The organism is Streptomyces sp. NPDC104367, from assembly GCF_055583825.1.
In genome coordinates this window covers 112292-168403 of the sequence record NZ_JBVJND010000016.1, presented here as the reverse complement: position 1 = coordinate 168403, position 56112 = coordinate 112292, and the positions used below count along the sequence as shown (strand labels likewise).

The window sequence follows — 56112 nt, the reverse complement described above, 5'->3', positions numbered from 1 at the left end:
CCTGCCGGAGAACCGTCGGCGGACCCGCCGGAGAACCCGCGCGGCAGGTGCGGCGCCCGAACTGAGCCTTACCTCACAGGCTCCCCGCCGACGGCAGGTTCTACGCTGGACAGCGCCCGCCAGCGTCGGCGGGCGGCCGTCCGTCAGAGTGAGGAATGGGCTGAGATGCCTGAGTTCGCGTATACCGATCTGCTCCCCCAGGGTGAGGACACCACCCCGTACCGGCTGGTGACCTCGGAGGGCGTGTCCACCGTCGAGGGACCGGACGGGCGGACGTTCCTCAAGGTGGAGCCCGAGGCGCTGCGCAAGCTGGCCGCGGAGGCCATCCACGACATCCAGCACTACCTGCGCCCCGCCCACCTCGCCCAGCTGCGCCGGATCGTCGACGACCCGGAGGCCTCGGGCAACGACAAGTTCGTCGCGCTCGACCTGCTGAAGAACGCGAACATCGCGGCCGCCGGCGTGCTGCCCATGTGCCAGGACACCGGCACGGCGATCGTCATGGGCAAACGCGGGCAGAACGTGCTGACCGAGGGCGGCGACGAGGCGGCGCTGAGCCACGGCATCTACGACGCCTACCTGAACCTGAACCTGCGCTACTCGCAGATGGCTCCGCTCACCATGTGGGAGGAGAAGAACACCGGGTCGAACCTGCCGGCCCAGATCGAGCTGTACGCCACCGACGGCGGCGCCTACAAGTTCCTCTTCATGGCCAAGGGCGGCGGCTCGGCCAACAAGTCGTTCCTCTACCAGGAGACGAAGGCCGTCCTGAACGAGGCCTCCATGATGAAGTTCCTGGAGGAGAAGATCCGTTCGCTCGGTACGGCCGCGTGCCCGCCGTACCACCTGGCGATCGTCGTCGGCGGCACGTCCGCCGAGTACGCGCTGAAGACCGCGAAGTACGCCTCCGCGCACTACCTGGACGAGATCCCGGCGGAGGGCTCCGAGCTCGGCCACGGCTTCCGGGACAAGGACCTGGAGCAGAAGGTCTTCGAGCTGACGCAGCGGATCGGGATCGGCGCGCAGTTCGGCGGCAAGTACTTCTGCCACGACGTGCGGGTGGTGCGGCTGCCGCGGCACGGCGCGTCCTGCCCGGTCGCCATCGCGGTCTCCTGCTCCGCCGACCGGCAGGCCGTCGCGAAGATCACCGCCGAGGGCGTCTTCCTGGAGCAGCTGGAGACGGACCCCGCGCGGTTCCTCCCCGAGACCACCGACGAGCACCTCGACGACTCCTCCGACGTGGTGCGGATCGACCTGAACCAGCCCATGGACACGATCCTCGCGGAGCTGACCAGGTACCCGGTCAAGACCCGGCTCTCGCTCACCGGGCCGCTCGTCGTCGCGCGCGACATCGCGCACGCCAAGATCAAGGAGCGGCTCGACGCGGGTGAGGAGATGCCGCAGTACCTGAAGGACCACCCGGTGTACTACGCGGGCCCGGCGAAGACCCCCGAGGGCTACGCGTCCGGTTCCTTCGGCCCGACGACGGCCGGCCGCATGGACTCCTACGTCGAGCAGTTCCAGGCGGCCGGCGGGTCCAGGGTGATGCTCGCCAAGGGCAACCGCAGCAAGCAGGTCACCGACGCGTGCGACGCGCACGGCGGCTTCTACCTCGGCTCCATCGGCGGCCCCGCGGCCCGTCTCGCCCAGGACTGCATCAAGAAGGTCGAGGTCGTCGAGTACGAGGAGCTCGGCATGGAGGCGGTCTGGAAGATCGAGGTCGAGGACTTCCCGGCGTTCATCGTCGTAGACGACAAGGGCAACGACTTCTTCCAGGACCCGGCGCCGGCCCCGACCTTCACGAGCATTCCGGTGCGGGGGCCCGGGCTGGCGTAGTGCCCCGGGTGCGGCGGGGAGCGGATTCCCCCCGCCGCACCCGGGTGGCGCAACGGGTGGAACATCGCAGGCCGGGCGGATGCTGTACGCGGTATGAGCGACTACCGCGGTGACTACCGCATCGAGCACGACTCCATGGGTGACGTCCGGGTGCCCGGGTACGCGAAGTGGCGGGCGCAGACGCAGCGGGCCGTCGAGAACTTCCCGGTCTCCGGGCAGCGGATCGAGCGGGCGCACATCGAGGCGCTGGCGCGGATCAAGGGGGCGGCGGCCAGGGTCAACGCCCGGCTGGGGGTCGTGGACGAGGACGTCGCGCGGGCGATCCAGGAGGCGGCCGGGGAGGTCGCCGACGGGAAGTGGGACGAGCACTTCCCGGTCGACGTGTTCCAGACGGGGTCGGGGACCTCGTCGAACATGAACGCCAACGAGGTCATCGCGACGCTGGCGAGCGAGCGGCTGGGACGGGACGTCCATCCGAACGACCACGTGAACGCCTCGCAGTCCTCCAACGACGTGTTCCCGTCGTCGATCCATGTCGCCGCCACCGCCGCCGTCACCCGGGACCTGGTACCGGCGCTCGAACACCTCGCCGGTTCGCTGGAGCGCAAGGCCGGGGAGTTCGCCGACGTGGTGAAGTCGGGGCGGACCCACCTCATGGACGCCACGCCGGTGACGCTGGGACAGGAGTTCGGCGGGTACGCCGCGCAGGTGCGGTACGGCGTGGAGCGGCTGCGCGCCTCGCTGCCCCGGCTCGCGGAACTGCCGCTCGGCGGGACCGCGGTCGGGACCGGGATCAACACCCCGGCCGGGTTCTCCGCCGCCGTGATCGAGGAGGTCGCCCGGGTGACGGGGCTGCCGTTCACCGAGGCGCGCGACCACTTCGAGGCGCAGGGCGCCCGGGACGGGATCGTGGAGACCAGCGGGCAGCTGAGGACCGTCGCGGTCGGGCTGACGAAGATCGCCAACGATCTGCGGTGGATGGCGTCGGGACCGCGGACCGGGCTCGCCGAGATCGCGCTGCCGGATCTGCAGCCCGGCTCCTCGATCATGCCGGGGAAGGTCAACCCGGTCGTTCCGGAGGCCGTGTTGATGGTGGCGGCGCAGGTCATCGGGAACGACCAGACGATCGCCTTCGCGGGCGCGGCCGGCAACTTCGAGCTCAACGTGATGCTTCCGGTCATCGCGAAGAACGTGCTGGAGTCCGTCCGGCTGCTCGCCAACGTGTCGCGGCTGCTCGCCGACCGGACCGTGGACGGGATCACCGCGAACCGGGAACGGGCCCGGGAGTACGCCGAGTCCTCGCCGTCCGTGGTGACGCCGCTCAACCGCCACCTCGGGTACGAGGAGGCCGCCAAGGTGGCCAAGAAGGCGCTGGCGGAACGTAAGACGATCCGTCAGGTCGTCATCGAGGGCGGGTACGTCGAGAAGGGGGATCTGACCGTCGAGCAGCTGGACGAGGCGCTGGATGTCCTGCGGATGACACGACCGTAACCGCGTACGAACGTTTCACGCCGCCCGGCCTGAACCGTGACGTTTGCCGCGGCGTCGTATGCCCCGGGCACCTAATATCTGTTCATGGCAGACGGTGGAGCGGTGAGACGCGTGACGCGCGGGGAGACGGGCGGTGCGACCGGAACCGGCCGGGGGAACGCCCCGGGCACCGGGTTCTGGGCTCCCGGCAGCCAGATCCTGTGGCGGTACCGGGAGAACGCCGGGGACGGCTTCCACATCGCGCGCCCCGTCACCGTCGTCCGGGACGACCCGGAGCTGCTCGTCGTCTGGCTCGCCCCCGGCACCGAGTGCGTCAGGCCCGTGCTCGCCGACGGCACCTCGGTGGGCGAGGAACCGCTGGAGTCCCGGTACACCAAGCCCCGGTCGGTCGCCCGCGGCCACTGGTTCGGCACCGGCGTGCTGAAGCTGGCCCGGCCCGGCCAGCCGTGGTCGGTGTGGCTGTTCTGGGAGCCGGGCTGGCACTTCAAGAACTGGTACGTCAATCTGGAGCAGCCGCTCCTGCGTTGGGACGGCGGAGTGGACTCGGAGGACCACTTCCTGGACATCTCCGTGCACCCGGACCGCAGTTGGCACTGGCTCGACGAGGACGAGTTCGCGCAGGCCCAGCGGGACGGCCTGATGGCCCCGGAGACGGCCGAACGGGTGCGGGCGGCGGGCCTGGCCGCGGTGGACGCCGTACGGTCCTGGGAGGCGCCCTTCTCGGACGGCTGGCAGCACTGGCGACCGGACCCGTCCTGGGCTGTACCGTCGCTGCCGGAGGACTGGGACCGTACGCCCGCGCACGTGTCCTCATGAGACCCTTGATGCGCCCCCGGTCCACAACCGTAGGATCGTCCTCCGCAAGGGCGCGTCCAGCAACGCGTCGAGCACAACTCCCGGATCATGCTCCGGGCTTGACCGAACGTCACCGAGGGGCGGCAGGACGTGAGCGAGGGGTACGAGGGCAACACCGGTGCGCGGTCCGGCAGCCGCAGACCGTTCGCCGGTGGCACAGGACCAGCCTCTGACCACGCGGGAATTCCGTTCCTGGGGCACGTATTCCGGGTATCGGGACTTCGGCGGGACCGTCTGCGCGCGCGGCGCGCAGCCCCGGACGGACGGATTCGACTCGCGTGACGGAGCACCCCACCTCCTACGAACGCCCACAGCCGGGCGTAGACCCCGCGGAGGACCGCGGGGCGCTCCTGCGTTCCCCGGCACAGCCGGCGCAGGCCCACCAACCCCCACCGCGGCCGGTCGGCGCCACCGGCTTACCCCCGCAGGCCCGCGCGGGCGAGACGCCCTCCGGTCCCGGTACCAGCACGCCCAAGGAGCATTCCGTCAACGGCCCCGAGCACGCCCAGCCCACCAGCGCTGAGCCCGACACCCACCGGCCGCGCCCCACCGCGGAGGGCATCCCGCCCCAGCCCGGCGCCGAGCAGGAACGGGCGGCCGGCCCGGACCGCCGCAGCGGACGCGGGCTGCCGCCCGGCCGGCCGATGCCCATGCGGCGGGACGGCGACCGGCTGCGCTTCGTGGGCGCCGCGACCCGGCGGATCGCCCGGGGCATCGACCTCGACGAGATCGTGATGGGGCTGTGCCGGGCGACCGTGCCGACCTTCTCGGACGCGATCCTGGTCTATCTGCGCGATCCGCTGCCGGTCGGCGACGAGCGGCCCACCGGCCCGGTGCTGCTGCGGCTGCGCCGCACCGACCGCATCCCGGAGGAACGGGACACCGAGGGTTTCCCGCCGCTGCCCGCGCCGGAGCCGGATCCGACCGACATCGGTCTGGCCGCGCTCGGCGAGGAGCTGTGCGAGGTCCGCCCGGGCGGCGCCCTCAACGAGGTGCTGCGGGGCGTACGGCCGGTGTTCGCCGACTCCCCCGCCGCCCGCGCCGCGCTGCCCGAACTCCTCGGCGGCGGGCACGAGTCGCTGGTGCCCGGCGCGCAGCACGCGATCCTCGCCCCGCTGCGCGGCCGTCGCCGGGTGATCGGCGCGGCCCTGTTCCTGCGCCGTCCGGAGCGGCTCGCCTTCGAGACGGACGACCTGCTGGTCGCCGCCCAGCTGGCCACGCACAGCGCGCTCGGCATCGACAAGGCGGTGCTGTACGGCCGGGAGGCCTACATCGCCGACGAGCTGCAGCGGACCATGCTTCCGGAGAACCTGCCGAGCGCGACCGGCGTACGGCTGGCGTCCCGCTATCTGCCGGCCGCCGAGACCGCGCGGGTGGGCGGCGACTGGTACGACGCGATCCCGCTGCCGGGCAGCCGGGTGGCGCTGGTCGTCGGTGACGTCATGGGGCACTCCATGACCTCGGCCGCGATCATGGGCCAGCTGCGGACGACCGCGCAGACGCTGGCGGGGCTCGACCTGCCGCCGCAGGAGGTCCTGCACCACCTCGACGAACAGGCCCAGCGGCTGGGCACCGACCGGATGGCGACCTGCCTGTACGCCGTCTACGACCCGGTCTCGCACCGCATCACCATCGCCAACGCCGGGCATCCGCCGCCGGTGCTGCTGCACCTGGGCGGCCGGGCCGAGGTGCTGAAGGTGCCGTCGGGGGCGCCGATCGGGGTCGGCGGGGTCGACTTCGAGGCGGTCGAGCTGGACGCGCCGGCCGGGGCGACGCTGCTGCTGTACACCGACGGGCTGGTGGAGTCCCGGCTGCGGGACGTGTGGACGGGCATAGAGCAGCTGCGCGAGAAGCTCGCGGCGACGGCCCAGCTGACCGGGCCGGACCATCCGCCGCCGCTCGAAGCGCTGTGCGACGAGGTGCTGGACATACTCGGCCCGGGCGACCGGGACGACGACATCGCGCTGCTCGCGGCCCGCTTCGACGGGATCGCGCCGAGCGACGTGGCGTACTGGTTCCTGGAGCCGGAGGACGCGGCGCCGGGGCGGGCGCGGCGGCTGGCGCGGCGCGCGCTGTCCCGCTGGGGGCTGGAGGAGCTCAGCGATTCGGTCGAGCTGCTGGTCAGCGAGGTCGTGACGAACGCGGTGCGGTACGCCTCGCGGCCGGTGACGCTGCGGTTGCTGCGGACCGATGTGCTGCGCTGCGAGGTCGGCGACGACGTGCCGCAGCTGCCGCGGCTCAGGCAGGCGCGGGCGACGGACGAGGGCGGCCGGGGGCTGTACCTGGTGAACCGGCTGGCGCGCCGGTGGGGGGCGACCCGGCTCAGCACCGGCAAGGTCGTCTGGTTCGAGCTGAACAGGTAGTGCCGCCGGGTTCGGCGGCGGCGGGGAACCGCGGGCCGGTGGGCCCGGCCGCGGTTCCCCGCCGGGTGACTACTGCTCGTCCGCCGGGTTCAGCGGGTCGTCCGTGATCTCGTCCGTCGGGGTCTCCTCCGGGGCGGAGGGAGCCGTGGTGGTCGGGGTCGCGGACTTCGTCGGGGTCGAACTCGGCGTCTGCGAGGGCGTCTCGGACGGGCTCGCGGACTCGGTCGGGGTCTCGCTCGGCGTCTCGGACGGCGTCTCGGACGGGCTCGCGCTCTGGCTCGGCGTCTGGGTCGGCTGGACCGCCGCGCCCAGCTCGGTGTCCAGGTCGAACTTGGCCTTCTTGGTGACGCCGAAGGTGTACGCCGCCCAGATCTGCGCCGGGTAGCCGCCGCCGTTGATCCGGCCGGTGCCGGGGATGAGGCCCGTGGCGCCGGTCAACGAGACCTGGTTGTGGGTCTTGGCGTCCTCGCCGAACAGGCCGACCGAGGTCACCAGGTCGGGCGTGTAGCCGGTGAACCAGGCCGACTTGTTGTTGTCGGACGTACCGGTCTTGCCCGCCACCTGCTGGCCCCTGCGCAGCGAGTTCTGGGCCACCGAGACCTTGGCCGTACCGTCGTCGACCACGCCGGTCAGCACCGACGTCACCTGGTCGGCCGCGGCGCGGCTGATGACCTGGTCGCCGATCGGGTCGGGCATGTCGACCTTGCGGCCGGTCTTCTCCGCCGACGCGATGATCGTCGGGGTGACCTTCTGCCCGTGGTTGTCGAGCGTGGCGTAGACCCCGGCCATCTCCAGCGGGCTCGCGCCCATCGTGCCCAGCGTCATCGCGGGCACCGCCTGCACGTTCTCGGTGTCCAGGCCGAGGTCGTCCGCGGTCTTCAGCACGTTCTTCATGCCGACGTCCACGCCCATCTGCGCGAACGCCGAGTTGACGGACTTGTTCATGGCGGTCTGCACGGTGATGTTGCCGTAGTCGGCGTCGTCCTCGTTCGGCGGCGCGAAGGCGATGTCGCTGCCCTTGACCGCGCGGCCGCTGGTGCCGTCGTAGACCGTGTTCGCGTTGATCGCCTTGCCGTCCTGCGTCTCGGCGTTCTGGTCGACGGCCGCGGCGAGGATGATCGGCTTGAAGGTCGAGGCCGGCTGGTAGTCGGCGCGGGTCGCGTTGTTCGTGTAGTGCTTGTAGTAGTCGACGCCGCCGTAGAGGGCGACGATCTTGCCGGTCCTGGGGTCGACGGAGACGGCGCCGGCCTGGACGTTCTTGTCGACCTTGCGCTTCTTGCCGTCGAGCTTGCTGGTGAGCTGGCCCTTGACGGCCGCCTCCAGCTTGGCCTGCTTGGTGCGGTTGATGTTCAGCGTGATCGTCCAGCCCTGGTCGACGACCTGGGCCTCCGCCTCGGACCGGGTGATGCCCTGGGACTTCATCAGCTGGTTCTCCAGCTGGGTGTTGGCCAGGTCGACCAGGTAGCCCTTCTGGCCGTCCAGACCGGAGGCGGCCTTGGGCTCCTCGGGCACCGGGAACTTCGAGTCGGCGCGCTTGGACTTGTCCAGCCAGCCCTGGCCGACCATGTTGTCCAGGACGTAGTTCCAGCGCTCCTTCACCAGCTTCTTGCCGATGGGGCCGGCCACCGCCCAGTCGTACTGGCTCGGCGCCTGGAGCAGCGCGGCCAGGTAGGCGCCCTGCTGGACCGTCAGGTCCTGGGCGTCGACGCGGTAGTAGGCCTGGGCGGCGGCCTGGATGCCGTAGGCGCCGCGGCCGTAGTAGCTGGTGTTGATGTAGCCGGCGAGGATGTCGTCCTTGGACTTCTCGCGGTCCACCTTCAGCGAGATGACCAGTTCCTTCAGCTTGCGCGTGACGGTCTGGTCCTGGCTGAGGTAGTAGTTCTTGACGTACTGCTGGGTGATCGTCGATCCGCCCTGGGTGCCGCGGCCCATCGCCGTGTTGTAGAGGCCGCGGGCCATGCCCTTGAGGTCGATGCCCGAGTCGTTGTAGAAGGACTTGTTCTCCGCCGCGACGAAGGTGTGCTGGACCTCCTTGGGCACCTTGGAGAGGTCCACGATCTCGCGGTTGACGGTGCCCTTGCGGGCGAGGACGGAGCCGTCGCTGTACTCGTAGACGTTGCTCTGGGTCTGCGCGAGCTCGTTGCCCTCGGGGACGGTGACCATCACGTAGAGCGCGATGAAGGCGCCGATGCCCAGCAGACAGACGCCGAAGAAAGCGCCGAGCATCTTCTTCCAGGTGAACAGTCTGCGTATCCGCCCCTGCGCGGGCTTGCCGTTCCCGCCCGCCCGACCCGGCTTCCCCTTGCCGGCGGCGGCCTTGCGGCGCTCCGCGCGGGTGCCGGCCTCGGCGGCCGGCGGGTCGACCGCGGTCGCGGTGGCGCCGGACGGGGCCGGTGACTCGGGGACGTCCTCGGGCGAGGGGCGCCGGGGCGCGGCGCGGTTGCCGCCACGCTGTCGCGCTCTTCTCTCTTCCGCTCGTCCCATGAGTCCGTCTGCTCCGCTTCGTCTCGGCTGTCACACGTGTGTGCGGCTGTCACACAGGTACATGGTTCAGGTCAGTCCAGAAAGCTAACACCGCTCTCTATGACAAAGAGCGCACGATCTGTCCCTTTTCGGACGTGACAATCAGCACCCCGCCCAACGGAACCGACGAGCGGAGAAGGCGGAGGGTTGCTCGGTGCATTAAAGTGATATCACTTAGATAGAACAACGCTTAGTCCGCTCACCCCAGGGGGAACCATGTCCGCGCACGACGCCCAGGCCACCGCCGACGTACCCGAGATGCCGGCCCCGCGCGTACGGGAGTTCACGGCGCACAGCATCGGCGGCGGGCTCGCCCTGCTGCTCGGGCTGGCCGGACTCGCGGCCGCGGCCGCGCTCTTCGTGTCCGCCTCGGTGAACCCCGTGTTCGCCGTCGGCGGCGTCCTCGTCTTCCTCGCCGCGGTCATCGCGATGCGCGGCCTGAACACGGTCGCGCCCGGCGAGGCCCGGGTCGTCCAGCTCTTCGGCCGCTACCGGGGCACCATCCGGCAGGACGGGCTGCGCTGGGTGAACCCCTTCACCTCGCGCACGAAGATCTCGACGCGGGTGCGCAACCACGAGACCGCCGTCCTCAAGGTCAACGACGCCTACGGCAACCCGATCGAACTCGCCGCCGTGGTGGTGTGGAAGGTCCAGGACACCGCCCAGGCCGTCTTCGAGGTCGACGACTACACGGAGTTCGTCTCGACGCAGACCGAGACCGCGGTCCGGCACATCGCCATCGAGTACCCGTACGACGCCCACGACGAGGGCGGTCTCTCGCTGCGCGGCAACGCCGAGGAGATCACCGAGAAGCTGGCCGTCGAGCTCCAGGTGCGGGTGGAGGCGGCCGGAGTGCGGGTCATCGAGTCACGGTTCACCCATCTGGCGTACGCTCCCGAGATCGCCTCGGCGATGCTCCAGCGGCAGCAGGCCGGCGCGGTGGTGGCCGCGCGGCGGCAGATCGTGGACGGGGCGGTGGGCATGGTGGAGGCGGCGCTCGTTCGGATCTCCGAGCGGGACATCGTGGAGCTGGACGAGGAGCGCAAGGCGGCGATGGTGTCCAACCTGATGGTGGTGCTGTGCGGGGACCGGGCGCCGCAGCCGGTGCTCAACACCGGGACGCTCTACCAGTGACGGACTCGCCCCCGCCCGAGGAGGCGGGACGGCGCCGGCCGCAGCAGCGCAAACAGGTGCTGCTGCGGCTCGACCCGTCGGTGTACGAGGCGCTGGCGCGGTGGGCCGGGGACGAACTGCGGTCGGCCAACGCCCAGATCGAGTTCCTCCTGCGCCGCGCCCTGGCGGAGGCGGGCCGGCTGCCCGGGGAGACCGGTCCCCTGCCGCGCCGGGGCCGGCCGCCCGGGGGCTCCGCCGCCGGCCCCCCGGCAGGCTGACGGCCCCTGCGGCCAGGGCCGGGCCGGACTCCCGCGGCGTCGACGGAGCAGGCCTCCGTTCCATGACGCCGCGCTGTCGCACAACCGTGACAATCGGCTCCGACGTGCGGGTTCGCACGGTCCGCCGGGGACTGCACACCGCATGTATACACACCGCGTATACACCGTGTGTAGAGTCCTCTCCATGTCCATCGGTCACACACTCCTGGGACTCCTGGAGTCCGGCCCGCGCCACGGTTACGACCTCAAGCGGGCCTTCGACGAGAAGTTCGGTCACGACCGGCCGCTGCACTACGGCCAGGTCTACTCGACGATGTCCCGGCTGCTGAAGAACGGCCTGGTCGAGGTCGACGGCATCGAGGCCGGCGGCGGCCCCGAGCGGAAGCGGTACGCCATCACCGACGCCGGGGTCACCGACGTCGAACGGTGGCTCGCGACGCCGGAGAAGCCGGCCGAGTACCTCCAGTCCACCCTGTACACCAAGGTCGTGCTCGCGCTGCTGACGCACCGGGACGCCGGCGACATCCTCGACGCCCAGCGCTCCGAACACCTGCGCAGCATGCGGATCCTGACGGACCGCAAGCGGCACGGGGACCTCGCGGACCAGCTCGTCTGCGACCACGCGCTCTTCCACCTGGAGGCCGACCTGCGCTGGCTGGAGCTGACCGCGGCCCGGCTCGACCGGCTCCGGGCGGAGGTGGCCGGATGAGCGCCCCCGCCGGTTCGCTGCTCGCCGCCGAGGAACTCCGCAAGGCCTACGGCCCGACCGTCGCCCTCGACGGCGCCGAGTTCTCGATCCACCCCGGCGAGGTCGTCGCCGTGATGGGCCCCTCCGGCTCGGGCAAGTCGACCCTGCTGCACTGCCTCGCCGGGATCGTGCCGCCCGACTCCGGGTCGATCACCTACGCGGGGCGGGAGATGGCCACCATGAACGACGCCGAACGCAGTGCCCTGCGCCGCTCCGAGTTCGGGTTCGTCTTCCAGTTCGGGCAGTTGGTGCCGGAGCTGACCTGCGTGGAGAACGTGGCGCTCCCGCTGCGGCTGAACGGCACCTCCCGCAAGGAGGCCGAGAAGACCGCGCTGGGCTGGATGCAGCGCCTGGAGGTCGACGACCTCGCCCGGAAGCGGCCCGGCGAGGTCTCCGGCGGGCAGGGCCAGCGCGTCGCGGTGGCTCGGTCGCTGGTGACCTCGCCGCGGGTGCTGTTCGCGGACGAGCCGACCGGCGCGCTGGACTCGCTCAACGGCGAGCGGGTGATGGAGCTGCTGACGGACGCCGCCCGCTCCACCAACGCGGCCGTCGTGCTGGTCACCCACGAGGCCCGGGTGGCCGCCTACTCCGACCGGGAGATCGTCGTACGGGACGGCAGGTCCCGGGACATGGAGCGGACCGTATGAGCCGCGGCCGGCGCTGGGCCGGTGATCTGGCCATGGGGGCCCGGTTCGCCTTCACCGGCGGGCGCGAGGGCTGGATCCGGGCGCTGCTGACCGGCGTCGGCGTCGGACTCGGCGTGGCACTGCTGCTGCTCACGGCGGCGGTCCCCACCATCCTGGACACCCGGCACGCCCGGGAGGAGGCCCGCCAGGACTACTCGTTCTCCTCCACGGGGATCAAGGCGGCCGACGACACACTGGTCATCGGGCGCGCCGACACCACCTGGCACTCCCTGGACGTGCGCGGCCGGCTGGTCCAGCCGGACGGCGCCCGGGCACCGCTGCCGCCGGGCCTCGGCAGGTTCCCGGCCGAGGGCGAGGTGTACGTCTCCCCCGCACTGGCCGACCTGCTGAAGTCGTCCGGCACCGGGCTGCTCCGCGCCCGCCTGCCCGGGAAGATCGTCGGGACCGTCGGGGACGCCGGGCTCATCGGCCCGCGCGAACTCGTCTGGTTCGCCGGCTCCACGCATCTGACCGAGCGGATCGGCACCGGCAACGTCGACCGGATCGACCACTTCGGCGCCACCTCCGGCCAGGAGTCGGAACCGCTGGACCCGATCCTGCTGCTGCTCGTGCTGATGGTGTTCATGGTGCTGCTCACCCCGGTCGCCATCTTCGTGGCCACCGCCGTCCGGTTCGGCGGCGAGCAGCGCGACCGACGGCTCGCGGCGCTGCGGCTGGTGGGCTGCGACGGCGGGATGGCCCGGCGGATCGCGGCCGGCGAGGCCCTCGCGGGCTCCCTGCTGGGTCTGGTGTTCGGCGTCGGCTTCTTCCTGGCCGGGGCCCAGCTCGCCGGCACCGTCGAACTGTTCGGCATCAGTGTCTTCCCCGGCTTCCTGACCCCCTCGCCCGTCCTGGCGCTCCTGGTGGCGCTCGCGGTCCCGGCGACGGCCGTGCTGGTCACGCTGTTCTCGCTGCGCCGGGTCGTCATCGAACCGCTCGGCGTGGTGCGCAAGGCAGGACCCGGGCGGCGCCGGCTGTGGTGGCGGCTGCTGCTGCCGCTGCTCGGCCTGCTGATGCTCGTCCCGATGGCCGGACAGGGCGACAGCGACGGGAACTTCAACCCCTACCTGGTCTCCGGCGGTGTCCTCGCCCTGCTCGTCGGCATCACCGCGCTGCTGCCCTGGGTGGTGGAGTCGGCCGTACGGCGCCTGGGCGGCGGGGCGCTCTCCTGGCAACTGGCGGTCCGCAGGCTCCAGCTGAGCAGCGGTACGGCGGCCCGGATGGTGAACGGCATCGCGGTGGCGGTGGCCGGGGCCATCGCGCTGCAGATGCTGTTCGCCGGGGTCGAGGCGAACTACACCAGGTCCACCGGGAAGGACCCGGCCCGGGTCCAGCTCCAGGTCGACCTCCAGTACGGCGCGACCCCGGACACCGCCGCCCGTACCCTCCGCGGGACCCCGGGCGTACGGCAGGCCGTGGCGCTGTCGATGACCTCGGTGGCGGCCCGGCGCACCGACCCCGAGGAGACCGTGCAGATCGTCGTCGGCGACTGCGCGGCCCTGCGCGAGGTGGTCAGGGTGGAGTCGTGCCGGGACGGGGACGTCTTCCGCTCCGACGCCGCGGACGGCGACGACGGCATCGGCGAGCTGGCGAAGCCCGGCCGGACGATCTGGGTCGACCCGTCCTACTCCGACAGCTCGAAGGGCGCCGAGGCCCCCTTGACGCTGCCGGCCGAGATCGGCCGGGCCCAGGTCCGCAAGAACGCGCTGACCACGGTCCTGGCCGACGTGACCGGCCTGCTGCTCACCCCGGCCGCGCTGCCGGCCGAGGCCCGTCCGCATCTGCAGGGCAGTGTCTACGTCCGGACGGACCCGGACCGCGCGGACGCCGCCGAGCAGGTGCGCACCGCGGCCGCCGCGATCGACCCGCTCTCCGACGTGTGGGCGTGGCAGTCGACCGAGCGCTCCGACCAGTACGACGCCATCCGCACCGGCCTGTTCGTGGGTGCCGCCGCCGTCCTGGCGCTCATCGGCGCGAGCCTGCTGGTCTCCCAGCTGGAGCAGCTGCGGGAGCGCAGGAAGCTGCTGTCGTCGCTGGTCGCCTTCGGCACCCGGCGCCGTACCCTCACCCTGTCCGTGCTGTGGCAGGCGGCGATCCCGATCGCGCTGGGGCTGCTGCTCGCGACGGCGGTCGGGCTGACGCTCGGCGGGGTGCTGCTGAAGATGACGGCCGTGCCGCTGCGGGTGGACTGGGCGAGCGTGGCCTCGATGACGGGCATCGGGGCGGCCGTGGTCGTGGCCGTGACCGTGCTCAGCCTGCCGGCGCTGCTGCGCCTGATGCGCCCGGACGGCCTGCGCACCGAGTGACGCCGGACGGCCCCGCCGCACGGTGGCCGGTCCCCTCCCGGTGCGGGAGGGGACCGGCCACCGTGCGGTCACAGGCTGTGCTCCCGCACCACCCTGCGGGCCTGGGCGAGCAGCATGCCGACGTTCACCGACTTGCGGCAGACGATCACGGCCACCACGTCCTGCTGCTCGTTCATGCGGATGAACAGGTGGGTGAGGTTGTCGCTGTTGACCAGGATCTCCCGGAAGAAGTGGTTGTCGCCGGTGATGCCGCGGCGCTCCTTGAAGACGTCCTCGATCATCACGACCGTGCGCCCCTGGAACAGGTCCAGGGTCGCGCCCGCCAGCAGGTCCAGGACCTCGGGCGGGTGGTTGTCGATGGTCTCGTACGAGAGCAGCATCCCGGTGGACATGTCCACCACACCGGACGCGACGCACTCAGGCGCCTCGTTGCGCAGTGACTTGACCAGACTCATCACCTGGTCGGAGAACCCCGTGGCCATACGCTTCGTCGCCATCCCTTCACACTCCCTCTGGTGCCTTCTCGGTGAGGATCGCGCCGATGCGGTCGAGGGCCGGATGGGTCGCCCGGTGCAGATGCTCCAGGTCCATCCCCTCGTCGCCGAGCACGACCATCAGGGCGGTGTCGCCGACCGCGTAGAACGCGACGCAGCCGTGGCTGCCGTACGTCACCGTCTGCCGCAGCACACCGCGTGCGGTGGCCTCGGCGGTGCGGCGCGCGAGGCCGAGGCCGGCGGCCGCGAGGGCCGCGAGGCCCTCCGGGTCGATGGAATCGGCGGTGTCGGCGGCTATCAGCATTCCGTCGGCGGCCGCCAGGGCCGTGTCGGTGATTCCGGTGACCCGTTCGCGCAGCCCGCGCATTTCCTGCGCCAGGGCTTCATGATTCATGTGCTCAACTCCCTGATTCCTGACTGAATTCGACCGCTACGGCAATCGACGCGCCTTTTCTCATTTCGCAGTTCCGTGCCGCAGCCGGAAGAACCCCTTCCAGCTCGTCCCGCTCCTGGGCGGGCCGAGGGCTTCGGTGATGCCGCTGGCACCGGGCTCGCGGCGCGGCAGTTCGGTGGGGACGGGGACCGGCTCCAGAGGCCGGGGCGGGGGCGGCGGGGGCGGTTCCCGGTGCCGTACGACGGCGGTCTCGACCGGCATCAGGACCGGGACGCCGACGGCCGGGGCCGCGCACTCCAGGAGTCCCTCGCCGAGCATGCGGGCGACCTCCACGGTGACCGTGTAGACCCCGCGGCCGGTACGGAAGGCGAGGTCGCGGGCGGTACGGCGGCCGTCGGCATGGCCGAGCAGCTCCTGTTGCAGCGGGGTGAGCGGGCGGTCGGCCCCGGCGGCGGGCAGCGGGCGCTCCCGGTCGGGGCGCACGGGGTGGGGCAGCGCGGCCAGGGCGGCCAGCTTGCGGTTCGCCTCCTGGAGCAGCCGGGCGGGTGCCTCGCCGACGGCGACCGGGGCGTGCGGCTCGGTGTCGAGCACGGCCTCGCAGCCGTCCACCCGGCCGGCGACGATGGCGAAGGCCGCGTCCTGGAGCGCCATCACGCACACCACCCGGAGCTGGGCCGCTCCCGCGTAGCCGCGGGCGATCAGACCGGCGACCGGCCAGCGCGCCCCGCCGGACTCCCGCACCAGCTCGGCCCACTGCTCGCCGTCGATGCGGTCGGAGCGCAGCAGCAGCGCCTCGGGTCCCGGGGAGCCGGGGCTGTCGGCCGCGACCACCAGTCCGCCGCGCAGATGGAAGGCGCCGCCCGGGCTGCCCGGCACCCGCAGTTCGCCGCTGAACCCCTCGCGCCCGCACGCGATCAGGGCGTGCGCGAGCCGGCCGTAACCGGCCCTGCCGAGGGGATCCCGATCGTCCGACATCGCCCCCCTTGGCGTTTTCGGCATTTCGCACAGACGCCTGACGCGTCGCACCGAGGAGGTATGTGTATCAGTTCGATGGCATATTTCAGCGGGGGATTTCCCACCTGTCCCCGGCTGACGGAAGTTGGATTCTTCGGCCGTTCACATCGCTTTGTTCGACACTCATTTGATCGAACGGCGGACAGACTCAGGCATCCGTGCCGAGGACCCGCACCGGCAGCGGCCGCAGCGCCTCGCGCAGCGCTCCCGCCAGCTCCCGGTACTCGGCGCCGCGCGCCGCCCCGGCGCGCATCGCGAGGGCGATCCGGCGGCTCGGCGCGGGCCGGGCGAAGGAGCCGGTGCGCAGTTCGTCGCTGCGGCCGGTCTCGACCTTGACGGCGGTGTGCGGCAGCAGCGTGCAGCCCAGCCCGCCGGCGACGAGCTGGACGAGGGTGGCCAGCCCGGCGGCCGTCGCGGTCACCGGCGCGCCCTCCCGTCGCCCACCACCGCCCTCGACCGAGGGGCTCCGCCCCACCCCTTTGAAATCACGTCCGGCCTCCCGGCAGATGTCCAGGGCCTGGTCGCGCAGGCAGTGCCCCTCGTCCAAAAGCAGCAGGTTCAGCTCCTTGAGCGCGTCGCGCGGGATGCCGGTGCGGCCGCCGAGCGGATGGCCGAGCGGGGTGACCAGCACGAAGTCCTCGTCGAACAGCGGGAGTTCGACGACCCCGGGGATGCCGAGCGGCACCGCGAGCAGCAGCAGGTCGAGACGGCCGGCGGTCAGCCCGTCGACCAGGCTGGCGGTCTGCTCCTCGTGCACCTGGAGGTCGAGGTCCGGGTAGCGGCCGTGGACCAGCCGCAGCACGGTCGGCAGCAGATACGGCGCGACGGTCGGGATCACCCCGAGCCGCAGCGCCCCGGTGAACGGCGCCCGCACCGCCTCGGCCTCCGCGAGCAGCGCCTGCACCTCGTCCAGGACCGCCTTCGCCCGGACGGCGAGACGCTCCCCGGCCGGGGACAGCAGCACCTTGCGGGTCGTCCGTTCGAGCAGGGTGACGCCGAGCGTCTCCTCCAGGGCCGAGACCGCGCCGGACAGCGCGGGCTGGCTCATGCCTATCGCGGCCGCCGCGTCCCGGAAGTGGAGGTGCTCGGCGACCGCGCAGAAGGCGCGCAACTGGGCGATGCTGGGCTGGCGCCGCTTGCCGCCGCCCCCGGCACCCGCCGCCAGGCCGTTCCCCATGGGACTACTCACAGCCACTGATAGCCACCTCCGATCAACACGACCGAGTGTAGCTATTTCAGGAATCAATGCACCTTGTGCCACGATCGGGAGCGTCCAACCCATCGGAGACGACCCCGCGACCCGGGGTCTCTCCGCGCTGCAAGGAGAGCGTGTGCTCACTGTCGGTGACAAGTTCCCCGAGTTCGAACTGACCGCCTGCGTCTCGCTGGAGAAGGGCCGGGAGTTCGAGACGATCACCCACAAGACCTACCAGGGTTGGAAGGTGGTCTTCGCGTGGCCCAAGGACTTCACCTTCGTGTGCCCCACCGAGATCGCCGCGTTCGGCAAGCTGAACGAGGAGTTCGCCGACCGCGACGCGCAGATCCTCGGCTTCTCCGGTGACTCCGAGTTCGTCCACCACGCCTGGCGCAAGGACCACGACGACCTGCGCGAGCTGCCGTTCCCGATGATGGCCGACTCCCGGCACGAGCTGATGCGCGACCTGGGCATCGAGGGCGAGGACGGCTTCGCCAAGCGCGCGGTGTTCATCGTGGACCAGAACAACGAGATCCAGTTCTCCATGGTGACCGCCGGTTCGGTCGGCCGTAACCCCAAGGAGGTCCTGCGGGTCCTCGACGCGCTCCAGACGGACGAGCTCTGCCCGTGCAACTGGACCAAGGGCGAGGACACCCTGGACCCGGTCGCGCTGCTGGCGGGTGAGTGACCCCGTGTCCCTCGACTCGCTCAAGTCCGCCGTACCGGACTACGCCAAGGACCTGAAGCTCAACCTGGGTTCGGTCATCGGCAACTCCGAACTGCCGGCCCAGCAGCTGTGGGGCACGGTGCTGGCGACCGCCATCGCCTCCCGCTCCCCGATCGTGCTGCGCGAGCTGGCGCCGGAGGCCGAGGCGAACCTGTCGCCCGAGGCCTACCGGGCGGCGAAGTCCGCGGCCGCGGTGATGGCGATGAACAACGTCTTCTACCGCACCCGCCACCTGCTCTCCGACCACGAGTACGGCACCCTGCGCGCCGGCCTGCGGATGAACGTCATCGGCAACCCCGGTGTAGACAAGGTCGACTTCGAGCTGTGGTCGTTCGCGGTGTCCGCGATCAACGGCTGCGGGATGTGCCTGGACTCCCACGAGCAGGTGCTGCGCAAGGCGGGCGTCGGCCGTGAGGTGATCCAGGAGGCGTTCAAGATCGCCGCGGTCGTCGAGGCGGTCGGTGTCACGCTGGACGCGGAAGCGGTCCTGGGCGGCTGACCCGCCCGAAGCGCCCGAGGGCCTCGCTCACTACTCCCTGTGGGCGAGGCCTTCCGCGTCCCTCGGCGCGCTCTCGCCCGGTCCGGCCCCGTCCCCGGGGACCCGGTCCGCGAGGTCCCGGTCCCCGGCCGCTCCGTCCTCGGGTGCCGGGTGGGCCGGCCCGGGTGGTTCCTCGTCCGCGTACCGTTCGTTCGAGTACTGGTGCAGATAGCTGATCACCGTGTTGGTCACCGCCACCAGCGGTACGGCGACCACCGCGCCGCCGATGCCCGCGACCAGGCCGCCGGCCGCGACCGAGAGGACCACGGCGAGCGGGTGGACGCGGACCGCGCGGCCGAGGATGAACGGCTGGAGGACGTGGCCCTCGATCTGCTGGACCGCGAGGACCACGACCAGGGTCATGACCGCCGTGAACACGCCCTGGGTCACCAGCGCGACCACCACCGCGAGGGCGCCGGAGGCGACCGCGCCGACCAGCGGGATGAACGAGAACAGGAAGATGAAGACGGCGAGCGGGACGGCCATCGGGACGTCCAGGAAGTAGATGCCCAGGCCGATGAAGATGGCGTCGATGAGGGCGACGAGGACGGTGCCCCGGACGTAGGCCGTGAGGGTGCGCCAGGCGCGCGGGCCGGCGCCGGCCATGCCGTCGCGGGCGGCGGAGGGGATGAGCTTCAGCAGCCACTGCCAGATGCGCTCACCGTCGTACAGCAGGAAGAGCGTCGAGAAGAAGACCAGGAGCAGGCCGGTCAGGGCCTCGACGACGACCTGGACGCCCTCCAGGCCGAAGGAGGTGATCTGGTCGGTGTTGGCGCCGATCGCCTCGCGGAGGTTCTTGGCGATCTGGTTGATCTGCTTGTCGGTGACGTGGAACGGGCTCTTCAGCAGCCAGTTGCGCAGATCGTCGATGCCGCTCTGGATCTGGTCGGAGAGGGTGTCGATGTTCTCCATGACCTGCCAGGTCACGAACCAGCCCATCAGGCCGATCACCACGAACCCGGAGATCGCGGTGAGCGCGGTGGCCGGTCCGCGCGGCATACCGCGGCGGCGCATCCAGGCGACCGTGGGCTGGAGCAGCGCGGTGACCAGCAGCGCTATCACGAAGGAGAAGACGACCAGTTGGACGGAGCTGATGACCCGCATCAGCACCCAGACCGTGCCCGCCAGCACCAGCAGCCGCCAGCCGGCCTCGGCGGCGACCCGCACCGCCCAGGGGACGGCCGCGACGGGGTCGGGGCGCGGGGCACGCCGTGCGTGGGGCACGGTGGCCCGGGGCGCGGAGCCGGCCGGGCCGGTGGAACCGGCCGGGGGGACCGAGCCGTTCGCGGGGGCCGAGAGGGCGGCCGTCACCGGTACCCGGCGCGGCGGTTCCGGGACGGAGTGCTCCTTCTCCACCTCGGCCCGGCGCTCGTCCAACCGCTCGCCCATCTCGGTCAGTCCGGCACCGATCCGGCCGAGCCACTCCGGCACTCTCGACATGATCCGCCCTCTGCTCCTCACCACTCGCCCCTGGAGTCGTCCGTTCCGACCGTACAGGGCGACAGCCCCTCCCCCTAGGACGGGGAGGGGCTGTCGAAGGTTGAGAGAACCCTTGGGTCAATGCACCCGTGGGCTAGTACCAGTGATTCGCCTGCCAGAAGGTCCAGGCCTCGCACGGGCTGCCGTAGCGGGAGTTCATGTAGCTCAGGCCCCACTTGATCTGCGTGGCCGGGTTGGTCTGCCAGTCGGAGCCGGCGGACGACATCTTGGAGCCGGGCAGCGCCTGGAAGAGACCGTAGGCACCGGAGGAAGCGTTGACGGCCTGGTAGTTCCAGCTGGACTCGTGGTCCACGATGTTGCTGAAGCACTGGTACTGGCCGCTGGCCACCATCTGCTGCGCCATCGCCTGGATCTGCGCCACGGTGTACGAGCTCTGGACCGCGAAGCTGGACGCGGAGGCCGTGGCGGTGCTGGCCGCGGCCTTCTTCGCCGCGGCGGCTTCCTTGGCCTCCTTGGCCGCCTTCTCGGCCGCGGCCTTCTTGGCGGTCGCGGTCTTGGCGGCTGCCACGCGGGCGGCCTGCTCGGCGTCCTTCTTGGCGGAGGCGTCCGCCTGGATGGCCACGGCGTCGGCCTGCTGCGTCAGGGACGCGGTCTGCACCTGGGCCTGCTGACCCGCGGGGATGTCCGCGAGGAGCGTGGTGTCGGTTGCCGTCGCCTCAGCATCGTTGGGCTGTGCGACGCTGCCCGAGGCAACACCGACGACGCTTCCGACAGCGGTGACCGCGGTGGCCGATGCCACTGCGAATCCCCGGACCGAGATCCGGCTCACACGGTTTCCTTCCAGCATCGCCCGCTTCGGTGACCCTGGCGGACGCAATCGTGCCCCCTGACGCTGGTCTCCGCACTGCATGGGTCACGGGAGACACGGGCCCGGTGGGCAACCTCCCGGAGGGAGGCGCCGCGTGGTGCTCGGGCGGCATACGACGTCGCTGTGGAATTAGCTGTGACTCTTCTGTGTTTCCGTACCGCTGGGGGTACAGGTGTGTCGTATGCGGGGCCTGACAGGAATGAGACTCTGCCGTACCCCGACGCCGGGTGGCAATTCCGAGTTGCGTGTGAAAGCTCACATCCCGTTTCTCCCAGGGGATTTCAGGAAACCCCCACGCGCGAAGACGCCGCCCGGCTAGGCTCGGGGCCTTTGCCGGACGGCGCCAACGGATGGGTAATCAACCCAAGTTGGACACAGGGATCAGATGGATCAGATGTGCCCGTCCTCCAGCATTTCGGTCACCAGTGCGGCGATCTGGGACCTCTCGGACCGGGTGAGGGTGACATGCGCGAAGAGCGGGTGTCCCTTCAGCTTCTCCACGACGGCGACCACACCGTCGTATCGACCGACCCTCAGATTGTCCCGCTGCGCCACGTCGTGGGTCAGCACCACCCGCGAGTTGGCGCCGATCCGGGACAGGACGGTCAGCAGGACGTTCCGCTCCAGCGACTGGGCCTCGTCCACGATCACGAACGCGTCGTGGAGGGAGCGGCCGCGGATATGGGTGAGCGGCAGGACCTCCAGCATGCCGCGGGCGGTGACCTCCTCGATGACCTCGCGGCTGGTGACCGCCGAGAGGGTGTCGAAGACCGCCTGCGCCCAGGGGCTCATCTTCTCCGCCTCGGAGCCCGGCAGGTAGCCGAGTTCCTGGCCGCCGACCGCGTACAGCGGACGGAAGACCATCACCTTCTGGTGCTGACGGCGTTCCAGGACCGCCTCCAGGCCCGCGCAGAGCGCCAGCGCCGACTTGCCGGTGCCGGCCCGGCCGCCCATCGAGACGATGCCGACGTCCGGGTCGAGGAGCAGGTCGAGCGCGATCCGCTGCTCGGCGCTGCGGCCCTTGATGCCGAAGGCCTCACGGTCGCCGCGCACCACCCGGATGCTGCCCTCCGGCGTCACCCGGCCGAGCGCCTTGCCGCGCTCCGACTGGATGGTCAGACCGGTGTGCACCGGGAGGTCGGCGGCCTCCGGGGCGTACACGTGGCCCTCCTCGAAGAGGATGTCCACCTGTTCGCCGGGCAGGGTCAGTTCGGACATCCCGGTCCAGCCGGAGGAGTCCGTGATGGCGAGTTCGGCACGGTACTCCTCGGCGAGGAGACCGACCGACGACGCCTTGATCCTGAGCGGCAGATCCTTCGATACGACGGTGACGTCGTACCCCTCGGCCTGCAGGTTCCGGGCCACCGCGAGGATGCGGGAGTCGTTGTCCCCCAGGCGGTAGCCGCTCGGCAGGACGCTGGGGTCCGAGTGATTGAGCTCGACACGGATCGTGCCGCCCAGATCGCCGATCGGGATGGGGGCGTCGAGGCGACCGTGCCGGACCCGGTAGTCGTCGAGCAGGCGCAGCGCCTGCCGGGCGAAGTAACCGAGTTCGGGATGGTGCCTTTTGGCCTCCAGTTCCGTGACCACGACGATGGGGAGCACGACCTCGTGCTCCTCGAAGCGGGTCATGGCGTTCGGGTCGGCCAGCAGGACGCTGGTGTCGAGAACATAGGTGCGCCGGTCGGACTTGCGGCGCGTTGTGCTGGTCACCACGGAAGGACGTACCCCCTCGGATGAGGTCGGGGAGCGACGAAGGAGAGCTGGGCCGGGAGGGTGGGAGAAATCCCGACCGGTCGACGGCCACCCCGCACGGGCCGAAAACCGGCCCCCCGCTGCTTCTTCCGTGCCGTGACCGCACGGTCGGGCTGGTGCAAAGGGCCTCCCGGGCGGACGGCCCCGAGCCGCCCGCTGAGATCCGATGCCCGTGGTTCGGGCATCGACCTGCTTGGCTTATGCCCTCGAACATGCGCCGCCATGCCACGGTCCGCGACGACGGGAAGGTGAACTCCGTGTTACCCGCGCCCCGAAACGGGTGATTCGCACCTCATGGGCGCGATGGGGCACCGCGGGGTCATCCAGCGTAACCGTGGGGTTATCCAGCGTGGTCGCCGCGGAGAGCGGCGTATGCCGTGTTGACGACCGTCGTCGCGTTCTCGTCACCCGCCGTAGCGGCGATGCCGGGCGGCATAGTCACGCAGGGCGCGCAGGAAGTCGACCTTGCGGAAAGCGGGCCAGAAGACCTCGCAGAAGTAGTACTCGGAGTGCGCGGTCTGCCAGAGCATGAATCCGGACAGCCGTTGCTCGCCACTGGTGCGGATCACGAGGTCCGGGTCGGGCTGGTCGCCGGTGTAGAGGTGACGGCCGATCATGTCGACGTCCACGGAGTCGGCGAGGTCCTCCATGGAGACGCCCTTGTCGTTGGCGTCCTGGATCATCGAGCGGACGGCGTCGGCGATCTCCTGGCGGCCGCCGTAGCCGATGGCGACATTGACCAGTATTCCGTCGACATGCGCGGTGGCCTCCTCGGCCTCCTTCAGCGCGGTCCGCATCTGACCGGGCAGCAGGTCGGGGGTGCCGACGTGGTGGACGCGCCAGCGGCCGTCGGCGGCGAGGGTGCGGACGACATCCTCGATGATGCCGAGAAGGGGGACCAGTTCCTCCGGCGGGCGGTTGAAGTTGTCCGTCGACAGCAGCCAGAGGGTGACGACCTCGACATCCGTCTCGGTGCACCAGCCGAGGAACTCCTCGATCTTCTCGGCGCCGGCCCGGTGACCGTCGACGGGGGTGGAGCCGGCGGCCTTCGCCCAGCGTCGGCTGCCGTCCACGATGACACCGATGTGCTTCGGCACCTGAGCGTGGTCCAGGTGGCCTTCCACCCGGCGTGCGTACAGCCTGACGAGCAGGCCGCGCAGCTTGTCGCGCAGGTTCACTTGAGTCCGCCCCTCGTGATTCGGATGCGGGAGTCCGCGGCATTCGGATGCGGGAGTCCGCGCGGGCATTCGGATGCGGGAGTCCGCGCGCCGAAGCCTACCCCTCCGGGGGTTTGGCCGTTCGAGGCCCTGGGGCGGGAGCGGTTGCGGTGGTCGCGCCGTCGCGGGCCGGTCGCGGCCGGCCGCGCAGTTCCCCGCGCCCCTGGAGGTGCGCAGCGCCCAGGTCGCCCGGAAGCGGGGGTGGGCGGGGACGGGCGGGGGACAGACGGGGGGCGGGCGGGGGACGGGCGGGGACAAAAAAACGGGCCGGTCCGTGGGGGGGAGACGGACCGGCCCGAGGGGGGGTTTCCACCATAACCCTTCGTAAGTGATGCTGCGTGCATCGGCGTGCCACAACTACTCTCCGGAGTCGTCCGGCGACGCCACGATGGGCCTGGAGCGCTGGATTCAGGGGTCCCGGATGGCCGATTCACAGCGGAATCCCAGGAAATCCGGGCCCGTACGGGGAGATCAAGAGGGTTTGGGCCGTCCTGGGGACGCGTCGGCGAGTCGTCCGCCCGTCCCCCCGACGGGCGACCCCGGCCGCGAACGGCGGCTTGACGGGCACCGCCCCGGTGTCGCGGCACCGCGCAGCCCCCTCCACCGCGCGGTGCCGCCCGCGCAGTTTTGCTGACGCGAATTACCTTGGTCTGAACTTACGTGAGGGCGCGCGAGCGTGCGAGGCGCGAGCGGTAACGATGCGGGAACGCCAGAGGGAGGAGAGGTGGACGGAGGTGCGAAGCGTTCACTTATGCGTATATCCGGACCCTAGGTGGCAAGTTGACCTGTTTGGGTCAATGCGTCAGGAGACGCCCGGCGGTGATACCTCGGCGCTTCCCGGAGCGGAAGGAACCACCAGGGTCCCGACCGGCGGTTCCTGGCCATTCTCGGGCGCCTGGCATTCCAAGGTCACCGAGGACAGCCGCCGCCTCGCCCTCTCCGGGCACCTCTCCGGGCCTCTACAGGCCTCTACAGGCCTCTACAGGCCTCTACAGGCCTCTACAGGCCTCTACAGGCCTCTACAGGCCTCTACAGGCCTCTACAGGCTCCTGCGGGCGTCGAAAAGGTGCCGGGAGCTGTGCGCCACGAAGGGGCCCTCGGCCGTGATCTGCCGGTGCAGGGACCGGAGTCGGGGCTCGTACTCCTCGACCGTGAAGCCGGGCACCATCCACACGACCTTCCGCAGGAAGTGCACGACGGCGGCGATGTCGTGGAACTCCATCCGCAGCCGCTCGGCCCTCAGAGCGACGACCTCGAGACCGGCCGCCTCCGCCGTCGCGCGCTCGTCGTCCGGGTGCCGGCCGCGGCGGGAGGCCGCCGGCAGCGGGCCGAGGAAGTACTCGACGAGTTCGAAGACGCTGGCGGGCCCCACGTGCTGGGCGAAGTAGGTGCCGCCGGGGCGCAGCACGCGGGCGATCTCGGCCCAGTCGGCCCGCACCGGGTGCCGGCTGAGCACGAGGTCGAAGCTCCCGTCGGCGAACGGCAGCGGGGCGCCCTCGGGCGAGGCGACGACCACCACGCCCCGGGCACCGAGCAGGGAGCCGGCCTTGGTGAGGTTCGGCGGCCAGCCCTCGGTGGCGGCCAGCAGCCTCGGCCGGTCCGGGGCGGCCGTGGCGAGGGCGAGGTCGAACACCTCGCCGCCGCCGGTCTGGATGTCGAGCGCCGCACCGGCGCGGGCCAGGCGTCCGCCGGCGGCCCGGGCGTAGCCCCAGGAGGGGCGCGCCTCGGTGGCCCGGCCCTCGAACCAGGAGAAGTCCCAGCCGTCGGTCGGCACGGCGGCGCCCTCGGCGACGAGTTCCTCGAAGGTGCGCCGCTGCTCTGCCATGTCCCGGATCATCGCAGCCGGTTGTCGGTGCCGGCTGATATTTTCACCCGCCATGAAGACGGACGAGACGTACACCGCCGGCGAGAAGGACATCCTGCGCGCGAGCCTGGACCGGCACCGGGACGCGGTGCTGTGGAAGCTGGAGGGCCTCGACGACGAACAGCTGCGCCGCCCCATGACCCCGTCGGGGACGAACCTGCTCGGGCTGGTGAAGCACCTGGCCTCGGTGGAGTACGGCTGGTTCGTGGAGACCTTCGGGGGCGAGGTCGAGCCGCTCTGGTTCGACCCGTACAGCGACGAGGACCTGTCGGCCGCGCCCGGCGAGACGACCCGGCAGATCGTCGACTTCTACGGCCGTGCGCGCGCCGCCGCCGACGCGGTGATCGCCGCGCTGCCGCTGGACACGCCGGGCCGGCCGGACTGGCGGGAGCACGAGGTCTCCCTGCGCTGGGTCCTGGTGCACATGGTCGAGGAGACGGCGCGGCACGCCGGCCACATGGACATCGTGCGCGAACTGATCGACGGGGCGACGGGCGATCACCCGCGCGTCACGGACCCGGCCTGAGCACGAGGAGGACGTACCCCTCGTCCACCTGGTGCTCCGGTCCGGCCGGGACGAACCCGCTCTTCTCCAGGAGCCGTACGGAGGCGGTGTTCGCGGCGAAGGGGTCGGCGTACAGCGGCCGTACGGTCTCCTCCCGGAGGAAGAGGGCGAGGGCGCGGGTGCCGACGCCCCGCGCCCAGTAGGCGCGCCCCAGCCAGTACCCGGTGAACCGGCGCTTCCCGTCCCACCAGGAGACGACGTTCCCGGCGACCTCGCCGTCCGCGAGGACGGTGCGGGTCAGGCAGTCCGGATCGCCGAGCACGGTCTGCCTCCAGTGCCGCAGGAAGGCCTCCCGCGGCCGGGGCGTGAACCTCGACCGCCGGACGGCTTCCGGGTCGTGCTCGTAGGCGAGGAAGATCTCGAGGTCGTCGTCCAGTACGGGCCGCAGCCGAACGTCTTCGGTCGTCATGTCCGCGAGTGTGGCACCCGCCACCGACAACGCCCTTGCGCACCGCGGCCGTCCGCTACGGCACCAGGGGCCGGACCTCCTGCGCGGCGAACCGCACGAACCCCTCGGGATCGGGCTCGTCCCCGGTGGGCTGGAGGACCACGCTGTCGGCACCGGCCTCCGTGAGCCGCCGCACGGCCTTGGCGACGGTGTCCGCGTCGCCGGCGACACCGAGGCCGGGGACGGACTCCAGTCCCTCGGCGACGAGTTCGGCCCGGAGCCGGGAGGCGGCGTCGGGTCCGGTGGCGGTGAGCAGATAGGCGACGACGTGGTGCCGCCCGTCCCGGTCGCGCCCCGCGGCCGCCCGCCCCTCCTCGATGAGCCGGCGGGCCCGGCGAACGCCGTCGGGCGGGGTGGCGGCGGTGAGCACGGTGCCGTCGGCGGCCTCGCCGGTGAGGCGGAGGGTGCGGGGTCCCTCGGCACCGGCGAAGACGTCGACGGGCCGGTCCGGCGGCCAGTCGAGGGCGACGTCGTCGAGCCGGACGTACCGGCCGTCGACGGTGAGCCGCTCCCCGCGCAACAGTGCGCGCAGGGCGTCGAGATGCTCGCGCAGCAGGGTCAGCGGGGACTCGGGGCGGGCCCCGACCTGCGCCATCCAGTCCTGCACGCCGTGCCCGACGCCGAGGATCGCGCGCCCCGGGAACATCCGGTGCAGCGCTGCGGCCTCCATGGCGGTGATGGCGACGTTGCGCAGCGGGACGGGCAGCAGACCGACGCCGACCCGCACGCGCTCACTCCAGGCGAGCGCGGCGGCGGCCGTGGAGATCCCGCCCTCCCTGAAACAGTCCTCCCACAGCCACAGCTCCTCCAGCCCCGCCTCGTCGGCGACCCGGACCACGCCACGCAGCCGCTCAGGAGCCAACTGCGGCCGAAACACAGCACCCAGTGCAGTCATACCCCCGTCCTACCCACCCCTCCTACCCCCTCAACAACTCCGCTCCCCCACCCACCAACGGATCCTCAAAACAGACACTGCGCGCGATCCCCCGCAGAATCGCCCGATACTCCCCGCCCCGACACACAGCACTCGTACCCAACGACAGAAGCACAAGACCGACTCCGTCGGGATGCGGGAGATATCCATGGATTTGGAGCAGGGGTTGCCGGGGCAGGCCGGATTGCGCGGTCGGGGTGAGAACGGTCTCGCTGAACGAAGCAGGACCGCACGGGAACTCGACGTACTCGATGTCGGAGTGGCTCTGGTCGTGGAGTGCCGCGCGGGCCGCGGTGACTCCTCTGGGCGCCCAGGACGTGTCCACCCACGTCACGCTGAACAGTGAGAGCAGAGCACGCCCCTCGCCCTTGTCCGTGTCGTCCTTGTGCAGGCCCAGGGCGCAGTGGGCCACGCCTTCCACCCGCAGCGAGGAGAACATCTTCCTGGTGGCGGTCAAGCTCTCGACGAACTTCTCACGCGTCGCGTCGTCCGGCGCGGATCTCAGGAGCGGTTCCAATGCCTCCAGGAATGCGTCCGGTTCCGGAGCGCTCTGTGGCGGCTGAAGGACATCGAGCGGCACGGGCGTGAATCCGGGAGGCATGGCGAACCAGATGCCGTCTCCCGGTTCGCCGACGCTCGGATGCACGACCAACTCGGCCGGGACGGATGTCATGTCGTATGGCCTGTTGTCCTCGCTAGGCATGTGCTCGAGACGCGGTGTCGAGATTTGCGGCACCGGCACGACGGGCACGTTCGATGTCCCTGCTGTCCGCTCCCCAGGTCGCGGACTCGACACGGCGGTCGAAGACCTGGCGCTGGTAGAGCATGTGAAGCCGCCGGGGTGCCGCGCCGCCGTGAGTGGACGCCGCGACGACGGCCAGGAAGCGCGGGTCGCCCGCGAACCAGAGTGGCTCGATCTGGGCTCTGCGTCGCGGCTTGGTACGAGGCCCGTCCAGGCGCTTCAACCACCAGTAGGAACGATGGTGCTTGATGAACACCAACGGGATCGTCCCGCCGGTGCCGGACGGATCCGGAAGTTCGAACCACATCCCGTCCTCGTGGGCGTCCGGGTGTCTGCCAAGGCCACTGGGCACCGCTTCGAGCAGCTGCCAGGGGTACTCCCGCAGAACGCGCCTCATCCGGAGGGCCCACGGAAAGTAGGTCAGCTGGATGAAGAACCGGTACAGGGAGTACAGGATGAAGGGAAGGAAGAAGAGGACGAATACCGGTGCCGTGTAGACAACCAGCACGTAGAACAATCCGGGGTAAGCGGCAGTCCACCCGATCTGCCCCAGAACGTTCATCGTCATGTGTCTCGTCCAAGCGGAACGGGTGGGCGGATGGTCCCAGGCGACGGGGTGATCAGAGGGAACCACGGGGCCACTTTCTGGTTGGAGTTCATGGGGATGCCGGCTCCGCTACAGGAAGAAGCGGCGGACCAGGTCAACGGTCTCGGCGGCGTCGATCGGCCCGAGGAAGGTTCCGTCGACGGCCGTGGCGACGTCTGCGGCCGTGTCGTTCTCGAGTGAGCCGACCATGCTGGTCGAGATCCCGTACGTGGCGGTGGCGAAACCTGCCCAGGGTGCGGCCGTTTCAGCGGTCTTCACCAGCGGCTCCACCCGCGGGGCCTTGACCACTGTCCACTCCAGGAACGGGTTCTTCAGGTCGCTGAAGGCTTTGGCTGTTTCCATCGTCCTGCCTCCCGCCGCCGTCAGACGCTCCCCGAGTGTCAGTGCCTCACCGGCTGTGTCGACTCCGCGCAGCGCGGCCGGTACGCCTTTCGCCACCGCTCCGACACCTGGCAGGGCGCCCAGGGCGTCGGCCGTCAGACCGATCATGTTGCTCCAGAAGTCGGCGTCCAACTCCCCTTTGGAGAATCCGTCCTTGAGCGATGCCCACACCTCCGGCTGCATCGTCAGTCTGGTGACGACAGCCGCGGCGCTGAGTGCCGCGGCTGCCAGCAGTAGTGCGGCCGCTGCTGTGCCGCCCGTGACGACGAAGAGGGCGATGATTCCGAGGGCCGCGGCGGTCCAGCTGAGGATGTCGGGGAGGTTGTCGGTGATCCAGTCGAGTGCCTCGTCGAGGGAACCCGGCTCCTGGGGAGCGAGCTTCTGCGTGGCGTCGGTGATCTTGCCCGCGCGGTAGCGGGCCTTCTCCTCGTGCTCCTCGGCGAGCTTCTTCGCCCTGGCGACGACCGCGTCCAGTTCGGCCTGGGCGTTCGCCACAGCCGTGTCTGCGTGGGCCGTCCCGTGCCGCGCACCCTTGGCGTGCGGACCGGGGACCTCGGCCACGCGGGCCTTCGCCGCGGTCAGGGTGTGCCGCGCGTCCTTGGCGGCGCTCTCCAGTTTCCGGGCACGGCGCTGGAAGTCCTCCAGTTCGTCTTCCCAGCGCTGGAGCTGACGGGCGGCCTTGCGGATGGAGTGCGCGGCGTTCTTGAGGTTGAGCGGCAGCGGGCCGCCGTCCAGTTCCTCCCGGAAGGCGACCGCCGCGTCGCCCTTCCAGTAGCTGCCGTCCATCAGTTTGGTGACCAGGCCGTGGGACTCCTCCAGGACCTTGGCGCAGTTCGTGAGCTTGGCGCAGAGACCGTGGACGGTGTCCGTACTGCCCGGCGTGGGGTTGAAGCCGAGGTTCGGGTAGTCGGCGCCCGACACACCGGAACGCGACTTGAGTCCCTGCGGTCTGCCGTAGTCCGCCCGGGCCCGCGCGTCGAGGACCTCGGCCGGCCGCTCCGTGCCGGGGGTGTACGTCACCTCGCCGCCCTCGCCTTGCCGCCACCGGCCTTCTTCAAGGCCTCTTGCAGCGCCTTGTCCACCTCGTCGTAGCTGGCCCGGCTCTTCCCGATGATCTCGGCGAGGTTGTCGGTCTGCTCACCGATCTGCTGAGCGCCGTACCTCCACTCCTCCTGGAAGGACTGGCACGCGCCGTCCAGATCGTCCGTGCCGAGCCCGCTGACCTCGGCGTCGCTCAGCGCCTTGCGCAGCCCCTTCAACGAACTGCTCGATCTCCTCAGCGACTTCATGAAGTGCCCGAGCTCATCACCGTCAACGACCAGCCGCTCGGCCACCCGCCGCCCCTCTCCCGCACGCCTTCACTCCGATCCGCCAACGACACGGGCACGGAACCGGTAACGATCCGTGACGGTCCAGCTTGTCGAGCGACCGGCCGACGGGGGTACGTTCGTGCGTGTCACGCAACGGTGAGTGGGACGGCTGGAGGCGGCTGGGATGGCTCGGTGGCGGGACGGACGGGGGCTGTTGGTCGTACAGGAGGGCGGGGGTGCCGGGAAGAGCGTTCCGCTGGAGATCGCCACGTCCTATCGGGCCCGTACGAAGGGACTGCTGGGGCGGGATTCGCTCGACGGGGCGATCCTGTTGTCCCCCGCGAGCGGCATCCACACGTTCCGGATGCGGATGGCGATCGACGTCGCCTACCTGGACCGCCGTCTGACCGTCATCGCCGTCCGCACGATGCGACCGGGCCGGCTCGGACTCCCCCGCCTCCGGTCGAGGCATGTGCTGGAGGCGGAGGCCGGGGCGATGGCCGGGTGGGGCGTCACACCGGGGGCGCGCCTGAGCGTCGAGGAGGTGTGAGAGTGCCTGCCCGGGGACGCCGGGAGCGCCGTTCCGTCCTCGGGTGAGGAGGAGCGGCGCAGGTTCGGCCTGATCCGACGTGGTCCGTCGGCTCGGTCGGCTCAGCTCCCCGTGCGCGGGAACGTGACTTCCACTCGGCGGTTCTTCTTGCGGCCCTCCTCCGTGGAGTTGTCGGAGATGGGGTACTGCTCGCCGTAGCCGCGGACGTCGAAGGTGATGTTCGGGTCGCTCAGGTCCTGGTCGAGGATGCCCTGGACGGCGTTGGCTCGCTGGCGGGAGAGGACGTCGCCGTGGGCGGAGGAGCCGAGGTTGTCGGTGAAGCCGAAGACGCGGACCTGGGTCGCGTTCTGCTTCCTGATCTCGTCCGCGATCGCCGCGATCCGCGACTTCGCCGCCCCGCTCAGCTTCGAGCTGTCCTTGCCGAACAGCACCTCGGCCTGGAGGGCGAACGTCACGTCCGCGTTGGTGTCCTCCCTGCGTTCGTCACCGCTCTGGTCCTCCACGACCGACTTGATGTCCAGCACCTTGGCCGCGGCCAGCGTGGCGCCTTCGGGGAGCTTGAGGTCGGGGTCGGTGGGGTCGATCTTCACCGGCGCACCGGCGGACGGCTCGGTGCCCGGGGGCACGCTCGGGTCCCCGCCGTCGGCACGGGCGGCCGTGGCGCCGTACAGGTTCGTCACGAGGAGCAGCGTGGCGGCGCCCAGGGTCAGGGGCAGGCGTGGTGTGGTCACTTCGGCCTCACCCGGAGATCTGGATCGTGCCGCTGGAGAACGTGGGGAGTTGCAGAGTCACTTCGGTGGTGTCGGCGGGCGGGGCGGGGAACTGCATGAAGACGGGGATGGTCTGGCCGGCCGCGATCGTCGACAGTCCGGTCGTCGTCAGGGGGCGCCCGTCCGTGTCGCGCAGCACGTAGTAGCGCTTCTTGCCCTTCGAGTCCACGAGGGTGGCTCCGCCGAGCGACGTTCCGTGCTGGACGATCTCGGTCTCGTCGCCGCGCAGGATGGAGGGGATCACCAGCGACTGGGAGCCGTCGTTCTTGAACACGCCGTTCACGGTGACGAACCCGCCCGAGTCCCGGTCGGCGGAGGTGATCTGGAGCAGCAGCCCGTCCTCGCCCTTGAGTTCGGCCAGCGGAGTGTCCGACTGCCCTTCCTGGGCGCTCGGGTTCGAGCCGTCGCTCTTGGAGGCGGAGGCGGACGTCTGCGGTTTCTTGCCGTCGTCACCGCCACCGCCACCACCGCAACCGGCGGCTCCCACGGCGAGACCGACCGCGACGGCCAAGGCGACCGTCCCCCTGCGAGCCTTCGCAGTGAACCGAATGGTCATCGCTCCGCCTCCTCCTTCACTCGTCGATTCGCTTGTCAGTCGGCCAGATGGACGTCGAAGAGGTCCTCGGGGCCCGGCAGATCGGTGAGATCGTCCGGGTCCAGGGTCCAGTTGCGGTCCTTGCAGGTGAGTTCGGGCAGTACGCCGTCCGTACCTGGCAGCGTGAACGTGCAGAGCGGCTCGATCACGGCCGTGGCCTGTGCCGTCGACTTCATGTTCTCGGTGCCGGGTACGACGGAGTCGCCGACGGTCTTGTTCGTCTCGGCGTCGACCTTGTAGCTGAGCGGCGGTTCGGCGGCGCACTGTGCCGTCGCGTCGTTCCTGGCCGCCAACTCGGCCGCGCGCCAGCACGAGTCGGCCACCGGGACGTCGCCGTCGAAGATGTCCTGCCACTTGGTCGGGTCGAGTATGTCCTGCACCCACTGGTCCGTGAGCTCGTCACGCGTGTTCAGAGCCGCGGCGAGTGCGGCCGCGTCGGCGGCGGTCTGGGCGCCGTTGCGGTTCACCGCGGCCTGGCCGACCGCGAGATAGGCGAACGCAAGAAAGAGCAGGCCTCCCACGACCGTGATGTAGAGCGGGAAGGCCTGCCCGGAGTCGCCGTGACGGCGGACGCGCTTCACACGATCTTGTTGATCTGCGCCATGATCTTGTCGAGGATCGCGGAGCCGATGCTGGTACCCGTGACCGCCAGTACGATCGCGACCACCACCGCGATGATCCCCAGGTACTCGACTGCGGTCTGCCCCCGGTCGTCGGTGCGTCGCGTCTGCATCGCGACAAGCATCCTCAGCATCAGGTCGCTCATGGTGCTCCCCTCCGGGTTCGGTACCGATCGTGGCACCGTACGGCGGAACATACCCGCTCGCGGAGGGTCTCAGGGCCCAAATCCGGACCCAGTTCATCCGACTCATCTCAGGCCACCCCCAGCCACTTGGCCGTGGCCTGTGAGCGGGTCGTGGAGTGGAGCTTGGCGAAGATGCGGTTGATGTGGTTCTTGACGGTCTTCTCGCTGATGAAGCAGACGGCGGCGATCTGCTGGTTGTTCATCCCGGACGCGATGAGGTCCATGATCTCCGCCTCTCTGCTGCTCAGTTGAAAACGGGACTTCGACGACTGTCCCACAGACGGTTGCAGTTGCGAAAGCCTCTTGGGTAGGAAATGTGTTGAGAGAGCGCGTAGTTCGGGTTTCGGATGTGCAGTTGCAGGCTCTCTGATATGGGCGAGCAACGCGTTCGTGGCCGTCGGGGTGAAGTGCGGCAGACCGGCGCCCACGTCGCGTACCGCCTGTGCGAGCTGCCGGGTGGTGAACTCGCCGTGGACGAGGTAGCCCCCGGCCCCCAGCCGTACGGCCTCCTGGACGATCTCCGTGTCGTCGCTGTACGTCAGCATCATGACCGGGGCCAGACGGACCAGGTGGGGCAGTGCCGCCATGCCGTCCACACCGGGCATCCGGACGTCGAGGAGAATGACGTCGGGGCGGTGGCACAGGGCCGCCTCGTAGGCCGCGCGGCCGTCGTCGGCCTCCGCCACGACCGTGAGGCCGTCCACCGCGGAGAGCACGGCCGTCAGGCCCGCGCGGATCACCGGGTTGTCGTCGGCCACCAGGACCCTGAGGGGCGGGGGCGCGTGGTCCTGCTCGTCCGTGGCGGCAAAGGGGTGTTGCTGCATCGGGGGGCCTCCCCTCGTCTCGTCGGTCATGTCAGTGGCACCTCCACCCGGACCGTCGTGCCCCCCTCGCTGGTCAGCCGGACCCGGCCGCCCACCGACGCCGCCCGCTCCGCCATGCCGAGCAGGCCGAAGTGGCCGGTGCGGCGCAGCACTTCGAGGGTGGTGTCCGGCGGGAGGCCCCGGCCGTCGTCCTGGACCGTGACGACCAGGTGGGTGGGGGTGATCTCCGCCCGTACGTCGACCCTCGTCGCCCGCGCGTGGCGGTGCGCGTTCTCCAGCGCCTCGGCCGTAATGCTCAGCAACTGGCGGGCGCTGGGGGGAGGGAGAAGGACGGGAATGGAGGCGGGGGCGGGGGCGGGTGGGCCGTCGTAGGTCGTGGGGAGGGCGGTGCGGGTGGTGAAGTCCGTTGCGAGGAGAGCGAGTTGAGACAGTACGTCTAGTGTCTCGGGGGCGTTCTCCTCTGCGCGCAGGTCCGTCAGCAGGTCGCGGGACTCCGCCGCCGCCCTGCGGGCCGCGCTCGCCACCAGTTCCGCCTGCTGCCGGATCAGCGCCGGGTCCAGGCGGTCGGGGGGCGCGGCCGCCGACTCCGCCAGTCCGTCCGCGACCAGCGCCACGCCGTACAGCGTCTTGGTCAGCGAGTCGTGCATCTCGCGGGCCAGCCGGGCCCGTTCGGCGCTCACCGCCTCCGTCGCGGCGAGGCGGGACCGCGTCGCGGCCAGCGCCTCGGTGGCGGTGCCGAAGCGGAGCACGAGGGTGCGCAGGGTCGAGCCCGTCGCGCCCGTGATCACGCACAGGCCGGGCAGGAGGAGGGACTCGGCCACACCGGCGCGGTGCTTCAGGGTCGCCTGGACCAGCAGCAGGATCAGGGACTGGAGGGAGGCGAACACGGCCGCGCCCCGCCAGCTGTAGAGCAGACCGGCGAGCAGGGGGGTGCAGACGCTGACGTACGCGAGGGTGGTGTCGGGGCCCGCCGAGATCAGCAGGAGCGAACCGAAGAGGGTGTCGGCGGCCAGCAGGGTGGGGTGGCGCAGCAGGAGGGGGCCGAAGCGCTGCCAGTCGCGGAAGAGGACGTACGAGATCATGAAGGTGACGACGACGGCGGAGCCGACCAGGCGGACGCCGAGGCCGGGGGTGGCGTTGAGGAGGGCCGCGGGGGTCGCCACCGCGATCATCGCCAGGCGGAAACCGAAGACCTGACGGCACACCGCCTGCAACGCCCTGATCTCGACCGACCCGACCCGCTCTACCGACCCGGCCCGCCCTACCGACCCGACCGTCCCTGCCTTGTCGACCGACCCGACCTTGTCGACCGACCTGGCCCGCTCGACCGACCCGGCCCGCCCAGCCGACCTCGCCTGCTCGGCCCGCCCAGCCCGCGCTGCCCGCGCTGCCCGCCCAGCCCACGCTGCCCGCCCATCTCGCGCTGCCCGCTCGTCGTCCTCCCCGGTCGCCATAGTCGTCACCGCCGTCACCGCCGCCACCCCGCCTATTTCCCCGTGACCGAGCCGAAGTCGATCCCCGAGCCCAGCAGCAGGCCGGACGCGAGCAGGAGCATCGTCGCCGGGACCATGAACGTGGTGATCATCAGCGTCGCCTTCGGTACCGCCCGGGCCGCCTTGCGGCGCGCGTTCTGGGCGTCCGTGCGGCGCATGTCCTTGGCGAGGGCGACCAGGGTGTCGACGATCGGCGCGCCCAGTTCCTCACCCTGCTGGAGCGCGGTGACGAACATGGCGACCTGCTCGGAGTCGTTGCGGCGGCGCAGTTCGGCGAAGGCCTGGCGGCGGCTCATGCCGAGGTCCATCTGGCGCAGGGTGATGCGGAGTTCGTCGGCCCAGGGACCCTCGTAGTGGGTGGCGACCCGGTCCAGCGCCTGCCGGAAGCCGAGTCCCGCGCCCACCACCACCGCCAGGACGTCCAGGAAGTCCGGCAGGGTGCGCTCGATGACGTCCTTGCGGACACGGATCGCCGACCAGATGCCGACCTCCGTCCAGAACGCGCCGAAGAGCAGCAGGATCACGGCCACCAGGTACTGGCCGCGCAGGAGGAAGACCAGGCAGCCCACGCCGCCCAGCGCGCCGTAGACCGCGCGGCGGGCCGCGTAGCGGTCGATGGTCAGGCCGCCGGGGTTGCCCGCCAGGTCGATCTTGCGGCGGTACCTGGCGACCAGGCTCGGGCCCATCAGGCGGAGCACCGCGGGGGCGTAGCGCATGCCCATGCGGTCGATGAGGGAGTTCGCGGCGCCGGTGCGGGTGGCGCCGACCTCCAGGGCGATCGCCAGGTCGGCGGGGAGCTTCGCGTCCGCGCGGTACATGCGGACGCCGGCGAAGACGCCCCAGACGCCGAGGGCCATGAGGAGGGCCAGAAGCAGTGTCATGTCACATATCACCCATCATGCGCCATCCAGTGTCATATCACACACCACCTACACGTCGATCCGGCTCAGACGGCGGATGAGGACGAAGCCGACCGCGTACAGGCCGAAGGCGATGAGCACCGCCGCCTGGCCGAGCGTGGAGCCCGTCATGCGTTCCAGCGTGCCGTCCTTGACCCCGTTCATCAGGAACAGGGCGCCGATGCCCAGTGCCGGGACGGCGTACGAGGTCATGGTCACCTGGGAGAGCTGGGTGCGGATCTCGCGGCGGGTCTCCTTGCGCTCCTCCAGGGTCTCGGTGAGGTTGCGCAGGGCCGACACCACCTGGCCGCCGGCCCGGTTGGAGAGGACCAGGGTGGTGACCAGGACGACCAGTTCGCGGGAGGGGAGGCGTTCGGCCAGCTCGCCGAGCGCGTCGTCCATGGAGTGGCCGATCGCCAACTGGTCGGCGACCTTGCCGAGTTCCTCACCGGCCGGGGCCTCCAGCTCCTCCGCGGCCATGCCGATCGCGGTGCGCAGGGCGAGGCCGGCGTGGGTGGCGTTGGCCAGGATGCGGGCCAGTTCGGGGAGTTGGCCGATGAACCGCTCGATGCGTTTCTGGCGCTGCCAGTTGAGGAACTGGACGGCGGCGAAGACGCCGAGGAGGCCGGCGATCGGGCCGAAGAAGGGGGCCAGGGCGGCCTGGCCGACGAGCCAGAGCGCGACGACGGCGGCGAGCATGTAGGCGAAGAACTCGCCCGGGGTGACGTCCAGGCCGGTCGCCGCCAGGCGGAGTTCGAGGCGGTGGCCGAGCGGGGTGCGGCGCAGCCTGCGGTCCAGGGTGCCGAAGCGGCGCCGGCGGCCGGCCGGGGGCAGCTCGCCCGTGTAGGAGAGGCGGTCCACCAGGGCGGCGCGCTGGGCCCGGCCGGAGGCGTAGGTGTGCAGGCCCACCACGGCCAGCAGGCAGGTCAGCAGGGCGACGCCGGTGGTGAGGCCGACGAGGTCATGGAGGGGCACGGCCTACCTCGCTTCTCGGGTGGTGAGCTGGTGCAGGTGGTCGGCGACGCCGTAGGCCTGCGGGATCGGCTGGCTCGCCAGGTAGAGGCGGTCGGCGGTGCGGCGCGGCAGCGGGAAGTAGTGGAAGGCGCCGTGGACATGGCCGTCGTGGGTCATGGGCAGCGCGTCGAAGCGGGCCACGGTCACCAGCCGGTACGGCTCGCTGCCGTGGCTGTCGAGCACGGCGATCTCGGTGATCCGGCGGGCGCCGTCGGCGAACCGGGTGAGCTGGACGATCACGTCGACGGCGCTGTTGATCTGGTCGCGCAGGGCGACGAAGGGGACCTCGACGTCCGACATGGAGGCCAGGGTCTGCAGGCGGGTCAGGGCGTCCTCGGCGCTGTTGGCGTGGACGGTGGCCAGGGAGCCGTCGTGGCCGGTGGACATGGCCTGGAGCATGTCGAGGGACTCGCCGCCGCGGACCTCGCCGACCACGATCCGGTCGGGCCGCATCCGCAGCGAGTTGCGGACCAGGTCGCGGATGGTGACCTGGCCCTTGCCCTCGACGTTCGACGGGCGGGACTCCAGGCGGACCACGTGGGACTGCTGGAGCTGGAGTTCGGCGGAGTCCTCGATGGTGATGATGCGTTCGTGGGCCGGGATGAGTCCGGAGAGGGCGTTGAGCAGGGTGGTCTTCCCCGTGCCGGTGGCGCCGGAGACGATGATGTTGAACTTCGCCTGCACCAGACCCGCCAGCAGGAACACCATGTGCTCGTCGAGCGAGCCGAAGCCGATCAGCTCCTGGAGGGTGAAGGAGCGCGGGAAGCGGCGGATGGTGAGGATCGGGCCGGTGAGCGAGAGCGGCGGGATGATGACGTTGACGCGTTCGCCGGAGGGAAGGCGGGCGTCGACCATCGGATTCGACTCGTCCACGCGGCGGTTGACGGTGGAGACGATGCGCTCGATGGTCTGCATCAGCTGGTCGGCGGAGACGAAGCGGAGCGGCAGCTGCTCGACGCGGCCGCCGCGTTCGACGAAGATCGCGTCCGGGCCGTTCACCATGATCTCGGTGATCGACGCGTCCTCCAGGAGCGGTTCCAGGATGCCGAGGCCGAGTGCCTCGTCGACCACCCGGCGGATCAGCTGGGAGCGTTCGGCGGTCGACAGGACCGGGCCCTCGCGGCTGATGATGTGGCCGAGGACGCGTTCGAGGCGGGCGCGGCGCTCGGCGGCGGCCAGCGCGCTCATCTCCGCGAGGTCGATCTCCTCCAGGAGCTTGGCCCGGTACGAGGAGACCAGGTGGCCGTCCTCGCCCCGGCTGCCGTTCTCCTCGGGGGAGTTGATGCGTGCCCGCAGGCTCATGGTTGCCGTGCTCCTCGTTCAGTGGTCGACCGGCATCGTGGCGGACTTGGTGGCGTTGCCGAGGTCCCAGACGATCTTGGGGATGTGGACCGTGGCGGTCACGGTGACCGAGTCGCCGCCGCCGGAGGAGGCGCAGCTGACGTCGATGCCGCCGCTGACGGCGGCCGAGCAGGCGGCGCCGACGTCCTCCTTCAGCGAGGCCGCGCGGGCGCCCGCCCGGGCCGCGGTGCCGGCCTGTTCGGCGGCGTAGGCGACGGCGCCGAGCTGGATGCCGGCCAGCGCGACGATCAGCAGGATGGGGACGAAGCCGAGGTATTCGACGGCCACTTGGCCGCGGTCGCGGGGGTGCCGATGGGGGCGCATGTCAGCGCTTCACCTCCTCCACGGTGCCGGCGTGGCCGTGGACGGTGACGGGGAAGGCGATCGTGCCGGGGAAGAGGACCGGGACGCGCAGGGAGACGTCCGCGGTGACCGTGCCGGTGCCGCCGCACTGGTCCACCGTGGCTCCCTCCTGCCAGGCGCTGGAGAGGTCCTCCAGCGCGGCGCGCCGGCAGGCCGCGTACCGCTGCGCCCGCGGGACGGCCGTGCCCGCGCGTGCGCCCTCGTCGGCAGCGTTCCCCGCGAGGGTGAAGGCGTATCCCGTGAGCACGGCCTGCCAGCACAGGACAAGGGTGAGGATGATGACCGGGGTCATGCCGATGAGTTCGATGGAGACCTGACCTCGGTCACGCGCCCCGCCCTCGTGGCTGGTGGCGCGGTTCCCCGCGCAAACGCGCCCGAGGGGCGCGGGGAACCGCGCGACCGGCCCCCGCCGGCCCGCGCCCGACGGGCGACGCGCCGGCCCCGGACCCTCGCCCGCGCCCCGGGTCCTCACGGCAGTTCCTTCCGCCGTCTGAATCCGACCGCGCCCCGTTCCGCACCCCGTTCCACGCCTCGCTGCGCGCCCCGCGCCCTCGTGGCGCGGCGCGGTGGCGCCGTCTCCCCCGTCCGTACCAGGCCCAGTTCGCCGGCCAGTGCCCACAGTGCCTGCTTCACGGTGCTCCTGGAGTCGAGTTCGTGGATCCGGCCGGCGTCCACCGAGGCCTGGAGTTCCTTGAAGTTGGCGGGGATCGCGGTCCCCGCGAGCGCGGTCCCGGTGATGCGCTGGATCAGCGCCGGCTGGATCTCGGTGGCTCTGGTGTGCCGGTTGACGACGACCGTCGTCTCCTCGGCCTTGCGGATCTGAAGCCGGTCCCACATGCGGACCGTGCGCTTGGCCGCGCGTACGGCGAGCACGTCGGGCGTGGTGACGAGGAGGGCCATGTCGGCGGTCTCCACGGCCGCCGCGCCCGCGCCGCCGAGCTGGGCGCCGCAGTCGACGACGATCATCTCGTAGCGGGAGCGCAGGGCGCTGAGGATCTGGCGGGCGGCGCGGTCGGTGACCTCCTCGCCGCGTTCGCCCTCGGCCGGGGCCAGCAGCAGGGCGAGCCCGGTGTCGTGGCGGAAGACGGCCTCGGCCATGACGCGCGGGGAGATGTCGCCCACGGCGGCGAGGTCGGCGACCGAGCGGCGGAACTGCACGTCGAGGTAGGAGGCGACGTCCCCGGTCTGGAGGTCGAGGTCGACGAGGGCGGTGGAGTGGCCGGAGGCCTGCGCGGCGAGGGCGATCTGGATCGCGACGAGGGACGCGCCGACCCCGCCCTTCGCGCCGCTGACCGTCACGACCGTGCCGCCGACACCGGCGAAGACGTCGGCGCCGTGGCCGAGATGGCGCCGTACGCCCGTGGACCACTGGGCGACCGCCTGGACGCGGCCGGCCAGTTCCTCGTAGCCGATCGGGAGCCCGACCAGGCCGCGGGCGCCGGAGTCCATGGCGGCGGCGAACAGGCCGGGGCTGGTGTCGGTGGTGACCAGGACGACGCCCACGGCGGGGAAGCGCAGCGCGACCTCGCGGATGAGTTCGAGGGCAGGGACGGGGCCGATGCGTTCGTGGACGACGACGACCTCGGGGAGTTCGTCGACGGACTCGGCGGCGAACCGGGCCAGGGTGTCGACGAGTTGGGTGGAGTCGGCGACGGGCGGCAGCGGCTCGGTGTCCGGGAGCTGGCTGAGCAGGGAGACCAGGGAGCGGACCGCGTCCGCGTCACCGACGGCGGGGAGGATCCTGATGGGCATGCGAGGCGCCTCTCACTTGTCCGTCGCGAGTTCGTACGTACGGTCCTTGTCCGGCACGGTGGTCGTGGTGCCGGGGGCGACCAGGGCGAGCCGGACCCGCTGGGCGAAGGACTCCGCGTAGGTGAGGCGCTGGGCGTCGAGCGTGGACAGCGCGAAGGTGATGGGGACGGCGTCGGTGGGCTGCTGGTTCTTGTTGTCGGGCTCCAGCGAGGTGAGCTTGCCGACGTCCAGGACCCGGGCGTTGGTCACGATGATCTTCGACTGGTCGGGGTCGCTCTGCTGCTTGCCCTCGAAGGTGGCGTAGACGTTGACCAGCGAGCCGGGGGTGATCTTGCCGGCCACGCCGGTGGCCGCGTCGATCATGATCGCGACCTCCTGCTCGCCCGCCTTGAGCGCGGGCTGGTCGACGATCATGTCGGACTGGAGCAGCGAGCCCTTCTTCAGCGTGGTGACCGCGATCTTGCCCTGGATCTCGCCGAGGCTGGTGACGGCGTTGGCGGACAGCCAGCGCTTGGGCATCGAGACCTTCTGGAACTGGCTCGGGCTCAGCGTCGTGTAGGGCGCCACGTCGGAGCGGAGTTCGTAGGCGGTGACCTCGGGGCCGACCTTGGACTTCACGTTGTCGATGACGGAGAGCACGCCGGCGAACGCGGCGAGCGCGCAGATCGCCGACAGGATCAGGAGTATCACGCCGCGGCGCTGACGGGAGTTCATGGACCGTGCGACCTCATCGGGGAAGCGGAGGATGTGGGGGCAGTGAGGGAAGCGGGCGGACCCTGCGGCGGAGTCAGGCGGAGGTGTGCCGTTCCAGTGCGCGGGGCGGCGGGTCGTAGCCGGGCGGGATGGCGGAGCAGAAGACGCAGCGGTCGCCGATGAGGTCGATGCCGCACCAGTGGCAGCTGGTCTGCCGTACCGAGGTGACGAGTTGGTAGAGGACGGACAGGTCGGCGAGGTAGCTGGTGAACTCGATCAGCCGGCCGGTCCCCCACCACTGGGCCGACTCGGCCGGCAGTGGGGTCTCGCGCAGGCCGTAGGAGCCCCAGGACTTGGCGAGGCCGCCGATCCAGTCGGACTGCAACTGGCCCTTGGCGACCAGCATCCAGGTGCTGAACTCGGGGCCGTCGAGGAAGGCTTCCGGGCCGATCCGGACCAGCTGCGGCTCGGGGTGGGCGACGACCCCGAACTGGGTGCCGGGCATCCAGGACTTGGCGTGCGCCTTGAGGTTGACGGGGACGCGGTCGAGCTTGGCGACCGAGCCGAGGACGGCGCCGGAGTGGATGTAGTGGGTGAGCAGCCGGCCGGCCGACGCGAGGACGCCGGGGCTGAGGTCGCAGGAGGCCAGCTGCCGCAGCTGCCGGGCCAGGACGGCGATGCCGAGGGGCGGCAGGTCGGGGCGGAACAGGGCGATCCGGTCGCTCTCCAGGAGCGAGCGGAGCGTGTACAGGCGCTGGGTCACGGGCTCCGGCACGGCGGCCGAGCACACCACGATCACATGTCCGTACTGTTCGATGAGGGCCGTGAACTCGGCGAGGGTCTGGTCGAGGGGCCGCCGGTCGAGGTCGCGGAGCACGACCGCGGGCACGGTCCGCTCGTCCTGCGCCGGCAGCGCCATGTCGGCGCTGGTCACGGCAATGGCAGTTGGCACGCGCAGCTCCCCGCTCTTCACACCCCGGCGGCTCACCGGTGTTACTCCAATGAGCCGGGACGACTTCATTGCGTGACTTCCTCAGCACTGTATCCACGCCTCTGTGACCGGAGAACAGCGTTTGTGCAGCTGTCTGGGATCTGTGACCGCACAAGTAGCGCCAAACCGGGACAGGTTGAGCATATGACCGGGGACTGTTCCCCGACGCCCACCCTCACCTGCCTCCACCCGCCCCCACCTGTCCACGATTTGGTATGGACCTATTGACACGCCAATTGGTCTGGACCACCTTGTTTGTCATGCCCAGTCTCATCCTGTACGTCGCGTCCCGGCTCAGGGGACGACGCCGACACACCCGAACCTGGTCCGCCGTGGCCGCCCTCGCCACGGCCCTCGCGGTGGCGGGACTCGCCGCCGCCCCGGCCTCCGCCGCCGACGTCAACAACGTGAAGAACTCCGGCTTCGAGTCGGCCCTGACCGACTGGACCTGCTCCGCGAGCAGCGGTACGACGGTCTCCTCCCCGGTCCACTCCGGCGCCGCCGCCCTGAAGGCGACCCCGGCCGGACTGGACTACGCCCAGTGCAGCCAGACGGTGGCGGTCAAGGCCGGCTCCGCCTACACGCTCAGCGCCTGGGTGCAGGGCGGCTACAGCTACCTCGGGGTGACCGGCACCGGCACCACGGACGTGTCGGCCTGGACCCCGGACTCCGCCTCCTGGACACAGCTGTCGACGACCTTCACCACCGGCTCCTCGACCACCTCGGTCACCGTCTGGACCCACGGCTGGTACGGCCAGGCCGCCTACTACGCCGACGACGTCTCGGTCTACGGCCCCGACGGAGGCGGCGGCACCGACCCGGCCCCCACCGTCCCGGCCGCCCCGACCGGCCTCGCGGTCTCCGGTACGACATCCGCCTCGGCGTCCCTGTCGTGGTCCGCGGTCTCGGGCGCGAGCGGCTACAACGTCTACCAGAACGGCACCAAGGTGTCGGCGGTCACCGGCGCCTCGGCGACCGTCACCGGCCTCGCGGCCTCCACGTCGTACTCCTTCCAGGTCACCGCGACCAACTCGGCTGGCGAGTCGGCGAAGTCGTCGGCGGTGACGGCGACCACCACCGCGACCACCCCGGCCGGCTCGCTGCCCCGGCACGCGGTGACCGGCTACTGGCAGAACTTCGACAACGGCGCCACCGTCCAGAAGCTCTCGGACGTGCCGTCCGCGTACGACATCGTCGCCGTCGCCTTCGCGGACGCGACCGCCACACCGGGCGCGGTGAGCTTCACCCTCGACTCGGCCGGGCTCGGCGGGTACACCGTCGACCAGTTCAAGGCCGACATCAGGACCGCGCAGGCGGCCGGCAAGAAGGTCGTCATCTCGGTCGGCGGGCAGAACGGCACCGTCTCGGTGACCGACTCGGCGTCCGCGACGAACTTCGCGGACTCCGTGTACACGCTGATGCAGACGTACGGCTTCGACGGCGTCGACATCGACCTGGAGAACGGCATCAACGCCACCTACATGAGCCAGGCGCTGCGCGCCCTCTCCTCCAGGGCCGGCTCCTCGCTCGTCATCACGATGGCCCCGCAGACGATCGACATGCAGTCGACGTCCAACGCCTACTTCCAGACGGCCCTGAACATCAAGGACATCCTCACGGTCGTCAACATGCAGTACTACAACAGCGGTTCGATGCTGGGCTGCGACGGCAAGGTGTACAGCCAGGGCTCGGTGGACTTCCTCACCGCGCTGGCCTGCATCCAGTTGCAGGGCGGGCTGGCCCCGTCCCAGGTCGGCCTCGGCCTGCCCGCGTCGACCAGCGCGGCGGGCAGCGGGTACGTCTCGCCGACCGTCGTGAACAACGCCCTCGACTGCCTGGCCAGGGGCACCAACTGCGGTTCCTTCAAGCCGTCGACGACCTACCCCGACCTGCGGGGCGCGATGACCTGGTCGACGAACTGGGACGCGGCCGCCGGGAACGCGTGGTCGTCCTCGGTGGGCGCGCACGTGCACGCCCTGCCGTAGCCCTCGGGTGGGTCCCGGCGGCCGGGCCGGCCGCCGGGACCAGGGCTGTGGGGTGCTACGGCTGTCGCCGACCGCAGCCGTCGCACCCGCAGGTGCCGAGCTCGAACCACACGGTCTTGCCCGGCCCGTCCTGGTGGCAGCCCCAGCGCCGGGCAAGCGCATCCACCAGGTACATCCCTCTGCCGCCCTCCGCGAGGCCCGCGTCGAGCACCCGCGGGGGGCGGCGGTCCCCGTCGGCGACCTCGCAGCGCAGCACGCCGTGCGAGGCCGACAGGGTGAGCCGGAACCGGCTCGCCGCGTGGCACAGGGCGTTCGCGGCCAGCTCGCCCACCAGCAGCTCGCACACGTACGCCACGTCGTCCTGCTCGGCCAGGCCCCACTCCTCCAGCTGCCGCCGGACCGCCGTGCGGGCTTCCCGGGCCGCCGTGGGACGCGGGTCGTACTCGACGCTCAGATGACCGGCCCGGGTCGGAGGTTGCGGGTACACGGCGTACCGAGGGTCGGAGTCCGGGAGCCTGCCCCCGGAGGGTTGCAGCATGCCCTCAAGCCTGCCCGCGCCCGGCGCCCCGCGCAGGGGGAGGAATACCTGATCCGGTACCCGCGTATGCGTGTCCGCGGGGGTACGTGCGTACGGCGTCTCGCTCACGCGTACTGGACGCGGATCCTCGCGGCGTCCCCCGGCGCCCCGTCCCGCACGTCGACGTAGGCGCACGCCTGGCGGGTGAACCACAGCCCCCGGCCCTGTTCCGGGTCCCCGCCGGACGGCGGCACGAACCCGGCCAGCGGGTCCGCCACCGCCCGGCACAGCCGCAGTTCGCAGACACAGGCCGGCGCCTCGCCCCAGGCGGCCAGCTCGACGACCGGGCCGTGCGCGGCCGCCGCCTCGGCGACGGCCCGGGTGAACAACTCGGCGTCGGCCGGGGGCAGTCCGCGCTCCTCGGCCCAGGCGCGCACCGCCTCCGGCGCGGGCAGGACGGCCGCCGACCGCGGTACCGGCGGCAGCGGCACGGCGTCCAGCTCGCGCACGAGGACCTCCGGTTGCTCGTACACCCCGGTCCGCGGGTGGGCGCGGCGGGCCGCGTCGACGACGGCCGGGCCGGCGGTGCGGGTGTCGTACACGCACAGCGCCGTGGTGCCGAAGGGTGCGAACAGGAGGTTGGCGAGGGACTCGTAGCGGATCCACTCGGTGCTCTCCCGCGCCGACCGGCCCGCGCGTCCGGCCCAGTCGGGCTCCATCAGGAGGTGGACACGGCCGCCGGGTCCGGCGTGCGCCGCGAGATAACCGGCGCCCTGGGCCACGGCGTTGGCGGCCGTGCCGGTGTACCAGTCGGTGTGGTCGATGAAGCCGACCTCCTTGGCGTCGGGGCCGAGGACGTCGCGCAGGGCGGCCAGGTTGCCGGGGGCGGCGATGGCGACGGGCGGCGGCTCGTCGGCGGCGAGGCCCTCGGTGAGGAAGGGCAGGGCGGCGGCGACGAACGCTTCGTCCGAGCCGAACACGGCCATCCGGTGGTCGAAGCCGCCCTGCGCGGGGCCGGGTTGCGGACGCGTACTGGTGCTCATCGGGTCTCCTGTGCTGTGCGTCAGCGCCGGGCGGTCACCCAGGCGGCGATCTGGCTGCGGTTGCTGAAGCCGAGCTTGCCGAGGATGCGTTCCACATGGCCCTCGGCGGTGCGGCGGGCGATGACCAGGCGGTCGGCGATCTGCTGGTTGCCCAGCCCCTCGGCGACGAGTTCGGCGACCTGGTTCTCGCGACGGGTCAGCCTCACGCCCGGCGAGGCGGACGGGGGTGCCGCCGCCTCCGGCGCCCGGGGCTCCTCGGCGAGGGCGTAGGCGACGATCCCGGCGAGGTCCGCCGCCCCGCCCCGTGCGTGGGCCTTCTCGTAGGCCGCCGTCCCGAGCGCCCCGCGGGCGTGGGTCTCGCAGGCGCGGCGGGCCGAGTTGAGGGCGGCGGAGCCCCAGCGGTCGCGGTCGATGTCCGACCAGATCCGGTCGGCGCCGCCGAGCAGGACGGCGGTGCGCTCGGCGGCGCCCAGGCCGTCGGCGATCCGGGCGAGCAGGTCGAGGGTGAGCCCGATGCCGATCACGTCGTGGACGTCGCGTTTGCGGCGCAGCGCCTCGCGGGCGCAGGGCTCGGCGCGGCGCCAGTCGGCGCGGACGGCGTGCGCGAGGGCCAGGACGCGCAGGACGTAGGAGCGGACCCAGTCCTCGTCGTGCTCCTCGCACAGCCGAAGGGCCTGCGCGCAGACGGCGACCGCCTGGTCGGCCTGGCCCAGGAAGGCGTGCGCGCAGGCCAGTTCGACCAGGTCCAGGCCGTGCAGGCTGAGGTGCTGGCCGGGTACCGGGCCGCGGGCGACGGTGCTCTCGTAGTGGGCGCGGGCGGTGACGAGGTCGTCGGCGAAGAGCTGTACGACGCCGATGACGTAGTCGGCGTGGGCGGCCTCCGCCGGGTCGCCGAGGCGCTCGGCGAGGGCGCGGGCCTCGCGGGCCCGGTGCAGGCCCCGGGTGAGGTCCTCGGGGCTGCCGGCGAGCAGGCCCGAGACCCACAGGGCGCGGGCGCGGGCGGGGGTCGGCCCGGGGCCGGCGTCGAGGGCGCGGTCGAGCCAGTAGCGGCCCTCGCGCGGGGCGCCGCAGGCGTGCCAGTAGAACCAGAGGGTGCCGGCGAGCCGCAGCGCGGCCCCGGCCTCGCCGGGCGTGCCGAGGCTGAACTCCAGGGCGGCGCGCAGGTTGTCCTGGTCGGCGCGCAGGCACGCGACGATCTCCCGCTGCCCGGGTCCGAACCAGGCGGCCTCGCAGGCGGCGGCCCGCGCCTGCGCCCAGTCCCGGTGCCGCCGCCGGGCGGCGGCCTCCTCGCCGGGGCACTCGCGCAGCCGTTCGAGGCCGTAGTGCCGGAGGCTGTCGAGCAGCCGGTAGCGGACACCGGCCCCCCGCTCCCGGTCCTCGCGGACGAGGACGGACTTGTCGACCAGTCCGGCGACGGCTTCGAGGGTGTCGGCCCCGGTTCCGTCCGGCGCGCACACCGCCTCAGCGGTCTCCAGGTCGAAGGTGCCGGGGAGCACCGAGAGCCGGGCCCAGGCCGACTGCTCGGCCGCGGTGCACAGTTCGTGGCTCCAGTCGACGGCGGCGCGCAGCGTCTGGTGGCGGGGCAGGGCGGCCGGGCTGCCGGCGGTGAGGAGGCGGTAGCGGTCGTCGAGGCGGGCGAGGAGCTGGTCGAGGCCGAGGACGCGCATCCGGACGGCGGCGAGTTCGATGGCGAGCGGGAGCCCGTCGAGGCGGCGGCACAGGCGGGCCACGGCGGTGCGGTTGGCGGGGGTGAGCCGGAAGCCGGGCAGGACGGCGGCGGCGCGGTCGGCGAAGAGGGCGAGGGCCGCGTGCGACCCGGCGGCGGACAGGTCGCCGTCCGGGTCGGGGACCTGCAACGGCCGTACCTCCATGAGGTGTTCCTCGGTCAGGCCGAGGCGGTGCCGGCTGGTGGCGAGGACGCGGACGCCGGTCGTGCCGCGCAGCAGGGCCGCCACGAGTGCGGCGCAGGCGGCCGACAGGTGCTCGCAGTTGTCGACGACCAGGAGCAGCCGGCGGTCGCGGAGCCGCTCCACCAGCGCGTCCAGGGCGGGCCGGTTGGAGTGGTCGTGCAGTCCGACGGCGTCGGCGGCGGCCACCGGGACCAGCTCCGGGTCGCGGAGGCCGGCGAGCGCGACGTAGCGGACGCCGTCGGGGAAGGCGCGTTCGACGCGGGCCGCGATGTGCGCGGCGAGCCGGGTCTTGCCGACGCCGCCGGGACCGGTGAGGGTGACGAGCCGCGCCTTGGCCAACAGCTCGCGTCCAGCCGCCTGTTCGGCCCGCCGGTCGACGAAGCTGGTCGTCTCGACCGGTAGCCGGCAGCCCCCGCGCGGCGCCGATCCGCCCATGGTCAGCCAGCCCTCCTGTCGGCCGTCCGTCCACGGTCCCGCGGCCGGCCGGGGGAACGCACACGGGGGTCACGCGGGCGGGTGCACTTCGGCGGGGGCGGCCTGCGCGGGCGGGTACGCGCGTACACTGCGCGACCCCTCGGACCGGTACCGGCGTACACGGCTGATTTTACTATCTTGACCTGTTCATGCCATTCCCAGGACGATGTGCGGCATCCGCACAGCGATTTCACAGGCACGTCGCACTGAACCACCCCCACCTCCCTCAGGAGACTTCATGCGACTTCGCATACGCGGCTCCGGCGCCCGCTCCACCGGACGGACCGCGGCACTCGGCGCCCTGCTGGCCCTCGCCCTCGCGGCCCCGGTCCCGGCGACGGCCACGCACGCCGCCGCCGACGGCGCGCGCCCGGCGGCGCCCTCCACCGACGACGTCCGGCAGTACGAGATCCACCAGAGCACCACCCCCGTGACCCGCACGGCCATCCAGCGGACCGGCGTCACCGTGGACGAGGCCGACGAGGAGACCGTCGTCGTCTCCGGACGGGCCGCGCAGATCGCGGCGCTCAAGCGGCTCGGCTACGACGTCACGCCCCTGGGCGCGGCCCCGGACCGGTCGGGCGCCGCCGACGGACTGCGGCTGTTCGACTTCCCGACGGCCGACGCGAAGTACCACAACTACGCCGAGATGAACACGGAGATCGACCAGCGGCTCGCCGCCTACCCGGGCATCATGAGCAAGCAGGTGATCGGCACGTCGTACCAGGGCCGGGACATCGTCGCCATCAAGGTCAGCGACAACGTGGCGACCGACGAGAACGAGCCCGAGGTCCTGCTCACCTTCCACCAGCACGCGCGCGAACACCTCACGGTGGAGATGGCGTTGTACCTGCTGCGGGAGCTGGGCGCCGGGTACGGCTCCGACTCCCGGGTCACGAGCATCGTCGACAGCCGCGAGATCTGGATCGTGCCGGACCTCAACCCGGACGGCGGCGAGTACGACATCGCCACCGGCTCCTACCGGTCGTGGCGCAAGAACCGGCAGCCCAACTCCGGCTCCTCGTACGTCGGTACGGACCTGAACCGGAACTGGGACTACAAGTGGGGCTGCTGCGGCGGCTCCTCGGGCTCGACGTCGTCCGAGACCTACCGGGGCGCGTCGGCCGAGTCGGCGCCCGAGGTGAAGGTGGTCGCGGACTTCGTGCGCGGCCGGGTCGTCGGCGGCAAGCAGCAGATCACGGCCGGCATCGACTTCCACACCTACAGCGAGCTGGTGCTGTGGCCGTACGGGTACACCACCGCCGACACGGCGACCGGGATGACGGCGGACGACGCGGCCGCGTTCAAGGCGGTCGGGCAGAGGATGGCGGCGAGCAACGGGTACACACCGGAGCAGTCGAGCGACCTGTACATCACGGACGGGTCGATCGACGACTACCTGTGGGGCACGCAGAAGATCTTCGACTACACCTTCGAGATGTACCCGACGTCCAGCTCCGGGGGCGGGTTCTACCCGCCCGACGAGGTGATCGAGCGGGAGACCTCCCGGAACCGGGACGCGGTGTTCCAGCTGCTGGAGAACGCAGACTGCATGTACAGGTCCATCGGGAAGGAGGCGCAGTACTGCGGTTGACGCGCCCGCTTCCCGGCGTCCCTAGTCGGCGTCGGTCCCGGTGACGGTGTCGGCGTCGGTGCCGGTGTCCGTGTCCTTCTCGTCGGCGCCGTCGTCGAAGTACGCGTCCAGGACCGCGTCCAGCTGCTCCTCCCACTCCTTGAAGCGGGACCGGGCCGTCGCCTCGATCTCTATCGGGTACCAGCGGCGGTCCGGGGTGTGGACGGTGATCGTGAAGCGCTTGCCGAAGCGGGGGGCCTCCGTCTCGACCGCGCCGATCTCGTCCCAGCGGAACTCGCACTTCTCCTCGTCGAGGGCGAGGCGGACGCCCTTGGCGTCGGCCACGATCCTGGCGCGGCGGTCGGCGGCCTCGAAGACGGGACCCTCGGGGGTCTCCTCCCCGCCGTCCGCCGTGTCCTCCGCGTCGGCGTCGGCATCGGCCCCGGCCTCGGCCGCCGGTTCGGCCGCCGCCTCGGCGCTCTCCGCCACGGCGTCCTGCGGCGCCTCTTCCTCCGGCACCGCGTCCGCCGTCTCGGGGGACGCGGGTGAGGTGAGCCCGGGGATGAAGGCCGGGTCGAATCCGGCGCCTTCCAGGGGCTGGCTGTTGGCTCCTATGCGCTGCTCCACAGCGGGCAGTATGGTCGAAGAACCTGTGCCGGACACAGCCGGACCCAACTTCGTTATCAGACGCCTACACGGGGACACCGGTACGAGGACGCCGGTACGGGGTGCCTGCACGAAGACGCTCAGGACGGCCGCCACCGCGAAGCCGGCCACCGACAGCACCGTTTCCAGCACGGTCCAGGTCCGCAGCGTGTCGCGCTCGCTGATGCCGAAATACCTGACGACCGTCCGGTACGGCGACCCGGACGTACGGTGTGCGGGGTCCGGGCCGGAAGCGGTCAGCCGAGTACGGCGAGGGCGTCGATCTCGATGAGGAGGCCGGCGGGCAGACCGACGTAGACGGTCGTGCGGGCGGCGGGCGGGGCGGTGAGGCCCTGCGCCTCGAAGTAGGCGTCGTAGACGCCGTTCAGCTCGGCGAAGTGGTCCACGTCCGTCAGATAGACGCGGATCATCATGACGTCGTCCCAGGAGGCGCCGCCCTCCTCCAGGATCGACCTGACGTTGGCGAGGGTCTGGAGGGTCTGCTCGCGCAGCGTCGGGCCGGCCGGGGTGGGCGGCCTGCCCTCCTCGGCGGGCAGGAAGCCGACCTGGCCGGCGACCTGGAGGATGTTGCCCTTGCGCACACCGTGCGAGAACCTCGCGGGCGGGGTGGTGTGGGTGCTGGGGGTGAGCGCGGTCTTCTCGGTCATCAGGGGGCTTCCTTGATCGGGGTTCGGCCGGAGTACTCACCGCTGATCGCGTCCGCCGTACGGCGCACCCGGGGCAGCAGGGTGAGGAGTTCGTCGGCGGTGACGACGACGTTGGGCGCGGAGACCGACATGGCGGCGACGACCCGCCCGTCGGCCCCGCGGATCGGTGCGGCCACGCAGTTGACGGACTCCTCGTGGCCGCCGAGGTCGGTGGCCCACCCCTGTTCGCGCACCTTGGCCAGCTCCGCGCGGAAGGCCTGCGCGTCGGGCGTCGAACGGGCCGTGTACATGGGGTAGTCGAGCCGGTCGGTGAGGGCGCGCCGCTCGGGCTCGGGGAGGTCGGCGAGGAGCAGCTTGGCGACGGCGGCGACGGTGACGGCGACGGGCTTGCCGATCCGCGAGTACATGCGCACCGGGTAGCGGCTCTCGACCTTGTCGATGTAGAGGACCTCGCCCTCCTCCAGGACGGCGAGGTGGACGGTGTGTCCGCAGGCCTCGTTGAGCCGGGCCAGGTGGGGGTGGGCGATCTCGCGGACGTCGAGGTTCTCCATCGCCTCCTGGGCGAGGGCGAAGAGGCGGGCGCCCAGGCGGTAGCGCTGGTCGGACTGGCGGTAGACGAGGCCGTGTTCGCGGAGGGTGCGCAGCAGCCGCAGCGCGGTCGACTTGTGCACGCCGAGGCGGTCGGCGACCCGGCCGAGGTCGGCGGGGCCCTCCGCGAGCAGCGGCAGGATGCTCAGCGCTCGGTCGACGGTCTGGCTCATGGGGTGTGTCCCTCCTCCTGGGCCGCGTCGGCTTGCGTCCGGCCGGGGCCGAGTCGCAGTCTCCCCCACGCGCCGTCGCCGAGGGCGGTCAGGCGGTCGGCGGTGTCGCGGGCGGGCGGCGGGGCGAGGTCGCCGGGCGCGGTGAGCGCGGCGGCGGCGAAGAGGTGGCCGAGCCGCAGGCTCCGCCGTACGGGCAGGTCGCGCAGGACGCCGGAGAGGAACCCGGCGGCGAAGGCGTCACCCGCGCCGGCACTCGCCACCACGTCGACGGCGGGGGCGGGTTCGAAGGTGCCGTGGGTGCCGGCCGGGGGCGGGGTCGCACTCACCCGCGCCTGCGGGGTGCCGCTGCGCCCGCCCGAGCCGCCCGTGCCCGTGGCCACGACGTGCCCCGTGAGGGGTGCGGGGAACCGCGCGGCCGGCCCCCGCCGGGCCGCGTCCGAAACGAACGCCGTCGCCCCCTCCGCCCCCTGCTTGACGACCAGCACCGCCGGCTCCGGCAGCAGTTCCCGGACCGCCTGCGGTCCGCCCGTCACCGCCCACGCCTGCTCCGCCTCGTCCTCGCCCACGAAGACGAGGTCGGCCCGGCGCGCCAGTTCCAGCAGGATCCGCGAGCCGTCGCCCGAACCCCACAGCCCGGCGCGGTGGTTCACGTCGAACGAGACCAGTGGCCGCCGCCCGGCGGGAGCCGTCAGCTCGCGCAGCAGCGCCCGGCAGCCGGCCGACAGGGCCGCGGTGATCCCCGGCAGGTGCAGGATCCGTCCCGCGCGCACCGCCGCCAGGTCCGTGTTGGCCACCGACATCGCGGACGCGGCCGACCCCGCCCGGTAGTACGCCCCCTCGTGCGCGTCCGTCGCCCGGTCCCCCGCCGTACGGAAGTAGACCCCCGTGGGCCGCACGGGGTCGCGCCCCACGTGCGAGACGTCGACGCCGTGGGAGGCGACCGCGGCCACCAGGTGATCGCCGAACCCGTCCGCGCCGGCCCGGCCGACCCACCGCACGGTGTGCCCGGCGGCGGCCGGCGCGCAGGCCGTGTCGGACTCGGCGCCGCCGATCGCGCGGTCGAAGGAGGGGACGTCCGCGAGGCGCCCCGGCCGGGCGGGCAGGAACGCGACCATGGACTCGCCGAGCGCGACGACATCCACGACGTCGGCGGTGTCATCGGCGTCCGTGGCCTTCACGATGGTGGTGGCTCCTCGTCGTCGCGGGGCGCGGCGGGCTCCATTGACCCGGCGTCGGGCTGGATGTTAGACAGCGGCAAGCGACATACGCAACGGACGTTGCACATGGTGCAACCAACCAGATCAGGGAGGCTCCGTGTCCCTCGACACCGGCACCGAAGCGCTCGCCCGCCTCGCGGAGGAACGCGTCGACCACCGCTTCAAGGGCCTCCCGCCGGACGCCGCCGGGCTGACCGTCGGCGAGCTGGCCGCCCAGCGCCGCAACCTCTTCTCGGACGGCTTCACCACCCCGGTCCTGGCCCTCTCCGCCGAGCACCTGGAACACAACCTCGCGCTGATGGAGACGTACACCGCGCGCCACGGCCTCGCCTTCGCCCCGCACGGCAAGACCTCCATGGCGCCCCAGCTCTTCCACCGCCAGACCGCGCGCGGCGCCTGGGGCATCACCCTCGCCGTGCCGCACCAGGTGCGGGTGGCGCGGGCGTTCGGCACCCGGCGGATCTTCCTCGCGAACGAACTCGTGGACGCCCCCTCGCTGCACTGGATCGCCGCCGAACTCGACCGGGACGAGGACTTCCGCCTCGTCTGCTACGTCGACTCCGTGCGCGGCGTCGAACTCATGGACGCGGCGCTGCGCGGGACCCCGCGCCCCGTGGACGTCGTCGTCGAACTCGCCGCCGGTGAGGGCGCCCGCACCGGCGTCCGCACGGAGGCGGAGTGCGCGGCGGTCGCCGACGCGGTGGCCGGGACGCGGACGCTCCGGCTGGTCGGCGTCGCCGGGTACGAGGGGGAGGTCCCGGACGCCACCCCCGACCGCGTCCACGCCTATCTGCGGCGCCTCGTCGACCTCGCCGCCGGCTTCGACGAGGCGGGGCGGTTCGCGGGCCTGACCGAGATCGTGGTCAGCGCCGGCGGCAGCGGCTGGTTCGACGCGGTGGCGGACGTCTTCGCCGGTATCCCCGAACTCTCCTCCCCCGTACTGAAGCTGCTGCGCTCGGGCGCGTACGTCTCGCACGACGACGGGCACTACCAGGACATCACCCCCTTCAACCGCGTCCCCGGGGAGGGCTCCCTGGAGCCGGCCTTCCGGCTCTGGGCGCAGATCGTCTCCCGCCCCTGCGCCGACCAGGCCTTCGCCAACGCGGGCAAGCGGGACGCGGCCCACGACCTCCGTCTCCCCTCCGCCCGGACGGTCCGCCGGGACGGCACCGAGCGCCCGGCCGCCGGCATCGAGGTCACCGGCCTGTCCGACCAGCACACCTGGCTGCGCACCGCCCCCGGGGCGGACCTCCGGGTCGGCGACTGGATCGGCCTCGGCCTCTCGCACCCCTGCACGTCCTTCGACAAGTGGCAGCTGATCCCGGTCGCCGAGGCGGACGGGACGGTCGTCGACTACATCCGCACGTTCTTCTAGGAGGACCCGTCGTGGAACAGCTCGTCATCCGGGATGCGGAGGTCGTGGACGGCACCGGGGAGCCCTCCTACCGCGCCGACGTGGTGGTCGACGGCGGCCGCGTCGTCTCGATCGTCAAGGAGGCCGCGGCGGCCGGCTGCCAGCGCCCGCGCGCGGTGCGCGAGCTGGACGCCGAGGGCCTGGTCCTGTGTCCCGGCTTCATCGACATGCACGCGCACAGCGACCTGGCCCTGCTCCGCGACCCCGACCACAGCGCCAAGGCTGCGCAGGGCGTGACCCTCGAGGTCCTGGGCCAGGACGGGCTGTCGTACGCCCCGGTCGACGACCGCACCCTGGCGGAGGTCCGCCGGGCCGTCGCGGGCTGGAACGGCCACGGGGACGACATCGACTTCGACTGGCGCTCGGTCGGCGAGTACCTGGACCGCCTCGACGCGGGCATCGCCGTGAACGCGGCCTACCTGATCCCCCAGGGCACGGTCCGCGCGCTCGCCGTCGGCTGGGAGGACCGCGCGGCGACGCCCGAAGAGCTGGACCGGATGCGGCGGCTGGTGGCCGAGGGGATGGAGCAGGGCGCGGTCGGCATGTCCTCCGGGCTCACCTACGCCCCCGGCATGTACGCCGGGAACACCGAGCTGACCGAACTGTGCCGGGTGGTGGCGCGCTACGGCGGCTACTACTGCCCGCACCACCGCTCCTACGGCGCGGGCGCCCTCGACGCCTACGCGGAGATGGTCTCCCTCGCCCGCGAGGCGGACTGCCCGCTCCATCTCGCCCACGCCACCATGAACTTCGGCGTGAACGAGGGCCGCGCCCCCGAACTCCTCGCCCTCCTCGACCAGGCCCTCGCGGCGGGCGCCGACATCACCCTCGACACCTACCCCTACACCCCCGGCAGCACCACCCTCGCGGCCCTGCTGCCGAGCTGGGCGCACGAGGGCGGCCCGGAGGCGGCCCTGGCCCGGCTGGCGGACGACGGCACGTCCGAACGGATCCGCCACCACCTGGAGGCGGTCGGCTCCGACGGCTGCCACGGCGTCCCGGTCGAGTGGGACACGATCGAGATCTCGGGCGTCGCCGACCCCGCGCTCGCGGACTTCGTCGGCCGCACGGTCGCCCGGTCGGCGCGGCGACGCGGCGAGCCGCCGTGGACGACCGCCCGCCA

General features: G+C 71.7%; 54 protein-coding genes (1 of these 54 running past the window's edge). 17 read left to right on the top strand and 37 right to left on the bottom strand.

Going from position 1 to position 56112, the window contains the following annotated elements:
* Positions 1-165 precede the first annotated feature (165 nt).
* From ACZ619_RS24610 to ACZ619_RS24595, 4 genes are all read left to right on the top strand, one after another.
* Positions 166-1836, top strand: coding sequence for a fumarate hydratase (locus tag ACZ619_RS24610; protein WP_469602718.1), 1671 nt, complete (start codon positions 166-168; stop codon positions 1834-1836).
* Between the two features lie 93 nt (positions 1837-1929).
* Positions 1930-3327: a class II fumarate hydratase gene (locus ACZ619_RS24605; RefSeq protein WP_469602715.1), complete on the top strand. Its 1398-nt coding sequence runs from the start codon at positions 1930-1932 to the stop codon at positions 3325-3327.
* A gap of 84 nt (positions 3328-3411) precedes the next feature.
* Complete coding sequence (fomD, locus tag ACZ619_RS24600) at positions 3412-4143, top strand: cytidylyl-2-hydroxypropylphosphonate hydrolase (RefSeq protein WP_469602713.1); 732 nt, start codon at positions 3412-3414, stop codon at positions 4141-4143.
* Positions 4144-4460: 317 nt separating this feature from the next.
* Positions 4461-6545, top strand: coding sequence for a SpoIIE family protein phosphatase (locus ACZ619_RS24595; protein WP_469602711.1), 2085 nt, complete (start codon positions 4461-4463; stop codon positions 6543-6545).
* Positions 6546-6614: 69 nt separating this feature from the next.
* Here ACZ619_RS24595 and ACZ619_RS24590 read toward each other — a convergent pair whose 3' ends face one another.
* The gene (locus tag ACZ619_RS24590) at positions 6615-9029 is read right to left on the bottom strand and encodes a transglycosylase domain-containing protein (RefSeq protein ID WP_469602708.1); all 2415 of its coding nucleotides are present in this window, start codon (positions 9027-9029) and stop codon (positions 6615-6617) included.
* A gap of 255 nt (positions 9030-9284) precedes the next feature.
* Here ACZ619_RS24590 and ACZ619_RS24585 point away from each other — a divergent pair, with 255 nt between their 5' ends.
* The 5 genes from ACZ619_RS24585 (at position 9285) to ACZ619_RS24565 (ending at position 14199) form a co-directional block, all read left to right on the top strand.
* The gene (locus ACZ619_RS24585) at positions 9285-10202 is read left to right on the top strand and encodes an SPFH domain-containing protein (protein ID WP_469602705.1); all 918 of its coding nucleotides are present in this window, start codon (positions 9285-9287) and stop codon (positions 10200-10202) included.
* On the top strand, positions 10199-10459 hold the full coding sequence (locus ACZ619_RS24580; protein ID WP_469602703.1) for a type II toxin-antitoxin system antitoxin: 261 nt from the start codon (positions 10199-10201) through the stop codon (positions 10457-10459). Before ACZ619_RS24585 ends, ACZ619_RS24580 begins: the two co-directional genes overlap by 4 nt.
* A gap of 184 nt (positions 10460-10643) precedes the next feature.
* On the top strand, positions 10644-11168 hold the full coding sequence (locus tag ACZ619_RS24575; protein WP_469602700.1) for a PadR family transcriptional regulator: 525 nt from the start codon (positions 10644-10646) through the stop codon (positions 11166-11168).
* Positions 11165-11854, top strand: coding sequence for an ABC transporter ATP-binding protein (locus tag ACZ619_RS24570; RefSeq protein WP_469602697.1), 690 nt, complete (start codon positions 11165-11167; stop codon positions 11852-11854). The genes ACZ619_RS24575 and ACZ619_RS24570 overlap by 4 nt, the downstream gene beginning before the upstream one ends.
* Positions 11851-14199 (top strand): FtsX-like permease family protein, encoded by a 2349-nt coding sequence (locus tag ACZ619_RS24565; protein WP_469602694.1) that lies wholly within the window; start codon positions 11851-11853, stop codon positions 14197-14199. The genes ACZ619_RS24570 and ACZ619_RS24565 overlap by 4 nt, the downstream gene beginning before the upstream one ends.
* A gap of 68 nt (positions 14200-14267) precedes the next feature.
* Here ACZ619_RS24565 and ACZ619_RS24560 read toward each other — a convergent pair whose 3' ends face one another.
* The 4 genes from ACZ619_RS24560 to ACZ619_RS24545 all read right to left on the bottom strand — a co-directional run bounded on the left by ACZ619_RS24560 (position 14268) and on the right by ACZ619_RS24545 (position 17278).
* Positions 14268-14696, bottom strand: coding sequence for a hypothetical protein (locus tag ACZ619_RS24560; RefSeq protein ID WP_469602692.1), 429 nt, complete (start codon positions 14694-14696; stop codon positions 14268-14270).
* Between the two features lie 4 nt (positions 14697-14700).
* Complete coding sequence (locus ACZ619_RS24555) at positions 14701-15087, bottom strand: roadblock/LC7 domain-containing protein (RefSeq protein WP_469602690.1); 387 nt, start codon at positions 15085-15087, stop codon at positions 14701-14703.
* 60 nt (positions 15088-15147) lie between these two features.
* Positions 15148-16062: a MarR family transcriptional regulator gene (locus ACZ619_RS24550; protein ID WP_469602688.1), complete on the bottom strand. Its 915-nt coding sequence runs from the start codon at positions 16060-16062 to the stop codon at positions 15148-15150.
* 187 nt (positions 16063-16249) lie between these two features.
* The gene (locus ACZ619_RS24545) at positions 16250-17278 is read right to left on the bottom strand and encodes a LysR substrate-binding domain-containing protein (protein ID WP_469602859.1); all 1029 of its coding nucleotides are present in this window, start codon (positions 17276-17278) and stop codon (positions 16250-16252) included.
* A 154-nt stretch (positions 17279-17432) separates the two neighbouring features.
* On the opposite strand from ACZ619_RS24545, the gene ACZ619_RS24540 reads away from it, so the two are divergent.
* Both ACZ619_RS24540 and ACZ619_RS24535 read left to right on the top strand, forming a co-directional pair.
* Positions 17433-17984, top strand: coding sequence for a peroxiredoxin (locus ACZ619_RS24540; RefSeq protein WP_469602686.1), 552 nt, complete (start codon positions 17433-17435; stop codon positions 17982-17984).
* A gap of 4 nt (positions 17985-17988) precedes the next feature.
* Positions 17989-18522, top strand: coding sequence for an alkyl hydroperoxide reductase (locus ACZ619_RS24535; protein WP_469602856.1), 534 nt, complete (start codon positions 17989-17991; stop codon positions 18520-18522).
* Positions 18523-18552: 30 nt separating this feature from the next.
* Here the strand turns inward: ACZ619_RS24535 and ACZ619_RS24530 are convergent, their stop codons facing one another.
* The 5 genes from ACZ619_RS24530 to ACZ619_RS24510 all read right to left on the bottom strand — a co-directional run bounded on the left by ACZ619_RS24530 (position 18553) and on the right by ACZ619_RS24510 (position 25666).
* Entirely contained in the window at positions 18553-20001 is a 1449-nt protein-coding gene (locus ACZ619_RS24530) for an AI-2E family transporter (protein WP_469602684.1), read from the bottom strand.
* A gap of 133 nt (positions 20002-20134) precedes the next feature.
* On the bottom strand, positions 20135-20830 hold the full coding sequence (locus ACZ619_RS24525) for an aggregation-promoting factor C-terminal-like domain-containing protein (protein WP_469602682.1): 696 nt from the start codon (positions 20828-20830) through the stop codon (positions 20135-20137).
* A 429-nt stretch (positions 20831-21259) separates the two neighbouring features.
* Positions 21260-22585, bottom strand: a complete 1326-nt coding sequence (locus tag ACZ619_RS24520) for a PhoH family protein (protein WP_469602680.1) — start codon at positions 22583-22585, stop codon at positions 21260-21262.
* A 443-nt stretch (positions 22586-23028) separates the two neighbouring features.
* Complete coding sequence (locus ACZ619_RS24515) at positions 23029-23802, bottom strand: isoprenyl transferase (RefSeq protein WP_469602678.1); 774 nt, start codon at positions 23800-23802, stop codon at positions 23029-23031.
* A gap of 1078 nt (positions 23803-24880) precedes the next feature.
* Positions 24881-25666, bottom strand: coding sequence for a class I SAM-dependent methyltransferase (locus ACZ619_RS24510; protein ID WP_469602675.1), 786 nt, complete (start codon positions 25664-25666; stop codon positions 24881-24883).
* Positions 25667-25718: 52 nt separating this feature from the next.
* On the opposite strand from ACZ619_RS24510, the gene ACZ619_RS24505 reads away from it, so the two are divergent.
* Positions 25719-26231 carry a DinB family protein gene (locus ACZ619_RS24505; RefSeq protein ID WP_469602672.1) on the top strand — a complete coding sequence of 171 codons (513 nt, stop codon included), beginning with the start codon at positions 25719-25721 and terminating at the stop codon, positions 26229-26231.
* On the opposite strand, the gene ACZ619_RS24500 is transcribed toward ACZ619_RS24505, so the two are convergent.
* The 6 genes from ACZ619_RS24500 to ACZ619_RS24475 form a co-directional block, all read right to left on the bottom strand.
* Positions 26215-26679 carry a GNAT family N-acetyltransferase gene (locus ACZ619_RS24500; RefSeq protein WP_469602669.1) on the bottom strand — a complete coding sequence of 155 codons (465 nt, stop codon included), beginning with the start codon at positions 26677-26679 and terminating at the stop codon, positions 26215-26217. The two genes, ACZ619_RS24505 and ACZ619_RS24500, sit on opposite strands and share 17 nt — an antisense overlap.
* 55 nt (positions 26680-26734) lie before the next feature.
* Positions 26735-27613, bottom strand: a complete 879-nt coding sequence (locus ACZ619_RS24495) for an LLM class flavin-dependent oxidoreductase (RefSeq protein WP_469602666.1) — start codon at positions 27611-27613, stop codon at positions 26735-26737.
* A 22-nt stretch (positions 27614-27635) separates the two neighbouring features.
* Positions 27636-28355 (bottom strand): hypothetical protein, encoded by a 720-nt coding sequence (locus ACZ619_RS24490; protein WP_469602663.1) that lies wholly within the window; start codon positions 28353-28355, stop codon positions 27636-27638.
* Positions 28348-28962, bottom strand: coding sequence for a hypothetical protein (locus tag ACZ619_RS24485; RefSeq protein WP_469602659.1), 615 nt, complete (start codon positions 28960-28962; stop codon positions 28348-28350). The genes ACZ619_RS24490 and ACZ619_RS24485 overlap by 8 nt, the downstream gene beginning before the upstream one ends.
* A 108-nt stretch (positions 28963-29070) precedes the next feature.
* Positions 29071-30402 carry a hypothetical protein gene (locus ACZ619_RS24480; protein ID WP_469602656.1) on the bottom strand — a complete coding sequence of 444 codons (1332 nt, stop codon included), beginning with the start codon at positions 30400-30402 and terminating at the stop codon, positions 29071-29073.
* Positions 30399-30716 carry a hypothetical protein gene (locus tag ACZ619_RS24475; RefSeq protein ID WP_469602653.1) on the bottom strand — a complete coding sequence of 106 codons (318 nt, stop codon included), beginning with the start codon at positions 30714-30716 and terminating at the stop codon, positions 30399-30401. The genes ACZ619_RS24480 and ACZ619_RS24475 overlap by 4 nt, the downstream gene beginning before the upstream one ends.
* Positions 30717-30876: 160 nt before the next feature.
* Between ACZ619_RS24475 and ACZ619_RS24470 the strand changes: the two genes are divergently transcribed.
* Positions 30877-31242: a DUF192 domain-containing protein gene (locus tag ACZ619_RS24470; RefSeq protein WP_469602650.1), complete on the top strand. Its 366-nt coding sequence runs from the start codon at positions 30877-30879 to the stop codon at positions 31240-31242.
* Between the two features lie 101 nt (positions 31243-31343).
* Here the strand turns inward: ACZ619_RS24470 and ACZ619_RS24465 are convergent, their stop codons facing one another.
* The 14 genes from ACZ619_RS24465 to ACZ619_RS24400 form a co-directional block, all read right to left on the bottom strand.
* Positions 31344-31973, bottom strand: a complete 630-nt coding sequence (locus ACZ619_RS24465; RefSeq protein WP_469602647.1) for an OmpA family protein — start codon at positions 31971-31973, stop codon at positions 31344-31346.
* A 7-nt stretch (positions 31974-31980) separates the two neighbouring features.
* The gene (locus ACZ619_RS24460; protein WP_469602645.1) at positions 31981-32568 is read right to left on the bottom strand and encodes a hypothetical protein; all 588 of its coding nucleotides are present in this window, start codon (positions 32566-32568) and stop codon (positions 31981-31983) included.
* 35 nt (positions 32569-32603) lie between these two features.
* Positions 32604-33188: a pilus assembly protein TadG-related protein gene (locus ACZ619_RS24455; RefSeq protein WP_469602642.1), complete on the bottom strand. Its 585-nt coding sequence runs from the start codon at positions 33186-33188 to the stop codon at positions 32604-32606.
* On the bottom strand, positions 33185-33373 hold the full coding sequence (locus ACZ619_RS24450; RefSeq protein WP_469602640.1) for a hypothetical protein: 189 nt from the start codon (positions 33371-33373) through the stop codon (positions 33185-33187). The genes ACZ619_RS24455 and ACZ619_RS24450 overlap by 4 nt, the downstream gene beginning before the upstream one ends.
* Positions 33374-33480: 107 nt before the next feature.
* Positions 33481-34266, bottom strand: a complete 786-nt coding sequence (locus tag ACZ619_RS24445; protein WP_469602638.1) for a response regulator — start codon at positions 34264-34266, stop codon at positions 33481-33483.
* Positions 34263-35690, bottom strand: coding sequence for a sensor histidine kinase (locus tag ACZ619_RS24440; RefSeq protein WP_469602636.1), 1428 nt, complete (start codon positions 35688-35690; stop codon positions 34263-34265). The genes ACZ619_RS24445 and ACZ619_RS24440 overlap by 4 nt, the downstream gene beginning before the upstream one ends.
* A gap of 32 nt (positions 35691-35722) precedes the next feature.
* Entirely contained in the window at positions 35723-36610 is an 888-nt protein-coding gene (locus ACZ619_RS24435; RefSeq protein WP_469602633.1) for a DUF5936 domain-containing protein, read from the bottom strand.
* 48 nt (positions 36611-36658) lie between these two features.
* Positions 36659-37603, bottom strand: coding sequence for a type II secretion system F family protein (locus ACZ619_RS24430; RefSeq protein WP_469602630.1), 945 nt, complete (start codon positions 37601-37603; stop codon positions 36659-36661).
* 3 nt (positions 37604-37606) lie between these two features.
* Positions 37607-38944, bottom strand: a complete 1338-nt coding sequence (locus tag ACZ619_RS24425; protein ID WP_469602628.1) for a CpaF family protein — start codon at positions 38942-38944, stop codon at positions 37607-37609.
* A gap of 18 nt (positions 38945-38962) precedes the next feature.
* A complete protein-coding gene (locus ACZ619_RS24420) occupies positions 38963-39307 on the bottom strand; it encodes a TadE/TadG family type IV pilus assembly protein (protein ID WP_469602627.1) in 345 nt (114 codons plus the stop codon).
* A gap of 1 nt (position 39308) precedes the next feature.
* Entirely contained in the window at positions 39309-39638 is a 330-nt protein-coding gene (locus ACZ619_RS24415) for a pilus assembly protein (RefSeq protein ID WP_469602625.1), read from the bottom strand.
* Positions 39639-39814: 176 nt separating this feature from the next.
* Positions 39815-41098 carry an AAA family ATPase gene (locus tag ACZ619_RS24410; RefSeq protein WP_469602622.1) on the bottom strand — a complete coding sequence of 428 codons (1284 nt, stop codon included), beginning with the start codon at positions 41096-41098 and terminating at the stop codon, positions 39815-39817.
* A gap of 12 nt (positions 41099-41110) precedes the next feature.
* A complete protein-coding gene (gene cpaB / locus ACZ619_RS24405) occupies positions 41111-41812 on the bottom strand; it encodes a Flp pilus assembly protein CpaB (protein ID WP_469602620.1) in 702 nt (233 codons plus the stop codon).
* A gap of 73 nt (positions 41813-41885) precedes the next feature.
* Complete coding sequence (locus ACZ619_RS24400) at positions 41886-42812, bottom strand: hypothetical protein (RefSeq protein WP_469602617.1); 927 nt, start codon at positions 42810-42812, stop codon at positions 41886-41888.
* A 230-nt stretch (positions 42813-43042) separates the two neighbouring features.
* Here ACZ619_RS24400 and ACZ619_RS24395 point away from each other — a divergent pair, with 230 nt between their 5' ends.
* Positions 43043-44767 (top strand): chitinase, encoded by a 1725-nt coding sequence (locus ACZ619_RS24395; RefSeq protein ID WP_469602614.1) that lies wholly within the window; start codon positions 43043-43045, stop codon positions 44765-44767.
* Between the two features lie 55 nt (positions 44768-44822).
* Here the strand turns inward: ACZ619_RS24395 and ACZ619_RS24390 are convergent, their stop codons facing one another.
* The 3 genes from ACZ619_RS24390 to ACZ619_RS24380 form a co-directional block, all read right to left on the bottom strand.
* Positions 44823-45305 (bottom strand): ATP-binding protein, encoded by a 483-nt coding sequence (locus tag ACZ619_RS24390; protein ID WP_469602611.1) that lies wholly within the window; start codon positions 45303-45305, stop codon positions 44823-44825.
* A 104-nt stretch (positions 45306-45409) separates the two neighbouring features.
* A complete protein-coding gene (locus tag ACZ619_RS24385; protein ID WP_469602608.1) occupies positions 45410-46327 on the bottom strand; it encodes an anti-sigma factor RsbA family regulatory protein in 918 nt (305 codons plus the stop codon).
* A 20-nt stretch (positions 46328-46347) separates the two neighbouring features.
* A complete protein-coding gene (locus ACZ619_RS24380; protein ID WP_469602606.1) occupies positions 46348-48672 on the bottom strand; it encodes an ATP-binding protein in 2325 nt (774 codons plus the stop codon).
* 277 nt (positions 48673-48949) lie between these two features.
* On the opposite strand from ACZ619_RS24380, the gene ACZ619_RS24375 reads away from it, so the two are divergent.
* On the top strand, positions 48950-50305 hold the full coding sequence (locus tag ACZ619_RS24375) for a M14 family metallopeptidase (protein ID WP_469602603.1): 1356 nt from the start codon (positions 48950-48952) through the stop codon (positions 50303-50305).
* Between the two features lie 21 nt (positions 50306-50326).
* Here ACZ619_RS24375 and ACZ619_RS24370 read toward each other — a convergent pair whose 3' ends face one another.
* From ACZ619_RS24370 to ACZ619_RS24355, 4 genes are all read right to left on the bottom strand, one after another.
* Positions 50327-50911: a hypothetical protein gene (locus ACZ619_RS24370; protein WP_469602601.1), complete on the bottom strand. Its 585-nt coding sequence runs from the start codon at positions 50909-50911 to the stop codon at positions 50327-50329.
* A 275-nt stretch (positions 50912-51186) separates the two neighbouring features.
* Positions 51187-51597, bottom strand: a complete 411-nt coding sequence (locus ACZ619_RS24365; protein ID WP_469602598.1) for a RidA family protein — start codon at positions 51595-51597, stop codon at positions 51187-51189.
* A complete protein-coding gene (locus tag ACZ619_RS24360; RefSeq protein WP_469602596.1) occupies positions 51597-52358 on the bottom strand; it encodes an IclR family transcriptional regulator in 762 nt (253 codons plus the stop codon). The genes ACZ619_RS24365 and ACZ619_RS24360 overlap by 1 nt, the downstream gene beginning before the upstream one ends.
* The gene (locus tag ACZ619_RS24355) at positions 52355-53473 is read right to left on the bottom strand and encodes a sugar kinase (protein WP_469602853.1); all 1119 of its coding nucleotides are present in this window, start codon (positions 53471-53473) and stop codon (positions 52355-52357) included. The genes ACZ619_RS24360 and ACZ619_RS24355 overlap by 4 nt, the downstream gene beginning before the upstream one ends.
* 199 nt (positions 53474-53672) lie before the next feature.
* On the opposite strand from ACZ619_RS24355, the gene ACZ619_RS24350 reads away from it, so the two are divergent.
* Together ACZ619_RS24350 and ACZ619_RS24345 are read left to right on the top strand one after the other, a co-directional pair.
* A complete protein-coding gene (locus ACZ619_RS24350) occupies positions 53673-54950 on the top strand; it encodes an amino acid deaminase (RefSeq protein ID WP_469602593.1) in 1278 nt (425 codons plus the stop codon).
* 11 nt (positions 54951-54961) lie between these two features.
* On the top strand, positions 54962-56112 hold the 5' portion of the coding sequence (locus tag ACZ619_RS24345; protein ID WP_469602588.1) for an N-acyl-D-amino-acid deacylase family protein. It continues 460 nt past the right edge of the window; only the first 1151 of its 1611 coding nucleotides appear in the window; it begins with the start codon at positions 54962-54964; its stop codon lies off the right edge, out of view.

Coding starts and splice junctions, on each gene's coding strand:
- ACZ619_RS24380 (WP_469602606.1), bottom strand. CDS start 48,672: ATGGGCGGATCGGCGCCGCGCGGGGGCTGCCGGCTACCGGTCGAGACG.
- ACZ619_RS24560 (WP_469602692.1), bottom strand. CDS start 14,696: ATGGCGACGAAGCGTATGGCCACGGGGTTCTCCGACCAGGTGATGAGT.
- ACZ619_RS24355 (WP_469602853.1), bottom strand. CDS start 53,473: ATGGTCGCGTTCCTGCCCGCCCGGCCGGGGCGCCTCGCGGACGTCCCC.
- ACZ619_RS24440 (WP_469602636.1), bottom strand. CDS start 35,690: ATGGCGACCGGGGAGGACGACGAGCGGGCAGCGCGAGATGGGCGGGCA.
- ACZ619_RS24510 (WP_469602675.1), bottom strand. CDS start 25,666: ATGGCAGAGCAGCGGCGCACCTTCGAGGAACTCGTCGCCGAGGGCGCC.
- cpaB (WP_469602620.1), bottom strand. CDS start 41,812: ATGAACTCCCGTCAGCGCCGCGGCGTGATACTCCTGATCCTGTCGGCG.
- ACZ619_RS24495 (WP_469602666.1), bottom strand. CDS start 27,613: ATGACTGCACTGGGTGCTGTGTTTCGGCCGCAGTTGGCTCCTGAGCGG.
- ACZ619_RS24400 (WP_469602617.1), bottom strand. CDS start 42,812: ATGAAGTCGTCCCGGCTCATTGGAGTAACACCGGTGAGCCGCCGGGGT.
- ACZ619_RS24550 (WP_469602688.1), bottom strand. CDS start 16,062: ATGTCGGACGATCGGGATCCCCTCGGCAGGGCCGGTTACGGCCGGCTC.
- ACZ619_RS24365 (WP_469602598.1), bottom strand. CDS start 51,597: ATGACCGAGAAGACCGCGCTCACCCCCAGCACCCACACCACCCCGCCC.
- ACZ619_RS24385 (WP_469602608.1), bottom strand. CDS start 46,327: ATGAGCACCAGTACGCGTCCGCAACCCGGCCCCGCGCAGGGCGGCTTC.
- ACZ619_RS24570 (WP_469602697.1), top strand. CDS start 11,165: ATGAGCGCCCCCGCCGGTTCGCTGCTCGCCGCCGAGGAACTCCGCAAG.
- ACZ619_RS24375 (WP_469602603.1), top strand. CDS start 48,950: ATGCGACTTCGCATACGCGGCTCCGGCGCCCGCTCCACCGGACGGACC.
- ACZ619_RS24425 (WP_469602628.1), bottom strand. CDS start 38,944: ATGAGCCTGCGGGCACGCATCAACTCCCCCGAGGAGAACGGCAGCCGG.
- ACZ619_RS24360 (WP_469602596.1), bottom strand. CDS start 52,358: ATGAGCCAGACCGTCGACCGAGCGCTGAGCATCCTGCCGCTGCTCGCG.
- ACZ619_RS24460 (WP_469602645.1), bottom strand. CDS start 32,568: ATGACCATTCGGTTCACTGCGAAGGCTCGCAGGGGGACGGTCGCCTTG.
- ACZ619_RS24555 (WP_469602690.1), bottom strand. CDS start 15,087: ATGAATCATGAAGCCCTGGCGCAGGAAATGCGCGGGCTGCGCGAACGG.
- ACZ619_RS24500 (WP_469602669.1), bottom strand. CDS start 26,679: ATGACGACCGAAGACGTTCGGCTGCGGCCCGTACTGGACGACGACCTC.
- ACZ619_RS24575 (WP_469602700.1), top strand. CDS start 10,644: ATGTCCATCGGTCACACACTCCTGGGACTCCTGGAGTCCGGCCCGCGC.
- ACZ619_RS24585 (WP_469602705.1), top strand. CDS start 9,285: ATGTCCGCGCACGACGCCCAGGCCACCGCCGACGTACCCGAGATGCCG.
- ACZ619_RS24605 (WP_469602715.1), top strand. CDS start 1,930: ATGAGCGACTACCGCGGTGACTACCGCATCGAGCACGACTCCATGGGT.
- ACZ619_RS24610 (WP_469602718.1), top strand. CDS start 166: ATGCCTGAGTTCGCGTATACCGATCTGCTCCCCCAGGGTGAGGACACC.
- ACZ619_RS24450 (WP_469602640.1), bottom strand. CDS start 33,373: ATGAGCGACCTGATGCTGAGGATGCTTGTCGCGATGCAGACGCGACGC.
- ACZ619_RS24590 (WP_469602708.1), bottom strand. CDS start 9,029: ATGGGACGAGCGGAAGAGAGAAGAGCGCGACAGCGTGGCGGCAACCGC.
- ACZ619_RS24435 (WP_469602633.1), bottom strand. CDS start 36,610: ATGACACTGCTTCTGGCCCTCCTCATGGCCCTCGGCGTCTGGGGCGTC.
- ACZ619_RS24505 (WP_469602672.1), top strand. CDS start 25,719: ATGAAGACGGACGAGACGTACACCGCCGGCGAGAAGGACATCCTGCGC.
- ACZ619_RS24485 (WP_469602659.1), bottom strand. CDS start 28,962: ATGACGATGAACGTTCTGGGGCAGATCGGGTGGACTGCCGCTTACCCC.
- ACZ619_RS24545 (WP_469602859.1), bottom strand. CDS start 17,278: ATGGGGAACGGCCTGGCGGCGGGTGCCGGGGGCGGCGGCAAGCGGCGC.
- ACZ619_RS24470 (WP_469602650.1), top strand. CDS start 30,877: ATGGCTCGGTGGCGGGACGGACGGGGGCTGTTGGTCGTACAGGAGGGC.
- ACZ619_RS24410 (WP_469602622.1), bottom strand. CDS start 41,098: ATGCCCATCAGGATCCTCCCCGCCGTCGGTGACGCGGACGCGGTCCGC.
- ACZ619_RS24390 (WP_469602611.1), bottom strand. CDS start 45,305: ATGCTGCAACCCTCCGGGGGCAGGCTCCCGGACTCCGACCCTCGGTAC.
- ACZ619_RS24445 (WP_469602638.1), bottom strand. CDS start 34,266: ATGACCGACGAGACGAGGGGAGGCCCCCCGATGCAGCAACACCCCTTT.
- ACZ619_RS24420 (WP_469602627.1), bottom strand. CDS start 39,307: ATGCGCCCCCATCGGCACCCCCGCGACCGCGGCCAAGTGGCCGTCGAA.
- ACZ619_RS24565 (WP_469602694.1), top strand. CDS start 11,851: ATGAGCCGCGGCCGGCGCTGGGCCGGTGATCTGGCCATGGGGGCCCGG.
- ACZ619_RS24395 (WP_469602614.1), top strand. CDS start 43,043: ATGCCCAGTCTCATCCTGTACGTCGCGTCCCGGCTCAGGGGACGACGC.
- fomD (WP_469602713.1), top strand. CDS start 3,412: ATGGCAGACGGTGGAGCGGTGAGACGCGTGACGCGCGGGGAGACGGGC.
- ACZ619_RS24530 (WP_469602684.1), bottom strand. CDS start 20,001: ATGTCGAGAGTGCCGGAGTGGCTCGGCCGGATCGGTGCCGGACTGACC.
- ACZ619_RS24490 (WP_469602663.1), bottom strand. CDS start 28,355: ATGCCTAGCGAGGACAACAGGCCATACGACATGACATCCGTCCCGGCC.
- ACZ619_RS24415 (WP_469602625.1), bottom strand. CDS start 39,638: ATGACCCCGGTCATCATCCTCACCCTTGTCCTGTGCTGGCAGGCCGTG.